The 57,539-nt window shown below is 61.7% G+C and carries 48 protein-coding genes (2 of these 48 cut by a window edge); 19 read left to right on the top strand and 29 right to left on the bottom strand.

Translation table 11 applies throughout. The annotated features are described in order from the left end of the window. The 18 genes in view from fabG to AB4N98_RS10220 are tightly spaced (at most 36 nt apart) and all read right to left on the bottom strand, a layout consistent with a single transcriptional unit that may run on beyond the window. Nucleotides 1–79, bottom strand: the start of a protein-coding gene (gene fabG, locus AB4N98_RS10305; RefSeq protein ID WP_017526514.1) for a 3-oxoacyl-ACP reductase FabG. 650 nt of this gene lie to the left of the window's left edge; 79 of the gene's 729 nt are visible here — the first part of the coding sequence; it begins with the start codon at nt 77–79; its stop codon lies beyond the left edge, outside the window. Then, a complete protein-coding gene (locus tag AB4N98_RS10300; RefSeq protein ID WP_017526513.1) occupies nt 76–537 on the bottom strand; it encodes a hotdog family protein in 462 nt (153 codons plus the stop codon). Before AB4N98_RS10300 ends, fabG begins: the two co-directional genes overlap by 4 nt. Continuing rightward, a complete protein-coding gene (locus tag AB4N98_RS10295; protein ID WP_017526512.1) occupies nt 534–1,700 on the bottom strand; it encodes a beta-ketoacyl-[acyl-carrier-protein] synthase family protein in 1,167 nt (388 codons plus the stop codon). Before AB4N98_RS10295 ends, AB4N98_RS10300 begins: the two co-directional genes overlap by 4 nt. Then, complete coding sequence (locus tag AB4N98_RS10290; RefSeq protein ID WP_017526511.1) at nt 1,697–2,179, bottom strand: hypothetical protein; 483 nt, start codon at nt 2,177–2,179, stop codon at nt 1,697–1,699. The genes AB4N98_RS10295 and AB4N98_RS10290 overlap by 4 nt, the downstream gene beginning before the upstream one ends. Next, the gene (locus AB4N98_RS10285; RefSeq protein ID WP_460149409.1) at nt 2,176–2,910 is read right to left on the bottom strand and encodes a class I SAM-dependent methyltransferase; all 735 of its coding nucleotides are present in this window, start codon (nt 2,908–2,910) and stop codon (nt 2,176–2,178) included. The genes AB4N98_RS10290 and AB4N98_RS10285 overlap by 4 nt, the downstream gene beginning before the upstream one ends. Further along, nucleotides 2,907–4,154, bottom strand: coding sequence for an NAD(P)/FAD-dependent oxidoreductase (locus AB4N98_RS10280; RefSeq protein WP_017526509.1), 1,248 nt, complete (start codon nt 4,152–4,154; stop codon nt 2,907–2,909). Before AB4N98_RS10280 ends, AB4N98_RS10285 begins: the two co-directional genes overlap by 4 nt. 36 nt (nt 4,155–4,190) lie before the next feature. Continuing rightward, nucleotides 4,191–6,500 carry an MMPL family transporter gene (locus tag AB4N98_RS10275; RefSeq protein ID WP_017526508.1) on the bottom strand — a complete coding sequence of 770 codons (2,310 nt, stop codon included), beginning with the start codon at nt 6,498–6,500 and terminating at the stop codon, nt 4,191–4,193. After that, nucleotides 6,490–7,185 carry an outer membrane lipoprotein carrier protein LolA gene (locus tag AB4N98_RS10270; RefSeq protein WP_068937015.1) on the bottom strand — a complete coding sequence of 232 codons (696 nt, stop codon included), beginning with the start codon at nt 7,183–7,185 and terminating at the stop codon, nt 6,490–6,492. The genes AB4N98_RS10275 and AB4N98_RS10270 overlap by 11 nt, the downstream gene beginning before the upstream one ends. After that, nucleotides 7,182–7,607: an acyl-CoA thioesterase gene (locus AB4N98_RS10265; protein ID WP_017526506.1), complete on the bottom strand. Its 426-nt coding sequence runs from the start codon at nt 7,605–7,607 to the stop codon at nt 7,182–7,184. Before AB4N98_RS10265 ends, AB4N98_RS10270 begins: the two co-directional genes overlap by 4 nt. Beyond that, on the bottom strand, nt 7,600–9,141 hold the full coding sequence (locus tag AB4N98_RS10260; protein WP_065879480.1) for an HAL/PAL/TAL family ammonia-lyase: 1,542 nt from the start codon (nt 9,139–9,141) through the stop codon (nt 7,600–7,602). Before AB4N98_RS10260 ends, AB4N98_RS10265 begins: the two co-directional genes overlap by 8 nt. Further along, nucleotides 9,125–10,060: an LpxL/LpxP family acyltransferase gene (locus AB4N98_RS10255; RefSeq protein WP_460149408.1), complete on the bottom strand. Its 936-nt coding sequence runs from the start codon at nt 10,058–10,060 to the stop codon at nt 9,125–9,127. Before AB4N98_RS10255 ends, AB4N98_RS10260 begins: the two co-directional genes overlap by 17 nt. Continuing rightward, nucleotides 10,057–10,791 (bottom strand): glycosyltransferase family 2 protein, encoded by a 735-nt coding sequence (locus AB4N98_RS10250; protein WP_065879478.1) that lies wholly within the window; start codon nt 10,789–10,791, stop codon nt 10,057–10,059. The genes AB4N98_RS10255 and AB4N98_RS10250 overlap by 4 nt, the downstream gene beginning before the upstream one ends. After that, a complete protein-coding gene (locus tag AB4N98_RS10245) occupies nt 10,784–12,454 on the bottom strand; it encodes an acyl-CoA synthetase family protein (protein ID WP_068937014.1) in 1,671 nt (556 codons plus the stop codon). Before AB4N98_RS10245 ends, AB4N98_RS10250 begins: the two co-directional genes overlap by 8 nt. Further along, complete coding sequence (locus tag AB4N98_RS10240; protein ID WP_135196339.1) at nt 12,451–12,996, bottom strand: COG4648 family protein; 546 nt, start codon at nt 12,994–12,996, stop codon at nt 12,451–12,453. The genes AB4N98_RS10245 and AB4N98_RS10240 overlap by 4 nt, the downstream gene beginning before the upstream one ends. Beyond that, nucleotides 12,993–13,247 (bottom strand): acyl carrier protein, encoded by a 255-nt coding sequence (locus AB4N98_RS10235; RefSeq protein ID WP_003187949.1) that lies wholly within the window; start codon nt 13,245–13,247, stop codon nt 12,993–12,995. Before AB4N98_RS10235 ends, AB4N98_RS10240 begins: the two co-directional genes overlap by 4 nt. A 9-nt stretch (nt 13,248–13,256) precedes the next feature. After that, entirely contained in the window at nt 13,257–13,526 is a 270-nt protein-coding gene (locus AB4N98_RS10230) for a phosphopantetheine-binding protein (protein WP_017526500.1), read from the bottom strand. Further along, on the bottom strand, nt 13,504–14,316 hold the full coding sequence (locus AB4N98_RS10225) for a lysophospholipid acyltransferase family protein (RefSeq protein WP_017526499.1): 813 nt from the start codon (nt 14,314–14,316) through the stop codon (nt 13,504–13,506). Before AB4N98_RS10225 ends, AB4N98_RS10230 begins: the two co-directional genes overlap by 23 nt. After that, the gene (locus tag AB4N98_RS10220) at nt 14,292–15,011 is read right to left on the bottom strand and encodes a beta-ketoacyl synthase chain length factor (protein WP_017526498.1); all 720 of its coding nucleotides are present in this window, start codon (nt 15,009–15,011) and stop codon (nt 14,292–14,294) included. Before AB4N98_RS10220 ends, AB4N98_RS10225 begins: the two co-directional genes overlap by 25 nt. 327 nt (nt 15,012–15,338) lie before the next feature. On the opposite strand from AB4N98_RS10220, the gene AB4N98_RS10215 reads away from it, so the two are divergent. Next, nucleotides 15,339–16,109 (top strand): ParA family protein, encoded by a 771-nt coding sequence (locus tag AB4N98_RS10215; protein ID WP_003171256.1) that lies wholly within the window; start codon nt 15,339–15,341, stop codon nt 16,107–16,109. Nucleotides 16,110–16,246: 137 nt separating this feature from the next. Here the strand turns inward: AB4N98_RS10215 and trxC are convergent, their stop codons facing one another. After that, entirely contained in the window at nt 16,247–16,681 is a 435-nt protein-coding gene (gene trxC / locus AB4N98_RS10210) for a thioredoxin TrxC (protein ID WP_017526497.1), read from the bottom strand. A gap of 207 nt (nt 16,682–16,888) precedes the next feature. Between trxC and AB4N98_RS10205 the strand changes: the two genes are divergently transcribed. Both AB4N98_RS10205 and AB4N98_RS10200 read left to right on the top strand, forming a co-directional pair. Continuing rightward, nucleotides 16,889–17,194: a type II toxin-antitoxin system HigB family toxin gene (locus tag AB4N98_RS10205; protein ID WP_065879476.1), complete on the top strand. Its 306-nt coding sequence runs from the start codon at nt 16,889–16,891 to the stop codon at nt 17,192–17,194. Next, nucleotides 17,191–17,595, top strand: coding sequence for a helix-turn-helix domain-containing protein (locus AB4N98_RS10200; protein ID WP_017526495.1), 405 nt, complete (start codon nt 17,191–17,193; stop codon nt 17,593–17,595). Before AB4N98_RS10205 ends, AB4N98_RS10200 begins: the two co-directional genes overlap by 4 nt. Before the next feature lie 2 nt (nt 17,596–17,597). Here AB4N98_RS10200 and selO read toward each other — a convergent pair whose 3' ends face one another. From selO to AB4N98_RS10185, 3 genes are read right to left on the bottom strand one after another with little or no spacing between them, the layout of a single operon-like run. Continuing rightward, nucleotides 17,598–19,061: a protein adenylyltransferase SelO gene (selO, locus tag AB4N98_RS10195; protein WP_460149407.1), complete on the bottom strand. Its 1,464-nt coding sequence runs from the start codon at nt 19,059–19,061 to the stop codon at nt 17,598–17,600. 48 nt (nt 19,062–19,109) lie between these two features. Then, nucleotides 19,110–22,493, bottom strand: a complete 3,384-nt coding sequence (mscK, locus tag AB4N98_RS10190) for a mechanosensitive channel MscK (RefSeq protein WP_017526493.1) — start codon at nt 22,491–22,493, stop codon at nt 19,110–19,112. A gap of 52 nt (nt 22,494–22,545) precedes the next feature. Beyond that, nucleotides 22,546–24,288, bottom strand: coding sequence for a potassium/proton antiporter (locus AB4N98_RS10185; protein ID WP_017526492.1), 1,743 nt, complete (start codon nt 24,286–24,288; stop codon nt 22,546–22,548). A gap of 360 nt (nt 24,289–24,648) precedes the next feature. On the opposite strand from AB4N98_RS10185, the gene AB4N98_RS10180 reads away from it, so the two are divergent. Both AB4N98_RS10180 and AB4N98_RS10175 read left to right on the top strand, forming a co-directional pair. Next, the gene (locus tag AB4N98_RS10180; RefSeq protein ID WP_065879473.1) at nt 24,649–24,879 is read left to right on the top strand and encodes a hypothetical protein; all 231 of its coding nucleotides are present in this window, start codon (nt 24,649–24,651) and stop codon (nt 24,877–24,879) included. Further along, the gene (locus tag AB4N98_RS10175) at nt 24,876–25,166 is read left to right on the top strand and encodes a cell division protein ZapA (RefSeq protein WP_017526490.1); all 291 of its coding nucleotides are present in this window, start codon (nt 24,876–24,878) and stop codon (nt 25,164–25,166) included. Before AB4N98_RS10180 ends, AB4N98_RS10175 begins: the two co-directional genes overlap by 4 nt. Here AB4N98_RS10175 and AB4N98_RS10170 read toward each other — a convergent pair. Together AB4N98_RS10170 and putA are read right to left on the bottom strand one after the other, a co-directional pair. After that, a complete protein-coding gene (locus tag AB4N98_RS10170) occupies nt 25,163–26,965 on the bottom strand; it encodes an acyl-CoA dehydrogenase (protein WP_017526489.1) in 1,803 nt (600 codons plus the stop codon). The genes AB4N98_RS10175 and AB4N98_RS10170 overlap by 4 nt on opposite strands. A 228-nt stretch (nt 26,966–27,193) precedes the next feature. Beyond that, nucleotides 27,194–31,147: a trifunctional transcriptional regulator/proline dehydrogenase/L-glutamate gamma-semialdehyde dehydrogenase gene (putA, locus tag AB4N98_RS10165; protein ID WP_017526488.1), complete on the bottom strand. Its 3,954-nt coding sequence runs from the start codon at nt 31,145–31,147 to the stop codon at nt 27,194–27,196. 461 nt (nt 31,148–31,608) lie between these two features. Between putA and putP the strand changes: the two genes are divergently transcribed. From putP to AB4N98_RS10135, 6 genes are all read left to right on the top strand, one after another. Beyond that, the gene (gene putP / locus AB4N98_RS10160) at nt 31,609–33,093 is read left to right on the top strand and encodes a sodium/proline symporter PutP (protein ID WP_217855722.1); all 1,485 of its coding nucleotides are present in this window, start codon (nt 31,609–31,611) and stop codon (nt 33,091–33,093) included. A 204-nt stretch (nt 33,094–33,297) separates the two neighbouring features. Further along, nucleotides 33,298–35,529, top strand: coding sequence for a type VI secretion system Vgr family protein (locus AB4N98_RS10155; RefSeq protein ID WP_460149405.1), 2,232 nt, complete (start codon nt 33,298–33,300; stop codon nt 35,527–35,529). Between the two features lie 24 nt (nt 35,530–35,553). Further along, nucleotides 35,554–36,348, top strand: a complete 795-nt coding sequence (locus AB4N98_RS10150; protein WP_137220157.1) for a hypothetical protein — start codon at nt 35,554–35,556, stop codon at nt 36,346–36,348. Next, nucleotides 36,348–36,734: a hypothetical protein gene (locus tag AB4N98_RS10145; RefSeq protein ID WP_065879471.1), complete on the top strand. Its 387-nt coding sequence runs from the start codon at nt 36,348–36,350 to the stop codon at nt 36,732–36,734. The genes AB4N98_RS10150 and AB4N98_RS10145 overlap by 1 nt, the downstream gene beginning before the upstream one ends. A 457-nt stretch (nt 36,735–37,191) precedes the next feature. Beyond that, on the top strand, nt 37,192–37,623 hold the full coding sequence (locus AB4N98_RS10140) for a hypothetical protein (protein ID WP_460149404.1): 432 nt from the start codon (nt 37,192–37,194) through the stop codon (nt 37,621–37,623). Between the two features lie 26 nt (nt 37,624–37,649). Next, a complete protein-coding gene (locus AB4N98_RS10135) occupies nt 37,650–38,375 on the top strand; it encodes a DUF4123 domain-containing protein (protein WP_137220159.1) in 726 nt (241 codons plus the stop codon). Here the strand turns inward: AB4N98_RS10135 and AB4N98_RS10130 are convergent. After that, nucleotides 38,361–39,638, bottom strand: coding sequence for an O-acetylhomoserine aminocarboxypropyltransferase/cysteine synthase family protein (locus AB4N98_RS10130; protein WP_065879469.1), 1,278 nt, complete (start codon nt 39,636–39,638; stop codon nt 38,361–38,363). The two genes, AB4N98_RS10135 and AB4N98_RS10130, sit on opposite strands and share 15 nt — an antisense overlap. Nucleotides 39,639–39,812: 174 nt before the next feature. Between AB4N98_RS10130 and AB4N98_RS10125 the strand changes: the two genes are divergently transcribed. Further along, a complete protein-coding gene (locus tag AB4N98_RS10125; RefSeq protein ID WP_017526481.1) occupies nt 39,813–40,649 on the top strand; it encodes a 23S rRNA (adenine(2030)-N(6))-methyltransferase RlmJ in 837 nt (278 codons plus the stop codon). A 71-nt stretch (nt 40,650–40,720) separates the two neighbouring features. Here AB4N98_RS10125 and msrA read toward each other — a convergent pair whose 3' ends face one another. From msrA to aceE, 4 genes are all read right to left on the bottom strand, one after another. After that, nucleotides 40,721–41,368 (bottom strand): peptide-methionine (S)-S-oxide reductase MsrA, encoded by a 648-nt coding sequence (gene msrA / locus AB4N98_RS10120; RefSeq protein WP_017526480.1) that lies wholly within the window; start codon nt 41,366–41,368, stop codon nt 40,721–40,723. Between the two features lie 73 nt (nt 41,369–41,441). Then, a complete protein-coding gene (locus tag AB4N98_RS10115) occupies nt 41,442–44,135 on the bottom strand; it encodes a putative bifunctional diguanylate cyclase/phosphodiesterase (RefSeq protein WP_065879467.1) in 2,694 nt (897 codons plus the stop codon). A 301-nt stretch (nt 44,136–44,436) separates the two neighbouring features. Then, entirely contained in the window at nt 44,437–46,083 is a 1,647-nt protein-coding gene (gene aceF, locus AB4N98_RS10110; protein WP_065879466.1) for a dihydrolipoyllysine-residue acetyltransferase, read from the bottom strand. A 10-nt stretch (nt 46,084–46,093) separates the two neighbouring features. Beyond that, entirely contained in the window at nt 46,094–48,739 is a 2,646-nt protein-coding gene (gene aceE / locus AB4N98_RS10105) for a pyruvate dehydrogenase (acetyl-transferring), homodimeric type (RefSeq protein WP_017526477.1), read from the bottom strand. A 383-nt stretch (nt 48,740–49,122) separates the two neighbouring features. On the opposite strand from aceE, the gene glnE reads away from it, so the two are divergent. The 7 genes in view from glnE to AB4N98_RS10070 are tightly spaced (at most 54 nt apart) and all read left to right on the top strand, a layout consistent with a single transcriptional unit that may run on beyond the window. Beyond that, on the top strand, nt 49,123–52,062 hold the full coding sequence (glnE, locus tag AB4N98_RS10100; protein WP_137220161.1) for a bifunctional [glutamate--ammonia ligase]-adenylyl-L-tyrosine phosphorylase/[glutamate--ammonia-ligase] adenylyltransferase: 2,940 nt from the start codon (nt 49,123–49,125) through the stop codon (nt 52,060–52,062). Between the two features lie 54 nt (nt 52,063–52,116). Beyond that, on the top strand, nt 52,117–53,151 hold the full coding sequence (gene waaF / locus AB4N98_RS10095; protein ID WP_017526475.1) for a lipopolysaccharide heptosyltransferase II: 1,035 nt from the start codon (nt 52,117–52,119) through the stop codon (nt 53,149–53,151). A 1-nt stretch (nt 53,152) separates the two neighbouring features. Then, the gene (gene waaC, locus AB4N98_RS10090) at nt 53,153–54,214 is read left to right on the top strand and encodes a lipopolysaccharide heptosyltransferase I (RefSeq protein WP_017526474.1); all 1,062 of its coding nucleotides are present in this window, start codon (nt 53,153–53,155) and stop codon (nt 54,212–54,214) included. Next, nucleotides 54,214–55,338 carry a glycosyltransferase family 4 protein gene (locus AB4N98_RS10085; protein ID WP_017526473.1) on the top strand — a complete coding sequence of 375 codons (1,125 nt, stop codon included), beginning with the start codon at nt 54,214–54,216 and terminating at the stop codon, nt 55,336–55,338. The genes waaC and AB4N98_RS10085 overlap by 1 nt, the downstream gene beginning before the upstream one ends. Continuing rightward, complete coding sequence (rfaP, locus tag AB4N98_RS10080) at nt 55,335–56,141, top strand: lipopolysaccharide core heptose(I) kinase RfaP (protein WP_137220162.1); 807 nt, start codon at nt 55,335–55,337, stop codon at nt 56,139–56,141. Before AB4N98_RS10085 ends, rfaP begins: the two co-directional genes overlap by 4 nt. Then, complete coding sequence (locus AB4N98_RS10075; RefSeq protein WP_017526471.1) at nt 56,141–56,875, top strand: lipopolysaccharide kinase InaA family protein; 735 nt, start codon at nt 56,141–56,143, stop codon at nt 56,873–56,875. Before rfaP ends, AB4N98_RS10075 begins: the two co-directional genes overlap by 1 nt. Next, nucleotides 56,872–57,539 carry the 5' portion of a lipopolysaccharide kinase InaA family protein gene (locus AB4N98_RS10070; protein WP_065879464.1) on the top strand. It continues 85 nt past the right edge of the window, so 668 of the gene's 753 nt are visible here — the first part of the coding sequence; it begins with the start codon at nt 56,872–56,874; the stop codon falls past the right edge of the window. Before AB4N98_RS10075 ends, AB4N98_RS10070 begins: the two co-directional genes overlap by 4 nt.

Raw genomic sequence — 57,539 nt, 5'->3', positions numbered from 1 at the left:
GCCCGGCCTGGGCCAGGCGCAGGGCGATGGCGCGGCCGATGCCACGGCTGGAGCCGGTGACCAGTACGGATTCAGTCATGGCGTTTCGTCCTTCGATTCAGCTAAATAGTTGGCCGCCTGGGGCGGTCGAAATACGTTCAAACGGGCGCTGGCCTGGATGCCGATTCCGGTAAGGTGGCATTCGAACACACCCATGCCGTTGTCGTCTTCCAGGGAGCGCAAACCGTGGATGGTCAACTCGGCGCCGGCAGGGAAGTGCGCCACGTTGCATTCAAACTTACGTGTGCCCAGCAGGAACCCCAGTTCCACCGCTTCGCCCTTTTGACGTGCGTGGCAACCGGCGTAGGCGGCGACACTTTGCGCCATCAACTCAACGCCGACCCACGCCGGCAGGCTGCCGTCGGCCTGGTTGAACAGGCCGCCAGGCTTGACGGTGGTGCGGGTGTGGATCTGCTCGTCATCGAACGACAGCACGTGGTCGATCAGAATCATGTCGCCGGCGTGAGGCAGCAGTTCGGCGAGTGGCCAGTGGGTCATGGGGCCTCTCCGATAATCAGGCTGATGTTGTTGCCGCCGAAGGCAAATGAATTGCTCATCAGGCAAGGTTTTTCCAGGGTGTCGCCGCGGCGCGCCCATTGCAAGGCAGGCAGCGCGGGGTCGGGCTGGCCGTCCCACACGTGGGGCGGCACGCGGCCGTGGGCCAGGCTCAGCCAGCAGAAGGCAGCTTCCAATGCGCCGGCCGCGCCCAGGGTATGGCCGCTCATGGGTTTGGTCGATGAGCAGGCGACGCCATCGGGGAAGAGGCTGGCGACGGCCAGGCTTTCCATCGCGTCGTTGTGCTGGGTGGCGGTGCCATGCAGGTTCAGGTAGCCGATCTGCTCGGGCACAAGCCCTGCACTGGCCAGGGCCTTGCGCATTGCCTGCAATGCGCCTTTGCCGGTGGGCTCGGGCGCGGAAATATGGTGGGCGTCGCAGCTGGCGCCGCCGCCGAGCAGAGCGATGGGGCCCGGTGCCCGGGTCATCAGAAACAGCACCGCCGCTTCGCCGATATTGATGCCATCGCGGTTCGCCGAAAACGGGTTGCAACGTTCACTCGACACCGCTTCCAGCGCACTGAAGCCATTGAGGGTCAGCTTGCACAGGCTGTCCACGCCGCCGCAGATCACCGCATCGCATACGCCAAGGTCGAGCAGGCGTTGGGCACTTAGCAGCGCGCGGGCGCTGGAGGTGCAAGCGGTGGAAATCACATAGGCCGGGCCGCTCAATTGCAGCCAGTCGGCGAGGAAGTTCGCCGGCGCGCTGAGTTCCTGTTGCTGATAGTCGTAGTCGCCGGGGAATTGCCGATCGCGCAGGTACTCGGCGATGCCACGGCTGGCTTCGTCGATGCCCGAGGTGCTGGTGCCCAGCACGATGCCGACCCGCGAGGCGCCGTAGGTGTGGATCGCCTGGCGAATCGGCTGTTCGACCTGCAACGCCGCCTCCAGCAGCAACTGGTTATTGCGGCTGCTCTGTTGGCCGAGCTCCAGCGGGATGGCCGCCAACTCGCCCTGCACGCCCGCCACTGGCAACACGCGTTCCGGCACCCAGCCACTTTCGGCGCGCATGCCGGAGCAATCGCCGGCAAACAGGCTGCGGCTCACTTCGGCCTGGCCCCGGCCGAGGGCGCAAATCACCCCAAGGGCATTCAGGTAGGCGCTCATCGCGCGGCACCCAGCGGTGTGATGCGGTAGCTCAACGGCTGGCCGGTCATGTTCACGCTGAACACTTCGGACGACTGATACACGATCTGCCAATGGCCCGGCAGCGTACGCGTGAGGTCCATCGCCTGGGCGTCGGGGTAGAGCGCGCGCAGGTCATCCGCCGAGGTCAGGGCAAACAGCAGCGCGGCAAACAATTCGCGCGCCTGGGGGTTGGGCGGCAGCAGGCCGTCGGCCTGCCACTGCCCATTGAGCAGTTTTTGCCGGGCCTGGGGGATGCCCAGCGGGTCCATCATTGACCAGCGGATCGCGCCGTCCTCACGTTGGATCACCAGCAGCCAGTCTTGGCTCTGGCCCTCGGCCAGGCGCTGCACATGCAGTTGCATCGGCAGCGCCAAGGCCGGGGTTTTTTCCGGCAACGGCGGTTGGCCGGCGCAGGCGCTCAGCAGCAACAGGCAAGCGATCAGCAGGCTGCGCATCATGGCGTGGCGCTCGCCAGGGGTTTGCGTGCCACGCAGTTGACCAGGGTTTCTTCCCGCTGGCCCACCGGCGGCGGGTTACGCAGGCCCCAGCGCTCCAGCAGGCCGAAATCGGTGGAGCGGCTCCACCACAAATACGGGTACGAGACGTTCTGCGGGCCAAATTCAAAGCCCTGCTCGCGAAGCATCCCCAAGTACTCTTCGGCGCTTTTCTGCACATGCATGGGGTGGCGGAACAGCCAGCGGATCACCCAGGTGTCGATATAGGCCTCGGTGGATTCGGCGAACAGCAGATAGCCGCCCGGCTTGAGTACCCGATAAAACTCTTGCAGGGCGCGATGCTGTTCAACCAGATGATGGAAAGTCTGGTGGCAGAACAGGAGGTCGACGCTGGCATCTGGCACGTTGAGCGTCGCGCAATCGCTGCCGATCAGCTCCACTTCCAGGCCCTGGCGTGCGGCTTCGGCCTTGCTCAGTGCCAGGCTGTGAGGGTCGGCATCCAGGCCGATCAGGCGCTGGGGGGCGAACACCTGCTGCAAATACTGAAACGACTTGCCCTGGCCGCAACCGGCGTCCAACAGCACCGGCGCTGCCGGCAGCGGCTCGGTGAACAAGCTGCGCAGGTCATTGATCGCCACGCGCAGCACATGGTGCTGCCAGGTGTGGCTGCGCAGGAACCAGAAGCCGAATCGGGTTTCTTCGACGTAGTTTTTACTCAAATATTGAGCGCTCATACCGGTTCACTCGCACAGATTTCCGACAACATCCGCAACCGTCGCTTGGGTTCGCTGACAAACGGGTTGCGTTCGTCCCACGCATAACCGGCGAGGATCGAGCTGATCATGCGGCGAATATCCGGCGAACTGTCCGGGTGGAAGATCACGTCCTGGAACGTGCCCGCATACCAGCCTTCGACGTAGCAACGGAAGGTGTCGACGCCGCGCTTCAAGGGGGCGGCGAACTCGGTTTGCCAGTCCACGGTCTGGCCTTTGAGCTGACGGTCCAGCAGGCCGGCCGCCATGCTCGCCGAGCGCATGGCGATGGTCACGCCGGATGAAAATACCGGGTCGAGGAACTCCGCAGCATTGCCCAACAAGGCAAAGCCTGGGCCGTGCAACGCTTTGACATTGGCCGAGTAGCCGCCGATGGTGCGCGCCGGCGTATCCCACACGGCGTTGTGCAGCACGCCGGACAGGCTTGGGGTTTCGTCGATAAAACCACGCAGGCAAGCGTCAAGGTCGGCGTCGCGGCCGTCGAAATGTTCCTTGGCCGCCACCACGCCCACCGAGCAGCGGCCGTTGCTGAAGGGGATGGTCCAGAACCAGATATCGCGTTGGGTCGGGTGGGTGGTGATCAGGATCTTGGTGCGGTCGAAACCGGGGTGTTCGATGCGGTCTTCGACATGGGTGAACACCGCCTGGCGTACCGGGAAGTTCGACGGCGCCTCCAGGTCCAGCAAGCGCGGCAGCACGCGGCCATAACCGCTGGCGTCGAGCACGAACTTGGCTTTGAGGTGGTACTCGCTGCCGTTCTCGCGACGCACGTGCAGGTAACGGGTTTCGCCCTTGAAATCCACGCCGACGATGGTTTCGCCGTAGCGGATCTCCACGCCCTGCTGTGCGGCCTGGTCGGCCAGCAACTTGTCGAATTCGCCGCGCTGCACCTGGAAGGTGGTCGGCTTGCCGTTGCTGAAGGTGTCGCTGAAGTCAAAGGCGCTGTAGCGCTCGCCCCAGGCGAACGCGGCGCCGGTTTTCACTTGGAAACCGGCGGCCTGCACGGCATCAAGCATGCCGGCTTCTTCAATAAAGTCGATGCAGTGGGACAGCAGGCTTTCGCCGATCGAGAACCGCGGGAAATGCTGGCGCTCGATGATCAATACGTCATGCCCTTTGCGTTTCAGCAGCGCGGCGGCGATGGCTCCGGACGGGCCGGCGCCGATCACCACCACTTGGCGACGTTCCATTTCAACTATGGGCACGAGGGCTCCTTGCCACATTGGCGATAATCACATTCATTAGGCGTATTTGCGCTGGCCGGCCCAGGGCGCCAGCATAAAGCTGAAGGCCAGGCCCAGGCTGACCGATAGGCCGAAATTACTCACCGCGGGCGTACTGGATACGGCCAGCAGGCCAAACGACAACCAGGTCGTCAGCGCCGCCAGCAGTGTACCCAACAGGCTGACAGCAGCGCCGCCGATCTGTTCGCGCATCAGGATCGCGTAATCGACGCTGATCGCCGTGACCAGCAGCAAACCAAACAGGCTGAACAACGTCAGCGGCTGGCCCAGCCAACCGAGGCTGGCCAGGCTGCACAGCGCGGCCAGCAACGGCAGGGCGACGATGCGCAAGGCACCCCCGAAGCCGAACGGCAAGATCAGCAACAGCACGATCAGTACACACGACATCAGTTTCAATTCGGCGGCGCTGACCTGCGTGTCGGCGAACACGCGGTTCAAGTCGCCGAGGCGGTCGACTAACTGCACGCCGGGCAAGTCCACCGCCTGCACACGCAGCAGCGCCGGATTGTTCAGGCCCTGCAGGCTGACCATCGCCGCCACGCCGCCATCCACCGGGCCGAGCCACAAGGTGCGCCAGGGTTCGGCCAACGGCCCTGTCAGCGCGGAGTCGATGTCTTCGGTGGGCAGCGCTTGCAGGTGCGCGACTTCGGCTTGCAGGGCGCTCGCCGGTACGCCGAGGTCCAGCAACGGCTGCCAATGCTGCGCGAGTGCGTTCAGGGCCTCGCGCAGCTGTTGCTGCTCGGCCGGCAGGTTGACCAGTTGATTCAGTGCCAGGTAACCCTGGAGCTTGTCCATGTTCACCAGTTGGTCCAGACGCTGGCTCAAGGCGCGTTGGCGCTCCAGCAACTGTTGTTGGTTCTCGGCGCGCACCAGGAAGAACTGGCTGGTGGGCTGGAACCCGGTGATGCGCGCCACGGCCTGGGCCTCTTGCAGCAATTGCGGCGGCGCGCCGATCCACTGGCGGATATCGTTTTTGCTGTTCAGCTGCCACAGGCCCCCGGCGCAAAACAGCAGCACCAGCGCCAGCAACACCGGGCTGGGTACACGCTTGAGCAAGGCCTCACGCAACAGCCACAGGCATTCGGCGATACGCAGTGGCCAGTGCGCCGGGCGCAGCTCCACGCCCTTGAGCAGCGCCGGCAACAGGCACACGGCGCACAGGTAGGCCCCGACCAGGCCTGCGGCAGAGAACACGGCGATTTGCGTCAGCGCCGGGAACGGCGTCCAGGCCAGCGCCAGGTAACCGATGCAACTGGTCGCCAGGCTCAGGCTCAGCCCCGGCAGGGTCAGGCGCAACGCCGGCCAACTGCGCCATGGCTTGAGGCTCCAGCTTTTTGTCAGGTAGTGCAGCGGGTAATCCACCGCCACGCCGATCAGGCTGGAACCGAGTACCAGGGTCATCACATGCATACGGCCAAACAGCGCCACGCAGGCCACGGCGCCAAACAGCATGCCCACCAGCACCGGCACGAAGGCCAGCAACACCCGCCAACGACGGAACGCCAGTAACAGCAATAACAGGATGCCCACGGTCGCGCCGCCGCCGACCCAGGTGATTTCCCGGGTGGCTTGCCGTTGACCGTTGGCGGCATACAGCAAGCCGCTGGCGGCCAGCAGTTGCGCACCCTGCTGGCCGGCCTGTGCGCGGCTGGCCTGGAGCAAGTCCGCCACCTGCAGCGGCAGTTTCATGTCGAAGGCATTGCCGGTGGTGCGCGCGCGCAGCAGCACCCAGCTTTTGCCGTCGGCATCGGCGATCAACGCGCCGCTGCCGATATCCAACTGCACCGCGCCGCGTTGCGGCTGGCTGTTCTGGATACGCCCGGTGAGGCCGAGCCAGTCCTCCTGGCTCGGCACCAGGCTGAAGCCGGTGAAGGGGTCAAACAGCGACTGCACACGTTGTTGGATAAACGCGTCGGGGTGTTCGATCAGTTGCTCGCGGTCCTTGGCCGAGAGCATTGCCAGGCGGCCGCGCAGCAATTGTTCGCGCAGCGCCGGCAGGTCGGCCTGCAGGTTCCACTGCACCTTTTCAAACAGGCCACTGGCCTGCCAGCGCTCGCCCAACTGCTGCGCCACGGCCACCGCTTGCTGGCGGTCGGCGTGCCCCACCAGCACCAGCATTTCGCGGTTGAGCGGCTCTTGCACGCGCTGTTCGGCTTGCAGTTCCAAGGCATCCGGCGTGCTGCCCGGCACCAGCTCCATCAGGTTGGCCGACAGCGGCGCGCCATGGCGCCACTGCCAGCCGGCCAGGGCCAGCACGGCCACCAGCAGGATCAGGAACAGGCGCGGCAACAGACGCTCACTGGGCAAAGTCGTGTTGCTCCGCTTCACTCAACGGTTGATCGGCGGCGCTGCCTTGCAGGCGCAATAGGGTGCTGTCGCCCTGGGTTTCCAGCAGTTCGATGGTGTGCACCAAGGCGCCACCGTCGATGTTGATCTGGTTGAACACCTGCTTGAGCAACATAGAGCGGGGGATCAGCGTGAGCTTCCACTGCGTGGCCTCGCCTTGCAGTTGCAGTTCGAAGTCGCGCTGCAGGCCGCTGCTGTCGCCCTGCAACACGGCGAGGAACAAGCGATTCTGCTCGGCGCCGGCGCTCTTGTTCGGCAGCAGTTGCCAGCCATTGGCGTCACGACGGGCAATGCCCTGGGCGCTGATGCGGTAGTCCTGCTGCAACGGAGTCTTGAGCAGCCACAACAGGCCGTGGTTTTTGGCGAGGACGAAGGAGCCCTGGCTGACCAGCGGTTGCGGCAGGGCACGCAGGTGTTTTTCCTGGATGAAACTGCCGTGGATCACTGAAGGCTTTGCCAACTGGTCGCTGAGTTGTTGCAGGTCAAAAGCGCATGCTGTGCCTGAAACGCTCAACAACAGCATAAACCCGATCACTGTGGGAGCGGGCTTGCTCGCGAAGGACTTGAGGGCGCCGCAGCGTGTCAGGTACCCAGCGATATCGTTAACGACCTTCGCGAGCAAGCCCGCTCCCACAGGGGATCTCATTTCAAGGCTCTCTCTACGGCGTCTGTAAATATTTTGGGCGAGGCCAACTGCATCTCGCGGCTGGCCATTTCCACGGCCACTTGCACGGTGCTGGCGCGGGTCAAGCGCTCGCCGCTGGCCAGGTCGGTAATCAGGTAGTTGACCTTCAAGCGGTTCTCCCATTCCACCAGGCTGGCGCGCACGTTGATGGTCTGGCCAAAGATCGCCCCGCGCACATAGCGCAGTTGCATGTCGATCACCGGCCAGGCGTAGCCGGCTTCGAGCATGGCCGTGTAGTTGTGGCCGATCTTGTCCAGCAGCGCGCAACGCGCCACTTCCAGGTACTTCACGTAATGCCCGTGCCAGACCACGTTCATGGTGTCGACGTCGAAAAACGGCACGAGGATTTCGGTGTCGCTGTGCAATACGCCTTGGCTACGCATGCAGCCTCCAGTGTTGTTCGGCGATGCGTTGCAGGCACAGGCGCAGTTCGCCTTCCAGGGCACGGTCTTCGATGACCGGCGGGAAGTCCTTGGCCAGCGCTTCGTGCATTGCGGCCAGTGCGGGCGGCAATGGGCGTGCATCCGCGGCCTGGGCGCGTAGCCACACGCCCTGGTTGGCGGCGAGCAAAGTGGCGGCGGCGACCTGCTCGGTCAGTTCCAGCACGCGGATCGCATCACGGGCGGCGATGGTGCCCATGCTGACTTTGTCTTGGTTATGACATTCGGTGGAGCGCGAGAACACGCTGGCCGGCATGGTGTTTTTAAGGGCTTCGGCGGTCCAGGCGCTGGTACCGATCTGCACGGCCTTGAAGCCGTGGTTGATCATTGCGCGGTCGGCCGGGGCGCCGGACAGGTTGCTCGGCAGGCCGTGGTTGTAGCGCACATCCACCAGCAGCGCGAGCTGGCGATCCAGCAGGTCGGCGACGTTGGCCACCAGGGTCTTGAGGCTGTCCATGGCAAAGGCGATATGCCCGCCGTAGAAGTGCCCGCCGTGCAACACGCGCTCTTCTTCAGCGTCGATGATCGGGTTGTCGTTGGCGCTGTTCAGTTCGATCTCAATAAAGGACCGCAGCCAGTTCAGGCTGTCGGCCAGCACGCCAAGCACATGGGGCGCGCAGCGCAGGGAGTAGCGGTCCTGCAGGCGGTGCAGCGGCGCGGTCGGTGCGTCGATGGCCAAGTCCTGGCGTAGCCACGCGGCGACTTGCATTTGCCCCGGATGCGGTTTGGCGGCGAACAGGCGTTCGTCGAAGTGTTCCGGGTTGCCTTGCAGCGCCACCACGTTGAGCGCGGTGATGCGCGTGGCCAGTTGCAGCAGGTAGTCGGCGCGGGCGAAGGCCAGGCAGGCGAGGCCGGTCATCACAGCGGTGCCGTTCATCAGCGCCAGGGCTTCCTTGGGGCGCAAAACCAGCGGGGTCCAGCCCAGTTCGCGATGTACATCGGCGGCCTGGCGGCGTTCGCCACGGAACATTACCTCGCGCTCGCCGGACAGGGTCGCGGCTACATAGGACAGCGGCGTCAAATCACCGCTGGCGCCCACCGAGCCTTCTTCCGGGATCAGCGGCAGTACGTCGTGCTCCAGGAACGCGTGCAGGCGCTCCAGCAGTTCCACGCGCACCCCGGACACGCCGTGGCACAGCGACTGCAACCGCGCGGCGAGCACCGCGCGAGTGGCTTGGGCATCGAGCAACTTGCCCAGGCCACAGCCGTGGAAGGTATACAGGTGGCGCGGCAAGGCTTCGACGTGCTGCAACGGCACGGCCACCACGCACGAGTCGCCGTAGCCGGTGGTCACGCCGTAGATCACGCCTTCCTTGTCCAGCAGCGAGTCGAGGAACTGCGCGCCCTTGGCGATGCGCTGGCGATACGCGGCATCGCCCTGCAACTGCGTGGGCGCCTGACGGTTGGCCAGGGCCAGCACGTCTTCGATGCGCAGGGGGCGTTCGCCAAAGGTTACCGGCTCAAGATGCGTCGTCATCGGTCTTCCAGAAAGGGTAAAAGTTGAACCATTGTTGGGGCGCTTGCAGGCAGAACTGGCCCAGGCGCGCGGCGTAGCGCGCGGTCCATTGAGCGATGACCTGCTCGCGGGTGCTGCGCTTCCATTCGATCGATGGCGCGAACGGCTCAATAGTCAAGTGATAGCGGCCCTGCTGCTTGAGGCACATGAGCAGGTTCACCGGGCATTTGAGCAGGCCCGCCAGCAGCCACGGGCCTTGAGGAAATGCCGCGTCATGGCCGAGGAAATCCACGCGCACCGTGCGCCCGCCGTGCAGCGGTACGCGGTCGCCGGCAATGGCCAGCCACTCGCCGTCGTCCAGGCGCTGGCTGAGCAGCAGCATGGTGGCCGGGTCCAGCTCGCTGACCTGGATCAGGCGCAAATGGGTCGCGCCGGCTTCACCGAGCAAGCGGTTGAAACGTTCGGCGTGCTTGGTGTGCACCAGCACGTTCATGGTGACTTGTTCGCCAATCTCGGCCAGAGCGCGGCACACTTCGAGGTTGCCCAAGTGCGCGCCCACCAGCATCTGCCCGCGCTCGCTGCGCAGTTGCCCGCGTAATTGCGCCGGGTCGTTGATGTGGATCTGTTCCAGGCGCAGCTTGCCGTTCCACACGTCGAGCTTGTCGAGCAGGGCGTCGGCGAAGGCCATGAACTGGCCGAAGACGCTGCAATGGGACGGGCGCAACTCCTTGCGCTCGCTCCACTCGGCCAGGCGCCGTTGGTATTGCCAGGCGCTCTGGCGCGCCGTGCGGCCAAAAAGGAAAAAGTACAAGACGATGCCGTACAGCACCGGGCTCAGCACGCGTCGGCCGAGAACTTTGGCGGCGATGGCGGTGAGCCTCATCAGCCAGTAGCTGCCGCGCTCTTCGCGGTCGGCCCAGTGCTTGGTGCTGTCGGTCATACCTGCCACCGTCGCCACAGAATCATCGGCGCGCGCACCAACATGCCGAAGAACAGCCGGGTGTGCATGGCGCTGATGCGCACGTTGTCGTGGAACAGCCGGAAATGCGACAGGCCGTCGGCGGGGTAGTGCACCTTCGTCGGCAACCATCGCATCGGTTGGTTGCGCCAGGCCAGGCGCACCAGGATGTCCGAGTCGAAGTCCATGCGCGTGCCGATGTAGGCCGAGTCCATCAGCGCCAGCACCGGCGTCAGGGGGTACACGCGAAAGCCGCACATCGAGTCGCGGATCTGCAGCGACAGCGTGTTGATCCACACCCACACGTGGGTCAGGTAGCGTGCGTAGAGACGGCCTTTGGGCACGCTTTCATCGTATTCGGGGTAGCCGCAGATGATGGCATCGGGGTGCCTGCGCGAGGTGTCGATAAAGGTCTCGACTTCGCGCAGGTCATGCTGGCCATCGGCGTCGACTTGCAGCGCATGGCTGTAGCCCAGGCGCGCCGCTTCGCGAAAACCGGCCATGACGGCGCCGCCCTTGCCCAGGTTATGGGGCAGGGTCACCAGGGTGACGTGCTCCAGGGTCGCCAATTGCGCCAACACCGCCGCGCACGCCGAGCTGCTGCCGTCGTCCACCAGCAGGCACGGCAGGCCACTGTTCAACAGGCTTTGGACCACCGCAGGCACGGCGGCCTCGTGGTTGTAGACCGGGATCAGTGCGCAGGGGCTATGCATGTGTGGCCTCCAGCACTATCCGGCCACTGGAACACGCGGCAACGCCGTTGCGGTAGGCGAAATACAGCTTGCTGCGTTCGCGGTCGAAGCGCAGGTGCAGTTCGACCGTGTCGCCGGGGCGCACCAGTTGCTGAAACTTGAGCACTTCCATGCCGGCAAAGGTCGCGGGCAAATCAAGCAGTTGCCGGCCGAGGTTGACGGCCCATTCCACCTGCACCACGCCCGGCAGCACCGGGGTGGCCGGGAAGTGGCCGCTGAAATAGGCCAGGTCCGGCGGCACGCTCAACTGCAGGGTCCATTCGCCATTGGCCTCGACTTGCTCCAGTACTTCAGGCGCTTTCGGCCGAGGCGCCAACAGCAGCGCGGTCACCTCGGCCTGGGGCAGTTTGCCCTGGGCATTCAGCGGCAGTTGGCGCAGCAAACGCCAGCGACGCGGCAGCGCCAGGGCTTCGCAATGTTGGCTCAGGTGCTGACGCAGGGTCTGGGTGAGGCTGCGTCGGCCTTGATTGCGCAGGGCGTGCAGGCCGGCGGCGCTCAATACCACCAGGGCGCCGAGGGAGGCGCGACTTTCCTGGATCACGCCCAGGCGCGTTTCGGCGACCCAGGGGTGAGTCATCAACGCCTGTTCGAGCATGGGTAGGGAAATGCGTTTTTCTTCCAGCTTGACGATGCGATCCAGGCGGCCGAGCAGCTCGAAGCGGCCATCGGCATGAATGCGCGCAGCGTCGGCGGTGTGTTCGATATGCCCGGCGGGCAGGTAGGGGGATGCGATGCGCAGGGCGCCGTCGGCATCCTGGCTCAACTGCACATCGGCAAACGGCTGCCAGGGTTGCGCGCCCTGGCGCCAGGCAATGCCGCCGGTTTCTGAGCTGCCGAGGATTTCCGTCGGCCATTGTTGCAAGCGATCGTAGAGGCTGCCGGCGGCCTCGGACGGCAGCGCGCCGCCGGAGGAAAACACCCGTGAAACCTGGCTCAACGCGGGCCAGTCGAGGTTGTCGCCCATGCGCTTGAGCAGCGCCGGGCTCGCCACCCAGGCGAACTGCGCATGCTCGCGGCTGGCGCGTTGCAAGTCTTCGGGGAAGGCCAGCTGCTTGCGCACAAAGGTGCGACCGGCACACAACGGCCACAGTACGCGGAACAGCAAACCGTAGATGTGCTGGGTGGCGACACTGCCGATGATGCACGCATCCTTGAGATCGGCGCCCCACAGCGCCTCAAGGGCTTGGACTTCGTTGGCCAACTGACGCAGGGTTTTATCGATGCGCTTGGGCTCGCCGCTGGAGCCGGAGGTGCACAGGCTCAGTTGGCAGGTATCGAGGCTGAGGGCGGCAGGGCTCAAGGGGGCTTGGTAGAGCGCGTCCAGGTCCGCCGCTTCAGTCAGCCAGGCGTCGACGGCATCGGCCCAGCGTTGGCGGGTTTGCGGTTGCAGGTCGGCGGGTAGCAGCACGCTGACTCCGGCACGCCAGGCCCCCAGCAGGGCGATCGCCAGGCTGCCGGCATCTTCCAGGTACACGGCCAGGCGTCGAATGCCGCGCGCTTGCAGGCCGGCCGCCAGGCTCAGGGAATATTCCCACAGCTGGGCGTGATTCATCGCAGGTTCAGTCGTGACCCTGCGTTGTTGCAGCGGCTCAAGCAGCAGGTGCTCAAGTTTCAACCCATTCATACGCGGCCTCGAACCCTTTGTCGTACCAGCCATTCCACGGCAAACAACAGCCCCATCAGCCCGTAGGCGATCAAGCCGTTGTACAACGTCCACCAGCTCAGCGGCGCCCACAGGGTGAGGGCGGCGGCGAGCAGGCCATTGCACAGAAAAAATACACTCCACACCACGGTGACCTGGCGCGTATACACCACCGCATTCGCAGGCAGGTCCGGTTCAGTCATGCGTGCCAGGCGCTCGACCATCGGCGGGCCGTATTTCAGGCTCAGGCCAAACAGCGCCAGCATGAACGCACTGACCAGGCTCGGGTACCAGCGCAGCAAGTACGGGTTATCGAACCAGGCCAGCAACAGGCAGAACACGATCACCGCCAGCGCCATCCAGCGGCTGCCGGGGCGGCGCGTACCCGTGAAGGCGCGCAGCAGCCACAGGCCGCCCAACAGCAGGCCGAATTGCCAGGGTGCAAAATGTTCGGTGCCGTAATACACCGCAAAGGGGTACAGCAGCCCCGCCAACAACAGGCCAAGGCCGATCAGCCAGCTCATGCGGCGGGCTGGACCAGACGGTACACCGCCTCAACCACATCGTTGACAGTGCGCACCGCCTTGAACTCTTCGGCGGCGATTTTCTTGCCGGTCTGGCGCTTGATATGGTCGATCAGGTCGACAGCGTCGATGCTGTCGATTTCCAGGTCTTGATACAGGTTGGCGTCCAGAGTGACGCGTTCCGGGGGCAGTTCAAACAGTTCCACCAAGGCATCGCGCAGGGTGTTGAAAATATCGTCACGAGTTTGCATGGTCCGGTCTCAAGCTGCCTGTCTGGCTGTGACGAATGCCGCAAGGCTGGCCACATTGGTGAAGTGATTGCGCGTGTCTTTGGCGTCGGCATCGATTTTGATGCCGTACTTTTTCTGGATCGCCAGGCCCAATTCCAGGGCGTCTACCGAATCCAGGCCCAGGCCTTCGCCGAACAGGGTTTGGTCGCTACCGATGTCGTCGGGGTTGATATCTTCCAGGCCCAGGGCGTCGATAATCAGCGTTTTTATGTCGTGCTCAAGGCGGTGTTGGTCGCTCATCTTCGGCGAGCTCCTTAATAAAATAGTCATGCAGGTAATCGTTGAGCTTGCGTGAGGCCTGGGGTGCGGGTCCCAGTGTTGCAAACGCCTGTGGTTCTATATCGGCACCCACGCGCAAACTGAAATGAAAGCGGCGTTTGGGGATGCGATACCAGGGTTCGGCTTTGGTCAGCGTGGTGGGGCTTACTTTGATCACCACCGGGGTGATGAGTGTCGCACCTCGCAGTGCAATGGCGGCGGCACCGCGATGAAAGGCAGGCGCTGCGCCGGGTGTGGTGCGGGTGCCTTCCGGGAAAATGATCAAGGTCTGGCCTGCGCGCAGGGCGTCTGCGGCGGCGTCGAGCATGTCCGAGCTGCCGTCATTGCTGATGTAGCCGGCGTCGCGCACCGGGCCACGCATGAATGGGTTTTGGAACAGGCTCTGCTTGACCACGCAGTTGGTCTGGCGCATCAGGCCGATCAGGAACACGACGTCGATCAGCGAAGGGTGGTTGGCGATGATCATCTGGCCGGGGCGACCGAGCTTTTCGGCGCCTTCGACGCTGTAGGTCAGCACGCCTGCGCGATACATCATGCGGACAAAGAACCAGAACAGTTTGCTGATGGTATGGCGGGCACGGCGCTGATGTTTTTCTGCGCTGCCCGGCAGGCAACTTAGTAACGGAAAAATCAGCAAGCGCAGGCACAGCCCACCGAAGCCGAACAGCGTGAAGCTGGCGGCGGTGGCGAGCAGGCGCCAGTAGTAGGCATCCCGTGGCTTGCTGGTCAGGCCTTGCGTTGCCAGTTCCATACGCGGTTCTTCCAGGCATGTTGGCAGGCGCCCTGTTCGGTGAGCAGGGTGCGCAGCAGGTTCAGGGCGTGGGGCCACTGGGTTCGAGTGGGTTGGACAGTGCCCGAGGTGAGTTCCAGTTGCCACTCGTCGCCTGGTGTCAGCAGCAAGCCAAGGGCGTAAGGGAACGGCACATCGACAATCCAGTTGGCGTAGGCCTCGGGGGGCTGTTCTTCGGTAATCACCAGTAACACCGCCGGCGTGCCTTCGTTGAGCAGCGCGGCAGCCTCAAGCACGCCGTGCTCCAGGCCGTCGCCGGCGGCGGCGAGGGCGGTCATTTCACTGGTTTCATCGCGCAGGATCGACCACAGGCCAATCACCGCGTTGTGCACCGACAGGCTGAACTGGGTCGGCGACAGCGGCTGGTCGTTGGCCAGGTCGCTGAGAATGTCGAGCGTGCGCGGGGTTTCACCATGCCGGGAAACAAACACCAACGGCAGGTCTTGCAGGCCCTCGGCCAGCGGCCAGCCCACGCTGAACGCCATGCGCGCCAGACGGCTCAGGCGCCGGCGCTGCATGGCCGGCAAAAACGACACGTCGGGCGAGGCTTCGCTGGCGGGCAGCAACACCGGGGCCCGACACCAGGCGTGCCAGTCGTCCGCACGCTCCAGGCCAGGGGCCCAGGCGCGCCATTGGGCGATGTTGAAGTTGATCACTGAGAAGTTATCCCGCCCCTGCGGGCTTCCATGTGCGGCTTTTGGCCCCGAATACCGGGACAGGGAGCAATCGCCGAATGGCGCGCATTATCCCGGTGCCGTGGGGTTCTAGCAAACTTTGGTAAATAATTGTTCACGGCTGATTACAAAATAGTGGGAGAGATTTACAGATTGTCCCCTAGCCGAGGTCGGCTTGGATTGTCGGACTATTCCTAATCACCTGTGCGTGGCCTGCCTTTGTTGCCGCAACGCATCGATGAACGAGGTAGCTAACAGGCGCTTTTGCCCTCTACACTCGGACAATTATTGATACACGGAGGTTTTTCCATGCGGCGTGTGGTGTTCAATCAGAAAGGCGGCGTGGGCAAGTCCAGCATCGCCTGCAACCTGGCGGCGGTCAGCGCCAGCGAAGGCTATCGAACCCTGTTGGTGGACCTCGATGCACAAGCCAACTCAACGCAGTACCTCACCGGGCTGACTGGCGATGATATCCCCATGGGGATCGCGGACTTTTTCAAGCAAACCCTGTCTTCCGGGCCGTTTTCGAAGAAGAACAAGGTGGATATCTACGAAACGCCGTTCGACAACCTGCATGTGATTACCGCCACTGCCGAATTGGCTGATCTGCAGCCCAAGCTTGAGGCTAAGCACAAGATCAACAAGCTGAGAAAGCTGTTGGATGAACTGGGCGAGGATTACGACCGGATTTACCTGGATACGCCGCCAGCACTTAATTTTTATGCGGTTTCGGCGTTGATTGCCGCTGATCGCGTACTGATCCCCTTCGATTGCGACAGCTTCTCGCGCCAAGCCCTCTACGGCCTGCTGGCGGAAATCGAAGAACTGAAGGACGACCACAACGAAGGCCTGGAAGTGGAAGGCATCGTGGTTAACCAGTTCCAGGCTCGGGCAAGCCTGCCACAGCAGATATTGGACGAACTGATTGCCGAAGGGCTGCCGGTGCTGCCGGTGTACCTGGCCAGCTCGGTGCGCATGCGCGAGTCGCACCAAGAGAGCAAACCGCTGATCCACTTGGACCCGCGACACAAGCTGACGCAGCAGTTTGTGGAATTGCATAACTTGCTGGAAAACGGCTGATTTTGCCGACGACACAAAAACTTGTGGGAGGGGGCTTGCTCCCGATAGCGGTGTATCAGTTTCGGATGGACTGACTGACCCATCGCTATCGGGAGCAAGCCCCCTCCCACACTGTCCGGTGGTGCTTTCCCGATCGGTTACACGCCCTGGCTACGCAACCAACTCATCAACTGCGGCAACGGAAACGCCCCGCTCTGGCGCGCCACTTCGCGGCCGTTCTTGAACAGAATCAAACTGGGGATCGAACGAATCCCCAATTGCCCCGACAACTGCTGGTTGGCCTCACTGTCGAGCTTGGCCAGTCGGCACTTGCCCGCAAGCTGCCCAGCCGCCTGTTCAAACACCGGCGCAAACGACTTGCACGGCCCGCACCAGTCGGCCCACACATCCACCAACAGCGGCAGGTCGCCCTTGATCTGGCTGGCGTAGTCGCCTTGCTTAAGCTCAAACGGCTTGTTCAACAACACGGGTTGCTTGCAACGCCCGCACTTGGGCGTATCACCCAGGCGTTCGCCGGGGATGCGGTTGAGGCCGTTGCAATGGGGGCAGGGGATGACGAGAGGTTCGGACATGGGGGCTCCTTGGTTTGGCCAATGGGATCTATCTGGAGCCAGGCCTTGGATTTATCAAGGAAACGAGTGGGCGACTTATTCGCTCATAGTTTGCTCATGCTAGTGAAGGCCCCGCTATCTAGTCTGTTGGAGTCTGTTCCGTTTTGTGCCATCGGTCTGTTTGCAGCTATAGCAAATTGAGATATTCGAGGTACAGGTCTAACCTTCATAGCAAGATGCGATAAGGACAGTGAAAAAAAGATTTGGGAAGCAAAGGAAAAGTGGCTGCGCTCAGCAACGGCTTTGGATCAGTGGTATCGCTTGATCAGGCGCAACTCCCCCAAAGACTTCGCGTCGATGAAAACCATGTTCCCTGCCACGGATAAGGTCGGAAAGTTTCATGTGTTTGATATCGGAGGTAACAAGCTGAGATTGATTGCTTGCGTGGCCTATCAGGTGCAGCGCGTCTATATCAAGCAGCTGCTTGATCATCGTGATTATGAGAAAGATAAGTGGAAGGAAAAAACCAGATGAGCGCGCTTATGCGAGTGGCGGCAGAGCACTGGCAATACGTTTCGCCCGTGCTGCGCAAACCAGAAAACGAGGCGGCCTACGACGCCCTGGTGTGCGGCTTGGACGAGTTACTGAGCCTGGTCGGTGAAGATGAAAACAGCCCTCTGATGAGCTTGGTGGATATCCTCAGCGACTGGATCGAAGCCTACGATCATAAGCATCGCCCTATGCCCGAGGCCAGTGGTGTAGACGTGTTGCGCTACATGATGCGTGAGCACAACCTCACCCAAAGCGATCTGCCGGGCGTGGGTGCCCAATCGGTTGTTTCTGAAGTATTGAGCGGAAAGCGCCAGCTCAACGTGCGGCAAATTCGTTGGCTGGCTGAGCGCTTTGGAGTTTCGGTTGAAACCTTCATTCGGTGACATTACGACGAACAACTAATCTCCAAATGCTTGCCCCAATCCGGCGGCCGCTGCGCGTATTGCTCCATCCCCGTTTGCTCCTCAAACGGCTTGGACAGCACCGCATGCAGCCGCCGTACTTCGCTGTAATCCCCGGATTCGGCGGCGGCGATGGCGTTTTGTGCCAGATAGTTGCGCAGGATGTACAGCGGGTTGACCGCGTGCATCCGCCCACGGCGCTGTTCTTCGTTGTACTCCCCATCCCGCGCAACACGGGCCTTGTACAGGTCGGCCCAGGCATCGAACCCGGCCATGTCGACAAAGTCATCGCGCAGCCGCGCCACGGCCAGCGCCGCAGATTCATCCCCCAAACGGCGGAAGAACAGCGTGTAATCCACGCCACTGTTCTGCATCAGCTTGAGCAGGCGCTCTACCAATTTCTGGTCGTCGTCTTCGGCCGTGGTCAGCCCCAGGCGGCGGCGCATCAGGTCCAGGTAGTGGGCCTGGTAGAACGGCAGGTACAGGCCGAGCGCCTCCTTCAAGGCTTCAACGCTGATAAACGGCGTCAGCGCCTGGGCCAGCGCGCTGAGGTTCCATTGGCCGATGGGCACCTGGTTGCTGAAGGAATAGCGCCCTTCATGGTCCGAATGGTTGCAGATAAAGTGCGCGTCGAAATCATCCAGAAACGCATACGGCCCGTAGTCGAAAGTGATGCCGAGGATCGACATGTTGTCGGTGTTCATCACGCCATGGCAGAAACCGTAGGCCTGCCATTTGGCGATCAGTTCGGCGTTGCGCTCGACGATCTCGCGGAACATCGCCAGGTACGGCTCGGGCTGTTCGCGACATTCGGGGTAATGCAGATTCAAGACGTGCTCGGCCAGTTCTGCCTGCTGCTCGGGCTTTTTGGTGTAGTAGAAATATTCGAAATGCCCGAAGCGGATATGGCTCGGCGCCAGGCGCAACACCATGGCGCCGCGCTCTTGCTTCTCGCGCCATACCGGAGTGCTGGAGCCGATCACGCACAAGGCGCGGCTGGTGGGGATACCCAGCGCATGCAGCGCCTCGGAAGCGAGGAATTCACGAATCGAGGAGCGCAGCACCGCGCGGCCATCGCCCATCCGCGAGTACGGCGTCATCCCGGCACCCTTGAGGTGCAGGTCCCAGTGCTCGCCGGCATTGTTGTACACCTCGCCCAACAACAGTCCGCGGCCATCGCCGAGTTGCGGGGTATAGCCGCCGAACTGATGCCCCGAATAGACCATCGCCCGCGGCTCAGCTTCGGCCCATAGCTTATGGCCGCCAAACAGCTCGGCAAACACCGGCGTTTCGGCCACCGCCGGGTCGAGGTCGAGCAGGGCCATGGCGGCATCGCTCGCCACGACAAGGCGCGGCTCGTCGAGCGGTTCTGGCAGGACGTGGGTTGAGAACGCGTCGCCCAAACGGGCGAAGCGGTTGTCGAAGGTCAGTTCGTCTAGGGCTTTCACCGGCCATCTCCAGCAGAATGCCCCGGCATTGTGCTGGGGCTAGATGCGTTAGTCGAGTTTGCTCGGTGGCGGTTCCGGCGCATCCTCGACCTTTCCGGCGGGCGGCTCGGGTGCGTCCTGCACCGGCGCGGGACCGATAAGGGTCTTGCGCTCGTCTTCCACCGGCACCAGTTTGTATTCCTGGCCGTGCAGGTTTTTCAGGTACACCTCCATCTGCCGGAAGGAGATGTTGATGTGCTGTTTCTTGAATTCACGGTTGATGTAGCGGTTGACCTCGTCCAGCACCGGGTTACGGTCGCCCAGGTCACGTACGTGCATGCGCAGTTCGTGATCGAGGGTGCTTTCGCCGAAATTGAGGAAATACACGTGAGGCTCGGGTTCTTTGAGTACCCGTGGGTTTTCCCTGGCGGCCTTGAGCAACAACTCCTTTACCAGGTCCAGGTCGGAGCCGTAGTCCACGCCCAGCTTCAGGGTGACGCGGGTAATGGTGTCGGTCAGCGACCAGTTGATCAGTTGCCCGGTAATGAAGGTTTTGTTCGGGACAATGATGTCCTTGCGGTCGAAGTCGGTGATGGTGGTGGCGCGGATGCGGATTTTGCTCACCGTGCCCGACAGGTTACCGATGGTGATGGTGTCGCCGATGCGCACCGGGCGTTCGAAGAGGATCATGATGCCGGAAATAAAGTTGGCGAAGATCTCCTGCATGCCGAAGCCCAGGCCTACCGACAGCGCGGCCACCAGCCATTGCAATTTGTCCCAGCTCACGCCGAGGGTAGAGAGCGTGGAGACAAAACCCACCCCGGCAATCACGTACGAAAGCAACGTGGTGGTGGCGTAGGCGCTGCCCTGGGCCAGGTCGAGCTTGGATAGCACCAATACTTCCAGCAAGCCGGGCAAGTTGCGCGCCAGGGCGAAGGTGATACCGATGATGATCAGCGCGCCGAGCAAGTCGCCGATGCTGATGGGCACCATGCTGATATTGGCCCCGGTGCCGCTGGTGTATTCGTACAGGGTGACGTTATCCAGGTAGGAAAACACCGAGATCAGGTCCGACCATACCCAGTACAGCGCCGCGATAAAACCACCGAGCAGGGCCAGGCGGATCAGGCGCAAGGATTGTTCGTTGACCTTTTCGATGTCCAGCGTCGGCTCTTCAACCACCGCTTCGCCTTCACCCGCTTCCTTGGCCGCCTGGCGTTTGGCCAGGGCGCGCGCATAGGCCAGGCGTCGTGCGGCGACGCTCAGCCAGCGCACGAAGGTGGCTTCGATCACCAGCCAGAACATCAGCAGGTACAGGGTGTTGATCAAGCGGTCGCTGAGTTTGAGGGCGGTGTAGTAATAGCCGAAGCACACGGCGATAAACAATGCGACGGGCAAAGCGGTAAACAGCAGGCCCATGGCTTTGCGAAACAGCGAGGCTTTTTCGTGGGTGGGGCTGTTGAGCAGCAGGCGGCCCAGCAGCCAGGCCATCAGGGCATAACAGGTCAGCACGACGCCGATGCCCAATACGTCATCGGCCAGCGCCGCCGGCTGGTGCTCGGCAACCGCCACCACGGCCACCAGGGCCAGTACCACCAGCCCGAGCTTGCGGACCCAGCCTTGCAGGAATTCAACCTGGGGTTTTTCCCAGCGGAAGTGCAGTTCGGCCACGCCACCTGGCGCGAGAATCCGGTAGGCGGTGTAGAACACCAACCATGCCTGGGCCAGTTGCAGCAGCGCTGAACCCAGGTTGGCGTTTTGCCCGCGGGCGTCGATCTGCAATGCGTAGCCGCACAATGCCAGCCCCAGGGACACCGGCATCGCCAGCAGGATGTTGATCAGGATGGCCTGCGGCGTATGCCATTGGCTGTCGCGCTTGAAGTGGCCGATGTCCAGATGCACTTTACTCAGCCGCTGGTACAGCGCCTTGCGTCGCCACAGCAGGGCGCCAATCAATAGCAGCAGCGGCAGAAACAATAGTGGGCGCTGGGTAAGGCCGTCATACAGTTCGCTGACGCTGGACGCCCACGGCAGGCTGGTGACTTGCTTGCTCAGGTGCGCCGGCACGCTTTCCAGCCACTCGGTGTCCAGCGGCTTGTTGCTGGGGATCCAGAACATCTGTTCGTCGAGCGTCGCGCGCAGGGTGGTGGCGGTGCTCAGCAGTTGTTTCTGGTTCAGTTGCAGGGTGATGGATTCGTTGAGCAGCGCGCTCAGTTCGCGGCTCAGGCGTTCCAGCAAGTCGCTGCGGGTAATCGCCAGTTCCAGCAAGGTGCGGCGCAGCTGTGGCGTCACGTCATCCGGCGGTTGGTTGGCCAGCAGATTTTCCACATAGGCGCTGGGGGAGCTGATCAGCTCGCGTTGCTGGTTGACCTCGAACTGGTACAGGCGAATGTTGGCGATGTCGTCGGCCAGGTCGCGGTCGACGGTCAGGCGTGGCAAGGCCTGTTTTTGCTTATAGAGGATCTTCGACAGCAGCAGGCTGCCCTTGAGCACGTTGATCTGGTCGTCCAGCGCGGCGTCGTTCTGGGTCACCGTGTCCAGTTGTTGCTTGGTTTGCAGGTTCTTCTGGGTCAGGTCGTTGAGGCGGTCGGTGCTTTTGAGCAGGTAGTCGGACAGCTTCAGGTTCTCTGCGCTTTCCGTGGCCAGGATGCTGCTGCCGCCGGACTTCTGTGCCTCGATGGACTGCTGCGTCACGGTCTGCTGGGATTGCGCCAGGCGCTTCTGGTTGATCAGGGTTTGCAGGTCCTGGATCTCTTGTTCCAGGCGCGCGGCTTTTTCCTGGATCAGGTCATGCTGGCTGTTGCCCAGGTCTTGCAATTGGCTGTTGCCGGCCAGTTCCTGGCGGCGCAGCGGGATCAAGGCATTCAGTGCCGCCAGTTCGGCATTCAACTGGTTGCGTTGGTCTGCGTTGAGGGCTTTGCCATTGTCCTTGCCGGCCTTGAGCGTCGAGTTGATCTGCAGGATGCGCGCCTGGCTGCTGCTGATTTCGGTCTGCGCACGCTCGGGGCGGGTCTGCGCGGCGATGGTCATGCTGTTGGCGTCGGCCAGTTCTTTTTGCAGGTCGCCTTGCTGGGTGCTGCGCTGGACCAGCAGTTGTTCCAGTTGCGGTACGGGCAGCGTGGCATAGCGCTGGGCCACCGGAATGACCTTGGTGGCTTTGAGTCGAGTCAGTTCGCGCTGATTTTCGCTGGTCTGGCGCGGGGCATCTTCCAACTGGCGCTTGACGTCGGCCAGGCGCTGCTCGTAGTCCTGCTTGTTGCCCAGGTACGTCAGGGTTTGCTGCAGGACGGTTTGCAGCGCCTTCATGTCGGCGTCGGGCAGCTTGCGGTCGGGCAGCTTGTCCAGGGTTTGCTGGATGGCGTCGGCGCTGGGCGGGTCGGCGGCGTAGACGTTGCCGACACAAAGGGTCAGGCCCAGCAGGGCGGTGGCGAGAAATGTGCGCAGGGTTGGCATAGAGACCGATTGAGCTAGGTGAAGAGTCGGGAGCGTTGCGTCGCTCGGCAGTTTAGAGGAAGAGACCGGGGCCCGGGCGACTTCCTTCGGGGAATCTGACGCCCACTTTGCCGATCTTGTTCCCGTCCATGACCGCGACGGTCCAGATGGTGTTGTTCCACTCCACCTGGTCGCCGACCACCGGCGCGCCGCCGACTTTCTGGGTGATGAAACGGCTCAACGGCATGTCCGGGTCGATCCCTTCGAGCTTGAGGCCATACAGCGCCGAAACCGCGCCCAGTTGGGCGTCGCCTTCAAGGACGAAGTCGCCGAAGAAGCGCAGGTCGAGGCCGCGTTGCGGTGCCTGGCTGAACAGTTTGCCCAGGGCCGCCAGGTTGTGTTCGTGGCCGATCACGCAGAGCAGATCGCCGACTTCCAGCACGGTACTACCCGACGGATGGAGCAGTTGCTGGCCACGAAAAAGGGCGGCGATCCGTGTGCCTTCGGGCATTTTCAGCTCGCGCAGGGCTGCGCCGATGCACCATTTTTCCGCGCCCAGGCGGTAGACGAACAGTTCCCACTCGCTGGTGACATGTACTTCGAGGGCGGAACGGGAGATCGGCGCGGGGTCCGGCGGTACCGTCACTTTCAACAACTTGGCCACCCACGGCAGGCTCGTGCCCTGTACCAGCAACGACACCAGCACGATAAAGAACGCCAGGTTGAAATACAGCTGCGCATGGGGCAGCCCGGCCATCAGCGGGAACACTGCCAGAATGATCGGCACCGCGCCGCGCAGGCCGACCCAGGCGATAAAGGCTTTTTCGCGGCCGTGGAACGCCTTGAACGGCAGCAGGCCGACCAGCACCGACAGCGGCCGCGCAAACAGGATCATCCACAGCGCCAGGCCCAGCGCCGGCAGGGCGATCGGCAGCAAGTCGTGGGGGGTGACCAGCAGGCCCAGCACCAGGAACATGCCGATCTGCGCGAGCCAGGCCATGCCATCGAGCATATGCAAAATGCCATGACGGCTGCGCACCGGACGGTTGCCGATCACCAGGCCGCACAGGTACACCGCGAGGAAGCCGCTGCCGTGCAGGGCGTTGGTCAGGGCAAATACGAACAGGCCGCCGGCGATCACCAGGATCGGGTACAAGCCGTTGGCCAGGTTGATGCGGTTGACCATTTGCAGCATTAACCAGCCGCCACCCAGGCCGACGATGCCGCCGATACCGAATTCGCGCACCAGATGGGTCAGCAGGCTCCAGTGCAGGCCGGTCTGGCCGCTGGCGAGCATGTCGATCAGTGTCACGGTGAGGAACACCGCCATCGGGTCGTTGCTGCCGGATTCAATTTCGAGGCTGGCGCTGACCCGTTCGTTAAGCCCCTTGCCGCCCAGCAGCGAGAACACCGCCGCCGCATCGGTGGAGCCGACGATGGCGCCGATCAGCAAGCCTTGAATGATATTGAGGTTAAACAGCCAGGCCGCCGCCATGCCGGTGAGGCCGGTGGTAATCAATACCCCCACCGTGGCCAGCGACAACGCCGGCCAGAGCGCCACGCGAAAACTCGCTACCCGTGTGCGCAGGCCGCCGTCGAGCAGGATCACGGCCAAGGCCAGGTTGCCCACCAGGTAGGCGGTCGGGTAGTTGTCGAAGATGATGCCGCCGCCATCGACACCGGCCAGCATGCCTACGCCCAGGATGATCACCAGGATCGGAATCCCCAGGCGCGACGAAAGAGAACTTACCAGAATGCTCGCACTCACCAGCAACGCGCCGATCAAGAACAGGCTGTTGATGGTCGTCGCATTCAAAGGCAGTACTCCGTGGGCAAACAAGACAGGCGCGGACTGACCATGCAGTCTGCGTGCCAGCGATTCTAACCTGTTGAATTGCTGCGCTGTCAAAAAGCTTTTTCTGATTCGCAGGGATCCAAATGTGTAAGGGGCAAACTCCCCCTCCCACATTTTTAACCGAGTACGTTCAGTTGGAGGCGCAAGCGCCCGACCAGAGGTTTTATGGTTTCAGGAACCAGATGGGGGATATGCAGTCACTAAGGCTCGAAAGTGTGGCCCGGCCCCTTAAAAATCGAGCTGCGCGCCGGGGATAACCCTGGCATCCGAGGTGAATTTTCTTTATCGTCACCGCCCTTTGAAAAAGCCCGAGAAATCAAAATGTTAGAAGCATCCCTCAGCCAATTGGAACAACTGGTCAGCGACCTGGTACAGCAGAATCATGACCTGTTGGGCAGCAACGAATCCCTCAAGGCGCAACTTGCCAGCGCCAAGGATGAGAACGACAGCCTGCAACTGAGCCTGATGGAGCAGGAAGAAAAGCATGGCGCCACCGCGGCCCGTATCCAGGCGTTGGTTGAGCGCGTGAGCGCGGGGCCTGTCGGCGCATGAATGAAGGCATAAAGGTCGTTTCGATTCTCGGAGAGGATTACTCGATCAAGGCGCCGGCCGGGGAGGATAAAACCCTGATGCACGCCGTGACCATGCTCAAGGCTTCCCTGGCCACCACCAAGAAAAAGTACCCGACCCTGATCGGTGACAAATTACTGGTGCTGGCGGCGCTGAACCTGTGCGCCGAGCAGATCGAAATGCAGCAGGCGCACCAACAGGAACTCGACCGTTACCAAGAGCAAGTCAGCGCCACGGTCGAAGTGATTTCCAAGGCGATCCAGCCTTAGAACCATCCATCCTGCATCCCCAGGCACGTATCGTCGCGTGCCTCAAGAATCGCCAGTTCATGATGGCAGCCCGGTACTTCCCAGGTCAGGAAGTAACGGGCGGCCTGGAGCTTGCCTTTATAGAAGGCCATGTCCGCCGCATTGCCCCGGGCCAGCCCTTCTTCGGCGCGAATCGCCTGTTCCAGCCACCGCCAGCCAATCACCGTATGCCCGAATACCTTCAGGTACAGCGCCGAGTTCGCCAGGCTGTTGTTGACGCTGCCCTGGGCGAGATCCGTCAGCAGTCCCAACGTGACTTCTTGCAGGCGCGCCACCAGTTGTTCCAGCGGCTCTCTCAAGGCGGTGAGTGACGGGTATTTGTGCGCCCGCGCACCGGTTTCGGCAATCAGGCGGATCAGTTGCTTGAGCCCCGCGCCACCGTTTTGCGCCAGCTTGCGACCCAGCAAATCCAGGGACTGGATGCCATGGGTACCTTCATGGATCGGGTTCAGGCGGTTGTCGCGGTAGTACTGCTCCACCGGATATTCGCGGGTGTAGCCGTGGCCGCCGAGGATCTGGATCGCCAGTTCGTTGGCCTTGAGGCAGAACTCCGACGGCCAGGATTTGACGATGGGCGTGAGCAGGTCCAGCAGTTCGTGAGCTTGTTTGCGCTCGGTGTCGGTTCCCAGCGTGGTGGTGTCATCGAACAACCGCGCGGCGTACAGGCCCAGGTCGAAGGCGCCTTCCACATAGGCTTTTTGGGTGAGCAGCATGCGTTTGATATCGGCGTGCTGGATGATCGAGACCGGCGCGGTGCTGGGGTCTTTGTTGTCAGGCAGGCGCCCTTGCGGGCGTTCGCGAGCGTAGTCCAGTGAGTACAGGTAGCCCGCGTAACCGAGCATGACGGCGCCCATGCCAACCCCAATGCGGGCCTCGTTCATCATCTGGAACATGCAGCTCAAGCCTTGGTGCGGTTTACCTACCAGGTAGCCGACGCAGTTGCCGTTATCGCCGAAATTCAGCGCGGTGGACGTGGTGCCCCGCCAGCCCATCTTGTGAAACAGCCCGGCCAGCAACACATCGTTGCGTGCGCCGAGGCTGCCATCCTCGTTGACCAGGAATTTGGGCACGATAAACAGCGAAATGCCCTTCACCCCGGCCGGTGCGTCCGGCAGCTTGGCCAGCACCATGTGCACAATGTTTTCCGACAGCGGGTGGTCGCCGCCGGAGATGAAGATCTTGTTGCCCTTGAGCCGATAGGTGCCGTCAGCCGCCGGCTCTGCGCGGGTGCGAATATCCGACAGGGATGAGCCGGCATGGGGCTCGGTCAGGGCCATGGTGCCGAAAAAGCGCCCATCAATCATGGGCTGCAGAAAACGTTGTTTCTGCTCTTCGGTGCCGAAGCTTTCGATGAGGTTGGCCGCGCCCATGGTCAGGAACGGGTAGGACGTGGACGCCGCGTTGGCCGCCTGGAAGTGGGCGAAACAGGCTTGGGACAGCAGGGTGGGCAACTGCATGCCGCCCGCGTCGAAACTGCGCGCGGCGTTGAGGAAGCCCGCCTCAAGGAACGCATCCACGGCCGGCTTGACCTCGGGAATCAGGATGGCCTTGCCGTCTTCGTAGCGCGGTTCGTTTTCGTCGTTTTTGCGGTTGTGGGGGGCGAAGTACTTTTCGGCGATGCTGCGCGCGGTGCTGATGGCCGCGTCGAAGGTTTCGCGGTTGTGCTCGGCAAACCGCTCGCGCTGGGTCAGGCCCTCGGCATCGAGGACTTCGTAGAGCTCGAAAGCCAGATTGCGGGAACTGAGCAGCGTCTCGGACATGGCGGCTTACCTTTTAGGGGAATAGGCCGGAGTCTAAGTGCGCAAATGGAGGGTGGATAGCAAGATTGATCTGGGTGATGAAGGGGCAGAACGCGGGGAGGGAATTGAAACACGATCAAAAAAGTGGGAGGGGGCTTGCTCCCGATAGCAGTGTGTCAGCACCAGGTGTGCTGACTGAAACTCCGCTATCGGGGGCAAGCCCCCTCCCACATTGTGCAACTGCGTTTTTTAGCCGATGGTCATCAAGCTGGCGTTGCCACCCGCTGCTGCGGTGTTAACACTCAACGCCCGCTCAATCACCAGGCGCTCCAGTGCAATCGCCGTCTCACCTTGCGACAAACCATGCACGCCAACAATCGCACCGCCACGCTGGGCCACTTGCTTGCACACCGCGCGCAGTTGGTCGGAATCGCCGTGGTGCAGGACCGCGTCGAACACCACCTCGTCCTTGGCCCAATCAGCCACGCGCTGGATCTTCGCCTGAATCTCCTTCGGCAGGCGTGGGAACACGGCCTTGGTCAGGTCGGTTTCCGGCCATACCGCCGAGCCGCCTACCGCCAACACCGCGGCCAGTTGGGTCAGCAGGTCGCCTTCTACTTCCGCCAGGCACAGTACATGCTCGCGGGGCAGAATGGCGTAGCTGTTGCGCTCGCCGGTCGGCCCGGCCAGTTGGCGAGTGATGCCGCTTTGCGACTGCGCGGCGAATTGAGTGCACAGGGTGCTCAGCTCGCTGAACTTATTGCTGTCGGCCCAGGTTTTCAGGGCAGTCAGTGGTTGGCTCATGGCATCGCGCAGGCGCACATCGGGTGCTGCCAGCTTGTCGCCACGTACGAAGGATTGTTCGATCGCATCGGTAGGACGTGTCGACAGCAGGCGGTACAGATACAGCGGGCCACCGGCTTTCGGGCCGGTGCCCGACAGGCCTTCGCCACCGAACGGCTGCACACCGACCACGGCGCCGACGATGTTGCGGTTAACGTAAACGTTACCGGCGTTGACGTTATCAATCACCTTGGCGATGGTCTCGTCGATGCGGGTGTGCACGCCCAGGGTCAGGCCGTAGCCGGACGCATTGATCTGGCCGATCAACTGGTCGATCTCTTTACGCTTGTAGCGCACCACGTGCAGCACAGGGCCGAAGATCTCGCGTTGCAGTTCGTCGAAGCTTTCCAGTTCGATCAGGGTTGGCATCACGAAGGTGCCGCGCTTGATCTCTTCAGCATCGGCAATCGCCACTTGGTAAACGTTGCGGCCTTTGTCGCGCATGGCCTGGATGTGTTTTTCGATGCCGGCCTTGGCTTCTGCGTCGATCACCGGGCCGATGTCCACCGACAGTCGCTCCGGGTTGCCCAGGCGGCATTCCGCCATGGCGCCCTTGAGCATTTCGATGACGCGGTCCGCCGAATCTTCCTGCAGGCACAGCACGCGCAGCGCGGAGCAACGTTGACCGGCGCTGTCGAAGGCCGACGACACCACGTCGATGACCACTTGTTCGGTGAGCGCCGAGGAGTCCACGATCATCGCGTTCTGGCCGCCGGTTTCGGCGATCAGCGGGATCGGACGGCCTTGGGCATCCAGGCGCCCGGCGACATTGCGTTGCAGCAGGCGCGCCACTTCGGTGGAGCCGGTGAACATCACGCCTTTGACGCGATCGTCGCCCACCAGGCGGGCACCGACGGTTTCGCCCTGGCCCGGCAGCAGTTGCAGCACGCCTTCCGGAATACCGGCTTCGAGCAGGATGCGCACGGCCTGGGCCGCTACCAATGGGGTTTGCTCGGCGGGCTTGGCCAATACCGGGTTGCCGGCGGCCAGCGCAGCCGCCACCTGGCCGCTGAAAATCGCCAGCGGGAAGTTCCACGGGCTGATGCAGACCACCGGGCCCAATGGGCGGTGGGCATCGTTGGTGAAATCGTTGCGTGCCTGCACCGCGTAGTAACGCAGGAAGTCCACGGCTTCACGCACTTCGGCGATGGCGTTGGCGAAGGTCTTGCCGGCTTCGCGGGCCAGCAGGCCCATCAGTGGCTGGATGTCGCCTTCCATCAGGTCGGCGGCGCGCTCGAGGATCGCGGCGCGTTCGGCGGGCGGGGTGGCCTGCCAGATCGGGCCCGCATTGATGGCGCACTGGATCGCGTTGTCGACGTCTTCAATAGTGGCTTCTTGCACCTGGCCGACCACATCACGCAGGTCGGACGGGTTCAGCACCGCTGTTGCGGCCTGCTCGCTGGCGGCGCAACCGAGCATCGGCGCGGCTTTCCAGTTGTTGTGAGCGGTGGCCAGCAGGGCGCACGACAGTGACGCCAGGCGGTGTTCGTTGGCCAGGTCGATACCGGCCGAGTTGGCGCGGTCGCTGCCATACAAGTCGCGCGGCAATGGAATACGCGGGTGCGGCAAGCCGAAGCCGCCTTCCTGCGTGGCCATTTGCTCAATGCTGGCCACCGGGTCGGCCACCAGTTCCTGGATCGAGATGGACTGGTCGGCGATACGGTTGACGAACGAGGTGTTGGCGCCGTTTTCCAGCAGGCGACGCACCAGGTACGCCAGCAGTGTTTCGTGAGTGCCGACCGGCGCGTACACGCGGCACGGACGGTTCAGCTTGCCTTCGGAAACCTTGCCTACAACCTGTTCGTACAACGGTTCGCCCATGCCGTGCAGGCATTGGAACTCGTACTGGCCGGGGTAATAGTTCTGACCGGCGATATGGTAGATGGCCGACAGGGTGTGGGCGTTGTGCGTGGCGAACTGCGGGTAGATGACTTCCGGCACCGACAGCAGTTTTCTAGCACATGCGATGTAGGAAACGTCGGTGTACACCTTGCGGGTGTACACCGGGTAGCCTTCCAGGCCTTCGACCTGGGCGCGCTTGATTTCGCTGTCCCAGTACGCGCCTTTAACCAGGCGGATCATCAGGCGATGGCGGCTGCGGCGTGCCAGGTCGATCACATAATCGATCACGTACGGGCAACGCTTCTGGTAAGCCTGGATCACGAAACCGATGCCGTTCCAGCCGGTCAGTTGCGGCTCGAAGCACAGGCGTTCCAGCAGGTCCAGGGACAGTTCCAGGCGGTCGGCTTCTTCGGCATCAATGTTCAGGCCGATGTCGTATTGCTTGGCCAGCAGGGTCAGGGACAGCAGGCGCGGGTACAACTCGTCCATCACGCGCTCATATTGCGCACGGCTGTAACGCGGGTGCAGTGCCGAAAGCTTGATGGAAATGCCCGGGCCTTCATAAATCCCACGGCCGTGTGAGGCTTTGCCGATGGAGTGAATGGCTTGTTCATACGAGGCCAGGTACTTCTGGGCGTCGTGTTCGGTGAGCGCGGCTTCACCGAGCATGTCATAGGAATAGCGGAAACCCTTGGCTTCGAACTTGCTCGCATTGGCCAGGGCTTCGGCGATGGTTTCGCCGGTGACGAACTGTTCGCCCATCAGGCGCATGGCCATGTCGACGCCCTTGCGGATCATCGGCTCGCCACTCTTGCCGATGATGCGGCTCAAGGATGAGGTCAAGCCGGCTTCGTTGTGCGTGGCGACCAGTTTGCCGGTCAGCAGCAGGCCCCAGGTGGCGGCATTGACGAACAGCGACGGGCTGTTGCCCAAGTGCGGGTGCCAGTTGCCAGTGCTGATCTTGTCGCGGATCAGTGCGTCGCGAGTGCCCTTGTCCGGGATACGCAACAGCGCTTCGGCCAGGCACATCAGGGCCACGCCTTCCTGGGACGACAGGGAAAACTCCTGCAGCAAGCCCTGAACAATACCGGCACGGCCGCCGGCGCTCTTCTGATTGCGCAGTTTCTCGGCAATCGAGGCGGCCAGCTTGTTGGTGGCTTCAGCCATGGGGGCCGGCAGGCGGGCCTGTTCGATCAGCATCGGCACCACTTCCGGCTCCGGGCGGCGGTAAGCGGCGGTGATCGAGGCGCGCAGTACCGATTGCGGCAGGATGCTCTCGGCGAACTCAAGGAAGCACTGGTGCGCGTGGTCGGCCTGGACCTCGCCCGCGTCGTCGGCATCCTTGCTGCTCAAACCATTGAGCTCGGCCAGGGTTGCACCACCCTCGAGTTTCTCCAGGTAATTGAAAATCGCCTGCTTGATCAGCCAGTGCGGCGTGCGATCAATGGAGGTCGCGGCAGCCTTAAGGCGTTCGCGGGTCGGGTCGTCGAGTTTGACCCCAAGGGTGGTCGTCGCCATTTTCTTATCCTCATGGGTGCCACTACCGAGTGGCATTAGCTGGCGGCAAGATTAGCTGCGCCCAAGAAGAGGTGCAACCGGGTGCAACCCTTTTTATCCATGAAATTTTCGATGGATGCGGTGAAAAAATTGAGCGTTCAGCGGATTGCGCTTTCTCTTGGTGCATTTGCTTATGAGATCCGCTGTTCTTGCTCCGAAAAGGAGCAAAAACAGGGTGTTTGAGCGAATTTGCGCTCAGGTGCAACTTAATCCCAAGAAACTGGTTGCACCTTATTTGCTTTGTTGAATAGCATTCGCGGCCAAGGTGCAACCAACGCGAAAGCGGGGTTCATCGGCTGGCGGCTTTCCTGGGGAAACGTCAGTCATAAATGCGCGGCACGCAGGTACGTTTACTCACTGATCAGTGGGTAGCCGTCCGACAGACCGCTGCCACATAAAAACAAAGCCAGGGCGTCACTCCTATGAGCGTTAGCAATCCAACCCTGATCACATTCGTGATCTACATCGCAGCAATGGTGCTGATCGGCCTGATGGCCTATCGCTCCACCAATAACCTTTCCGATTACATCCTTGGCGGTCGCAGCCTCGGCAGCGTGGTGACGGCGTTGTCCGCCGGCGCTTCCGACATGAGCGGCTGGTTGTTGATGGGCTTGCCGGGCGCGATCTACATGTCCGGTCTGTCGGAAAGCTGGATCGCCGTCGGCCTGATCGCCGGTGCCTACCTCAACTGGCTGTTCGTGGCCGGTCGCCTGCGGGTACAGACCGAACACAACGGCGACGCCCTGACGCTGCCGGATTACTTCTCCAGCCGTTTCGAAGATAAAAGCGGCCTGCTGCGGATCATCTCCGCCGTCGTGATCCTGGTGTTCTTCACCATCTACTGCGCGTCCGGCATCGTGGCCGGTGCCCGCCTGTTCGAAAGCACCTTCGGCATGTCCTACGAGACTGCCTTGTGGGCCGGCGCTGCGGCGACGATTGCCTACACCTTTATCGGTGGTTTCCTGGCGGTGAGCTGGACCGATACCGTGCAAGCGACGCTGATGATCTTTGCGTTGATCCTGACGCCCATCATCGTGCTGCTGGCCACCGGCGGCGTAGACACCACCTTCCTTGCCATCGAAGCCAAGGACCCGACCAATTTCGACATGCTGAAAAACACCACCTTCATCGGCGTGATCTCGCTGATGGGCTGGGGCCTGGGCTACTTCGGCCAACCGCATATCCTGGCGCGTTTCATGGCGGCGGATTCGGTGAAGTCGATCGCCAAGGCGCGCCGCATCTCCATGACCTGGATGATCCTGTGCCTGGGCGGCACCGTGGCCGTTGGCTTCTTCGGTATCGCCTACTTTTCGGCGCATCCGGAAGTGGCGGGTCCTGTGACCGAGAACCCTGAGCGTGTGTTTATCGAACTGGCAAAAATCCTCTTCAACCCATGGGTTGCCGGTGTGTTGCTGTCGGCCATCCTCGCGGCCGTCATGAGCACCCTGAGCTGCCAATTGCTGGTGTGCTCCAGCGCCCTGACCGAAGACTTCTACAAGACCTTCCTGCGTAAGAGCGCTTCCCAGGTTGAGCTGGTATGGGTCGGTCGCGCCATGGTGCTGCTGGTGGCATTGATCGCCATCGCCATGGCCGCCAACCCGGAAAACCGCGTACTGGGCCTGGTCAGCTATGCCTGGGCCGGTTTCGGCGCGGCGTTCGGCCCGGTGGTGCTGATCTCGGTGATCTGGAAAGGCATGACCCGCAACGGCGCACTGGCCGGCATCCTGGTCGGCGCAACCACCGTGATCGTGTGGAAGCACTTCTCGCTGCTGGGCCTGTACGAAATCATCCCAGGCTTCATCTTCGCCAGCCTGGCGATCTACTTCGTGAGCAAGATGGGCGCACCGACCGCCGGTATGGTCGAGCGCTTTGACGCCGCCGAAAAAGACTACAACCTCAACAAGTAACTCGCCGGGCGTTAAGCGCCGTTTGAGTTAAAAAGAAGGCCCGCGTCCTACGGATGGCGGGCCTTTTTTTGCGTGTGATTTGAGTTGGTCCGAAGAAGATTCCGACATTGGCGTGTAGGGGTTTACTGATTTGATCGGGGGGCGCTCAGAGAGGCGAAATCGTGGTGCAGAATCTTGCGCCTACCCCTCGCAGAGAAACACCGGATGTTCGCTCCTGCCAATCAAAGTGCCTTTACCCTGACCCTCGACGGGGTTGCCAGTGACCTCAAGGTCTACCGCTTCAACGGTAACGAGGCGCTTAGTCAGCCCTACTGTTTTGACCTTGAGCTGGTAGGCGAGCAGCCCGATCTTGACCTGCAAAGCGTGTTGCATCGCCAGGTTTACCTGGGTTTCGATGATCGGGGGCATGGCGTCCACGGCCTGGTTTACCGAGTGGCGCAGGGTGACTCCGGGCGCCGTCTGACGCGATATCAAATCACTCTTGTACCGCAATTGGCCTACCTGGCGCATAGCAGCCACCAGCGTATTTTCCAGCACAAGACGGTGCCGCAGATGGTGGCACTGGTGCTGGTGGGGCAGGGCATCCTGAGTGATCAGTTCGAATTTCGCCTCAGCGGTACTTACCTCGAGCGCGAATATTGCGTGCAGTTCGGCGAGACCGACCTGGCGTTCATTCAACGTCTGTGTGCCGAGCAGGGCATTCACTACCATTTTCAGCATTCACCCGAAGGACATCTGCTGGTGTTCGGCGATGACCAGACCGTGTTTGCCCAGGCGGAGCAACCCACTCCCTACATGCCCGGTTCCGGAATGGTCGCGCAAACCCCGGCGATCAAACGCTTCGCCGTGCAGTTGGCGACCGCTACCACGGCGGTAAACCTGCGCGATTACGATTTCCGAAAACCGCGCCTGGCGCTGGAAAGCGCGGCCAGCGGTGAACAGCTTCCCATGCTCGAACAGCAAGGCTATCCCGGCCAATTCAGCGACCGTGCCCATGGCAAACACCTCGCGCAGCGCGGGTTGGAGCGCCAACGCAGCGACTACCGACTGGCCCATGGCGAGGGTGATGAACCGGCATTGGTCAGTGGCGGTTTCCTCAAGTTGTCAGGGCACCCCCGCGAGAGCTGGAATGACTTGTGGCTGGTGCGCCAAGTAAGCCACGAAGGCAAGCAGCCGCAAGTGCTTGAGGAGGCTGTGACTGAAGTCTGCGACGGTGAGTTTCGGCAGGGATATCGCAATAACTTTGTCGCCGCGCCTTGGGATGTGATCTTCCGCCCGCCTTTGTCCGAGCAAGCGCGCCCGGCTATCTCGGGTTATCAGAACGCCGTGGTCACGGGGCCTGCCGGCAGCGAAATCCATTGCGACGAGTACGGCCGGGTCAAGGTGCAACTGGCCTGGGACCGCGCCGGGGTCCATGACGATCATTCCAGTTGTTGGTTGAGGGTTGCCAGCGGTTGGGCCCATGACCGCTATGGCGCGGTGCTTATCCCCAGAGTGGGCATGGAAGTGCTGGTGGGCTTCGTCAATGGCGACCTGGACATGCCGCTGGTGATGGGTTGCCTGCCCAACGCGGCGACGCCGGTGCCCCTCGACCTGCCGGCGGACAAGACCCGCAGCATCTTCCGCAGCCAGAGCAGCCCCGGTGGCGGCGGTTACAACGAATTGCGCATCGAAGACCGCAAGGGCGCCGAAGAAATCTACCTGCGTGCCCAGCGCGACTGGACCCAGCACGTGTTGCATAACCAGCAGGTACAGGTCGACAACCAGCGCCGGGTGAAAATTGGGGGTGAGTCGCACCATGAACTGCAGGGCGAAGAACAGCGCATCACCCATGGCAACCGCCTGACCGAACTCAAGCTGGATGATCACCTGGTGGTCGGCGGCTCGCAGCAGGTAAAGGCTGGGCAAACCATTCAGATTGGCGCAGGGCAGAGCATCGTTATCGACGCGGGCGCCACCCTCACGATCCAGGCAGGAGGGCAGTCGATCACGCTTTCAGCGGGCGGCATATTCAGCAGCGTGCCGATCCAGCTCGGCGGCGGCCCTGCCCCCGGCCCGGCGCCGTTGATACCGGGGCTCAAGGAAAAACTCTTGGCGGTTATCCCCGCCCCACTGAGCCCCGTGCAAGTGGCGAGTTTGAAGCGTAGTGCACCGTTTTGCGAGGAATGTGAGCGTTGCAAGAATGGGCAGTGCGATATCGCGCAGCATGGCAGCGCAGGTAATAACGCTCGAGGAGCCCCTGCGGCGAAAGCCTCGGCTGTAGAGCCAGGTTTTCATATTGTGCAACGCGCCATGCCGCGTGATGAGTTGGAAAAAACGCTGTTCGAGTCTCCCAGTGCAGCTGTTCTGGAGCGTTTTCGCAGCCTGAATCCACACCTTACGCCGTACGCCCGACCGGGGCAGATGCTGGTCCTCAGCGACCCACTCAACAGCTAATGCACCCGTGAGGGAGCATTGCTGATGGAGGCAGCGCAAGAGGTGAGCAATGCGCTGACGCCGATGAGTGATGAGGAAGCGGCGTTTATGGTGGAGCACCATGAGGTGGTTAGGGGGTTTTTGGCGGATAGCTCGATGGCGGTGGGGATTGGGTCGACGATGGTGGAAGGTCATCTGATACGGACGAAGTCGGTACTTGATGCTCTCGAAAAATTGCATGTTAGAACCTTTCAGGCACAAGGGAGTTTGCAAGGTGTCGAATTCTTTACAAAGCGCAAGCAGTTGTTAACTCGACTGGATAACAGCCTGGGACCCTTAGTCCGAAAGGGTGTAAATATTGCAGATCACCCAAAGCTCAAAAGCGCGCTGGGAATCTCCAGTCGTAGTCTGGTTCATCATTGGAGCAGGGCCGGTGTGGCAGGAGGTATTCCCGGGTATGCGACACATATTCAGGGTGTGGCGCGTGCAAGCCAATACATGAAGGTTGGTGGTTTCGTTGGTATGGTGCTCGGGGCTTCAGCCTCAGCGTTGAAAGTGAAGGAAACGTGCCGCGTTGATACGCCGGCGAAGTGTAAGAAAGTAAAGTTCATTGAAGGGGGGAGCTTCGTCGGAGGCGTTGCCGGTGGCTGGTTGGGTGGCGCCGCCGGAGTAGCTGGCGCTAGTACAATTTGCGCTGCCGTCGGCGCCGGAACTTTCGGTGTAGGAGGAGTGTTATGTGTCTTGGTGGTCATAGGGGCAGGTACATCTATTGCCGGGTTGGGTGGAGCGAAAGTTGGAGAACACATCGGTGAATTCATTTATGAGGTGCGAAACCCATAATGAACGAGTATTACGTAATTTATATGTGGTGCTGGATAAGCGTGTTCGCTTTGATTTTTTTAACTTTTCTAGTGCAGCTTTATTTTTCGTATTCGAAAGTAGATGAAATACTGGCCTGTTTGGGAAATTCAAAGGTTGTAGTGTTTCGTAAGCAGTTGCTGGGAAAGGATTTTTTTAGTAGATCTTGTTTTGTACTGACGATTGCCGGAATGCTTGCTTTTCCGAAAGTGCACATAAGAGAGGGTGGGTTTACCCGTGAGGAGTTTGAAAGTGTTCCGTCGAAACTTAAGTTTCAATTAAGGGCGTTGGTGTATGTCTTATTCTTCTTGGTGGTTGTTTGCGTGGTGTTATGGGGTGTTGGAGAGTGCGTAGGTTGGTTGAAATGAAAAAATTACGACATCGACGTATTGCTTTTGATGCGATTAAGGTCTCTCCAGTTCGTTGGAAACCGTATTGGCACACCTGCAAGGCTTGACGAAGGTCACCTGCCCGATAATCAGCTCGCGGAGGCTCAGCCGCGAAGCCTCGGCTGTAGAGCCGGGTTTTCATATCGTGCAACGCGCCATGCAGCGTGGTGAGTTGGAAAAAACGCTGTTCGAGTCTCCCGGTGCAATTATTCTGGAGCGTTTTCGCAGCCTGAATCCACACCTTACGCAGTACGCTCGACCGGGGCACATTGGCGGCCACTCCGGTTTGTATTGCTATCGGTGTAGGAACCCTTGGCGTTGGCGGGTTAATTTGCGGCGTGGTGGTTGTGGGTGCCGGAGCCGCAATAGGGGGGAATGCCGGAGCTCGCATGGGGAGCAAGTTGGGGGAAGTTGTTTATGAGGGAGTGAAATAAATATGGAAAGCGCAAGGACTTTGTATTTTTATTGTTTGATGATCGCGGCGTTATGGGTCGTTCTTGTTTTAGTGGGGCAGGTGTATTTTTCATATCGTAAAGTCGATGAAATATTGGAGTGCTTGGGTGCTTCAAGATTGATCTCTTACCGTAAGCGTTTTATTGGTTCCGATTTTTTAAGCAAAACTTTTTTTGTGAATACCGTCGCTGGAATGTTTGTCTTTCAGAAATTGCATATTAAGGATGGGGCCATTACGCGTGAAGATCTGGACAATGTTCCTCGCCAGCTAATGCGTGAGTTGAGACTGTGGGGTTTTTTTTTGATGGGTATGGGGGGGACGCGGTTACTTTGTGGTGTGTCGGTGAATATATGGGCTGGCTTGGATAAAAACTCTCGGGGCGTCGCAGTGTTTGACGGTGGACTATTTAATTAACTTCTATGTGCAAAGGATTATCTCGAATGCTTAAGCAGCTAGCACCTCGGACTTGGCTAGCCCACCACCTACTCGAATCAGGCGAGCGCTTCTTCGTCGTCCTCAGCAATGCCAGTGACGCCAAACCTCTCGACGCCTGGCGAAGCACCGCTGCCGGCATGCCGCCCCAACCCATCTGGGCCGGCACAGCCTACGCCGAGTGGAGTGAGGTGATGCCCTATGTCGCAATCATCGAGCCCGACAGTCCTTTTCTCGACTGGATAGCGACCACCGAATCCACGGACTGGGGCTGGCTGGCGGTGTCCTCCAGCTCGTTGCAAACCGTGGTTGCGCATCTGCAAGGCTTGACCAAGGTCTACCTGCCCGATCATCAGGAAGTGTTTCTGCGCTTCTGGGATGGCGCCCAATTTCTACCGATGTTGCAGGCGTTGGGCGACGCGGCGTCAACGCTATTGCCGGTATTCCAGCGTTACCTGATTAATGGTCAGCCGCTGACGGTTGCGCCGGGGCCGATGACCGAGGCTAAAGCCAGCCCGTGGTGGCGAGTGCCTGCGCCGGTGCTCAAACATTTGGCAGAGCAGTCACCGCAAACCCTGATCGACAACCTGCTCCAACGGCTCGAAGAACAGCGCCCGGACCTGTACACCGCCTTCCCGCCGGCGACCTTGCGGCACAAGGTCGCCTACTTTGCGCGGGGTGCGGATATCAGCGATGACGCACTGGCCAGCGCCCTGGCGTCAGACTCGGCTTGAGCCCAAGGCCTGCTGCAAGTCGTCGATCAGGTCTTCAATCGCCTCGATGCCCACAGAGAGGCGGATCATCTCCGGCTTCACACCGGCCTTGGCCTGTTCTTGCTCGTTCATCTGCCGATGGGTGGTGGAGGCAGGGTGGCAGGCCAGGGATTTGGCGTCACCGATGTTGACCAGGCGCTTGAAGATTTGCAGCGAGTCGTAGAAGCGCACGCCGGCATCGAAGCCGCCCTTCAAGCCGAAAGACAGGATCGCCGACGGTTTGCCTTGCATGTATTTTTGCGCCAGGGCGTGGTGCGGGTGATCGGGTAGCCCGGCATAGCTGACCCATTCCACTGCCGCATGGCCTTGTAGGAACTGCGCGACCTTCAGGGCGTTTTCGGTGTGGCGCTCCATGCGCAGAGCCAGGGTTTCCAGGCCTTGCAGCAGCAAAAACGCATTCATCGGCGCCAGCGCCGCGCCGGTATTGCGCAGCGGCACAGTGCGGGCGCGGGCGATAAAGGCTGCTGGACCGAATTTTTCGGTATAGACCACGCCGTGATAGGCCGGCTCGGGGTTGTTGAGGCCGGGGAATTTTTCCGGATATTGGGTCCAGGGGAAGGTGCCGCTGTCGACGATCACGCCGCCCAGGGAGTTGCCATGGCCGCCAATGTATTTAGTGATTGAGTGCACAACGATGTCGGCGCCGAATTGGATCGGCTTACACAGGATCGGCGTGGCCACGGTGTTATCCACCACCAGTGGCACGCCACGGGCATGGGCGACGTCTGCCAGTGCCTGGATGTCGATGATATTGCCCGCCGGGTTGCCGATGCTTTCGCAGTACACCAGCTTGGTGTTGTCGTCGATCAGCTCGGCGATGGCTTGGGCAGAGTCGTCTCGGGCGAAGCGCACATCGACGCCAAAGCTCGGCAGCAGGTGGGCGAACAGGGTGTAGGTACCGCCGTAGAGCTGCGGGGTGGTGACGATATTGTCGCCGGCCCGGGTGAGGGTCTGGATCGCGTAGTGGATCGCGGCGCTGCCGGCCGACACCGCCAGCGCGGCGATACCGCCTTCGAGGGCGGCGAGGCGTTGCTCCAGCACATCGTTGGTGGGGTTCATGATCCGCGTGTAGATGTTGCCGGGCACATCCAGGTTGAACAGGTCGGCGCCATGCTGGGCGTTATCGAATTCGAAGGCGACATTCTGGTAGATCGGCACAGCGACGGCCTTGGTGGTGGGGTCCGACTTAAAGCCATGGTGCAGCGCGATGGTGGCGTCTTTCATGATTGTTATTGACCTCCCTGGAGAATGGATCGCCACAATAAGTCCACCGTGATACGACCGTTTAGATTTTTTTTGGCCTGCCTCCTGTATTTACGGCATAAGCACCGCCCGACACGCAGCCCTGCACCTTTGCCCGTGTAGAAGGTAAACTTCGCCCCCTGCGCAGGAGCAACCATGAATTATCGTCACGCCTTTCACGCCGGCAACCACGCCGATGTCTTCAAACACCTGACCTTGACCCGCCTCATTGCCCTGATGTCGCGCAAGGAACAGCCGTTCGCCTACCTCGATACCCATGCCGGGATCGGTCTGTATGACCTGCAGGGCGACCAGGCCAACCGCACGGGTGAATACCTGGAAGGCATCGCGCGTCTGTGGGGCGAGGACGACCTGCCGTCACTGACCGCCGACTACATGCGCGTGCTGCAAGAGATGAACCCGGATGGCCAGTTGCGTTACTACCCGGGCTCGCCGGAACTGGCACGGCGCCTTACGCGCCCGCAGGATCGGGTTTTGCTCAATGAGAAACACCCCGAAGACGGCGTGCTGCTCAAGGACAACATGAAAGGTGATCGCCGCGTCAAAGTGCACCTGGGCGAAGGCTGGCATGTACCGCGCGCCTTGTTGCCGGTGCCGGAAAAACGCGCATTGATGCTCATCGACCCGCCCTTCGAGAAACTCGATGAGATGCAGCGGTGCGCTGCCTCCCTCAAGGAAGCGGTCAGCCGCATGCGCCAGACCGTCGCGGCCATCTGGTACCCGGTGAAGGACCAGCGCATGCTGCGTCGCTTCTACCAGGACCTGGCCGGCACTGGCGCGCCGAAGCTGTTGCGCGTGGAATTGCTGGTGCATCCCCTGGACACGCCCAACACCCTGACCGGCTCGGGCCTGGCGATTGCCAACCCGCCGTGGGGCTTGGAAGAGGAATTGCGCGAGCTGCTGCCGTGGCTGTCCAAGAAACTTGGCCAGACCCAGGGTGGGTGGCAGATGGATTGGCTGATCGCTGAGTAACCTGCTCTAAAGCCAGGCACAGGACCCAATGTGGGAGGGCGCCCCTCCCACATGTTGATCTGTGTTGGCCTTTAGATCGGGCAGGTCACGCCGGTGCCGCCGATCCCGCAATACCCCTGCGGATTCTTCGCCAGGTACTGCTGGTGGTACGCCTCGGCGAAGTACACCGTTGGGGCTTCGTCGATTTCGGTGGTGATTTCACCCAGGCCGGCCTTGCTCAGTTCTTGCTGATACGCCTCGGCACTGGCCTTCGCCGCCGCCAGTTGTTCCGGGGTGGTCGCATAAATCACCGAGCGGTACTGGCTGCCGATATCGTTGCCCTGGCGCATGCCCTGGGTCGGGTTGTGCAATTCCCAGAACATCTTCAGCAGGTCTTCGTATCTCACTTTGGCCTGGTCATACACCACCAGCACCACTTCGCTGTGGCCGGTCAGGCCGGAGCAGACTTCTTCGTAGGTCGGGTTCGGCGTGAAGCCGCCGGCGTAACCCACCACGGTGCTGACCACGCCGTCGCGCTGCCAGAACTTGCGTTCCGCACCCCAGAAACATCCCAGGCCGAAGATCGCAAAACCGACATCGTCAATGAACGGGCCGAGCAGTGGGTTGCCGTTGACGAAGTGTGTCTCGGGCAGGTTCATCGGGGTTTCACGGCCAGGCAACGCTTGTTCTTGAGTAGGCAGCACGTTTTTGTTCACCAGAATTTCCGAGCGCAAGACCATGATCAGTCCTCTCGTCAGGTTGAGTTAGCGGTAAGGATTCAGACAGCCAGTGTGCCCGAGTGTTACAGCGCTGTCAGGCGATTGGCCCGCGCGGGTAGCGTTTGAGCATCGTCAACAGCTCTGCGCCGGGGATTGGCCGGTCGAACAGGTAGCCCTGGCCCACGTCGCAGCGGTGCCGTCGCAGGAACGCCAGTTGCTCGGCGGTCTCGATGCCTTCGGCCACAACCTTGAGCTTGAGGTTGTGGGCCATGGCGATCACGGCCGAGGTGATTTCCATGTCGTCCTGGTTGTCCGGGATCTCGTGGATAAAGCTGCGATCGATCTTGATGATGTCGATGGGGAATTTTTTCAAGTAGCTCAGCGATGAGTAACCGGTACCGAAATCGTCCATGGCCAGGGTCAGGCCGAAGCTCTTGAGTTGGTCCAGTTGCAGGCGTGTGTCCTCGGTGGCTTCCAGCAGCAGGCCTTCGGTGAGTTCCAGTTCCAGCAGGTTGGCGGGCAGGTCTTCTTCCTTGAGGATGGCGGCAATCGAGGCCACCAGGTCCGGGTCGGAGAACTGCTTGGGCGACAGGTTGATTGCCACCTGCAGGTTGCCCATGCCGGCGGCGCTCAGACGCTTGCTCATGCGGCAGGCCTGGCGCGCGATCCATTTGCCGATGGGGATGATCAAGCCGGTCTCTTCGGCCACGCTGATGAACTGGTCAGGACGGATCATGCCCTTTTCCGGATGGTTCCAGCGCAGCAGCGCTTCCATGCCCAGCAAGCGACCGCTGCGCAGGCATAGCTTGGGCTGGTAGAACACGTCCAGCTCGTTCTGGGTCAAGGCGCGACGCAGGTTGTTCTCTACGAACAGCTTGTAGCTGGCCTCGGCGTTCAGCGCTTCGGTGAACACTTGTACCTGGTGTTTGCCGTTGGCCTTGGCTTTGTGCAGCGCCAGGCCGGCGTTACGCATCAGGGTTTGCGGGTCGCGGCCATGCAGGGGGGCGCATGCCAGGCCCACGGAACCGGTGACGCTGATCAATTGGTTGTCGACGAACATCGGTTTATCCAGGGTTGCCAGCAACTGGCTGGCGACCTGCTGGCCGCTTTCCAGGTCGGTGTCGTCGAGCAGTACCGCAAACTCGTTGCTGGCAAAGCGCGCCAGGCTGCCGCCGGTACTCAGGCTGTTGCGCAGGCGCCGGGCCAGGCTGATCAGCAGCTTGTCGCCGGTCTGGTGGCCGAGGCTGTCGTTGATGCGCTTGAAGTTGTCGATGTCCACCAGCAGCAGGCTGATCGGGGTGTCACTGTCGCGGGCAAAGCGCTCGTCGAGGTTGCGGATAAACGCCGGGCGGTTGCCCAGGTTGGTCAGGTTGTCGGTATAGGCCAGGCGCTCGATGCGCTGCTGGGCCAGCTTGGTCTGGGTGATGTCTTCGTAGATACCGATGTAGTGCGTCAGCTCACGGTTGTCGCCATACACCTTGGAGATCGACAGCTGGCCCCAGTAGGGTTCGAGGTTTTTACGCCGGCTTTTGAATTCACCCTGCCAACTGTTGCTTTTGGCCAGGCTCGACGGCGCGTCAAACAGCAACTCGCTGAGGTTCTCCAGCGCGGGTAATTGCGCCAGGCGATGGCCGTGGACTTCTTCGGCGCTGTACTGGGTGATCGCGGTAAAACTTGGGTTGACGTACTCCACAACACCGTCGCAGTTGACCAGCAAAAACGCGTTGGCGCTTTGCTCCACCGCGCGCTGGAACAGATGCAGGGCGCTGGTGGCGGTGCGGCGGTTGTGGTTGTTGATCACTTGCGCGAACTGGTCGGCCAACTCACCGGCGAAGGCAATCTCATCGGCCTGCCACACGCGCGAGCTGCCGCCTTGTTCCAGGCATAGCACGCCGACCACCTGGCCATCGACGCGGATGCTCGCATCCAGCATGGCGTGGATGTCTTTGGCGCGCAGGTTCTCGGCCATCTCACGGGTGCGCGGGTCGCGCATGGCATTGTTGGCGTCGATGGCGCGGCTGGTGTGCAAGGCTTCCAGATAATCCGGGAAGCAGCCGGCATCAATGGGGTCCGGCAGATGGTACTGCTGGTCGGCGCGGTGATAGGCCGAAATCGGCGTCAGGCGCTGGCCTTCGAGATTCCAGAGGCTTGCGCAATCGATCTGGTAGATATCGCAGGCGCTACGGGTGATCAGCTCGGCGGCTTCCTGCAGCGAGTTGTTGGCGGTGTAGCGCTGGCGGGCCAGCAGCAGGATCAACTCTTGCTGGGCGCGCACCCGTTCCAGATGCTGCAGCTGTTCCTGCTGGGCACGCTGGTTGAGTTCGAGGGCGATCTGCAGGCGGTTGTTCTGGCTTTCCAGGTCCTGCGTCGGGGCAGGCAAGGGGATTTCGCTGAACAGGCCGTCGACCACCATCAGGTAGCCGCGCAGCAGATGGCGATTGTGTTGTTTATAGGCCTCGCCCATTTCGAGCAGGCTCAGGGGGCCGTCGTTGGTGTGCAAGGTGTAGCGCACCAGGTAATGCGGGCTTTGGCTCAGTTGCTGTTGAATGGTGTCGTGCAGTTGATAGCGCGCCTGGGGTTCCATCAGGCTGGCGTAGGGTGTGCCGATCAGGGCGCACAGCTCGACCGCCGACAGGCCGAATTGGCGCTCGCAGTTGGGGTCGAGGTACAGCAGGGCCCAGCTTGCCTCATTAAGCCGCTCGAAACGCAGCATACCGAGGCGCGAAGGCACCGGTAACTGCGTCACTACCTCGGCCGCCATACGGGCGACATCGGGTTGGCTTTTCATGGGGGGAACTCACTTGAAGTAACGCGCACGGCGCCGGGCTCACGCCCTCTTTTCTGCTGCCTGCGGCAAGGTTGCATCATGCAGCGCGGGCTGACAAGAGAGGATGAAGGCTAAGTGCTATAAGGGGGTATCGGCCGGACGGGGGAATTCTTCAGTCGGAATGACAGAAGGTGTACAACCCTGTCCTGTCTGTATAGAAAAGCAAAAAAAGCCCCGCCAAATTGACGGGGTTGAGGTACGAGCGTGGCGCTCGGAAATCGTTGCAAGCAGGCCTCCCCGGTTACGGGGAGGCCGCTGCGGCTTACAGCAGGATCGTGCGGATGTCGTTCAGCAACTGGCTCAGACGCTGGGTAAAGCGTGCAGCGGCCGCGCCGTTGATCACACGGTGATCGTAGGACAGCGACAGCGGCAGCATCAGCTTCGGCTGGAACGCTTTACCGTCCCAGACTGGCTGGATAGTGGCCTTGGACACACCCAGGATCGCCACTTCCGGCGCGTTGACGATTGGCGTGAAGCCAGTGCCGCCAATGTGACCGAGGCTGGAGATGGTGAAGCAAGCGCCTTGCATGTCGTCTGCGGTCAGCTTCTTGTCGCGCGCCTTGGCAGCCAGGGCAGCGGCCTCAGCGGCAAGCTGCAGCAGGCTCTTCTGATCGACGTTCTTGATGACCGGTACCAGCAGGCCATCCGGGGTATCGACGGCAAAACCAATGTGGACGTACTTCTTGCGAATGATCGCCTTGCCGCTTGGCGCCAGCGAGCTGTTGAAGTCCGGCAGCTCCTTGAGCAGGTGCGCACAGGCCTTGAGCAGCAATGGCAGCACGGTCAGTTTCACGCCGGCTTTTTCGGCCACGGCTTTCTGCGCGACGCGGAAAGCTTCCAGGTCGGTGATGTCGGCCTGGTCGAACTGAGTCACGTGCGGAATGTTCAGCCAGCTGCGGTGCAGGCTCGACGCGCCGATTTGCATCAGGCGGGTCATCGGCACTTCTTCGGTTTCGCCGAAGCGGCTGAAGTCCACCACCGGAATCGGTGGAATGCCCGCGCCGCCCGTTGCAGCGCCGGCAGCCGGAGCTTCCTTGGCCTTCTGCATCATGGCTTTGACGTAAACCTGCACGTCTTCCTTCAGCACGCGACCGTGCGGGCCAGTGGCCGACACAGCGTTCAGCTCGACGCCGAATTCACGGGCCAGTTGACGTACAGCCGGGCCGGCGTGAACCTTGGCACCGCTAGGCGCAGGCGCGGCAACAGCAGGGGCCGGTGCGGCCTCGGCTTTTGCGGCAGGTGCAGGTGCGGCGGCCGGTGCGGCTTCAGCTTTTGCAGTTGCCGGAGCAGCGGCAGGTGCTGGCGCGGCAGCAGGCGCAGCGCCTTGTACTTTCAGCTTGAGGATGAAGTCACCGGTGCCGACTTCGTCTTCCAGCTTGACCGCGATGCTCTCCACCACGCCGGCAGCCGGCGATGGGATTTCCATGGAGGCTTTGTCGGACTCCAAAGTGATCAGCGACTGATCGGCTTCGACGGTGTCGCCCACCTTGACCAGCAACTCGATGATCTTGGCCTTGCCCGACGAACCGATGTCCGGCACGTGAATATCCTGCACGGTGGCGGCGGCAGGTGCGGCGGCCGGGGCTGGGGCAGCCTCGGCAGCAGCGGCAGGCTTTTCAGCGGCAGGTGCAGGTGCAGGTGCGGCAGCGGCAGCAGGTGCCGCCGCGTCGGCGGCGCCTTCGATTTCCAGTTCCAGCAGTTCGTCGCCTTCTTTCAGGCGGTCGCCCAGCTTCACTTTCAGGCTCTTGACCACGCCGGCCTTGGGAGCAGGGATTTCCATGCTCGCCTTGTCCGACTCCAGGGTCAGGATGCTCTGGTCGGCTTCGACTTTGTCGCCGACCTTCACAAACAGCTCGATTACTTCACCTTCACCGCTGCCGATGTCAGGTACGCGAATGAGTTCGCTCACAAAAATCTCCTCAGCAGTCCAGTGGGTTGCGTTTTTCCGGGTTGATCCCGAACTTGACGATGGCGTCAGCCACCACCTTGGGTTCGATCTCACCACGGTCAGCCAAGGCTTCCAGGGCTGCCAACACCACGAAGTGACGGTCGACTTCGAAGAAGTGACGCAGCTTCTTGCGGCTGTCACTGCGACCGAAACCGTCGGTGCCCAGGACTTTGAATTCCTTGGACGGGACCCACTGGCGAATTTGTTCGGCAAACAGTTTCATGTAGTCGGTAGAGGCAATGACTGGACCTTTACGGCCGGCCAGGCACTCTTCGACATAGCTCTTGGCTGGCTTCTGGCCAGGGTGCAGGCGGTTGCTGCGCTCCACGGCCAGGCCGTCGCGACGCAGTTCGTTGAAGCTGGTAACGCTCCACACGTCGGCGCCGACGTTGAATTCGTCACGCAGGATCTTCGCCGCTTCACGCACTTCACGCAGGATGGTGCCGGAGCCCATCAGTTGCACGTGGTGCGCCGCTTCCTTGGTGTCTTCTTCGAGCAGGTACATGCCCTTGATGATGCCTTCTTCCACGCCGGCCGGCATGGCTGGCTGCTGGTAGGACTCGTTCATCACGGTAATGTAGTAGAAAACGTCCTGCTGCTCTTCGGTCATCTTCTTCATGCCGTCCTGGATGATCACCGCCAGCTCGTAGCCGTAGGTTGGATCAAAGGTGCGGCAGTTCGGGATGGTGGCAGCCAGGATGTGGCTGTGACCGTCTTCGTGTTGCAGGCCTTCGCCGTTCAGTGTGGTGCGGCCGGCGGTACCGCCGATCAGGAAACCACGGGTACGGCTGTCGCCTGCTGCCCAAGCCAGGTCGCCAATACGCTGGAAGCCGAACATCGAATAGAAGATGTAGAACGGCAGCATCGGCTGGTTGTGGCTGGAGTACGAAGTACCGGCAGCGATGAAGGAGCTCATGGCGCCCGCTTCGTTGATGCCTTCTTCGAGGATCTGGCCTTTTTTGTCTTCCTTGTAGAACATCACCTGGTCTTTATCGACTGGCTCGTAGAGCTGGCCGACGGAGGAGTAGATGCCCAACTGACGGAACATGCCTTCCATGCCGAAGGTACGGGCTTCGTCCGGGATGATCGGGACGATGCGCGGGCCGATGTCCTTGTCCTTGACCAACTGCGCGAGGATCCGCACGAAGGCCATGGTGGTGGAGATTTCACGGTCGCCCGAACCGTCCAGGATTGCCTTGAGCGTGCTCAGGTCCGGGGTTGGTACGGCAAAGCTGTTGGCGCGGCGCTGTGGCACGAAACCACCCAGCGCGGAGCGGCGCTCGGCCAGGTAGCGGGCTTCGGCGCTGTTTGGCTCCGGCTTGAAGAACGGCAGGTTTTCCAGCTCTTCATCCTTGACCGGGATGTCGAAGCGGTCGCGGAACAACTTCAGGCTGTCGACATCGACTTTCTTGGTGTTGTGCGCAGTGTTTTTCGCTTCGCCGGCACCGGTGCCATAACCCTTGATGGTCTTGGCCAGGATGACGGTCGGTTGTTCTTTGTGGTTGACCGCTTCGTGGTAAGCCGCATAGACCTTGTACGGGTCGTGGCCGCCACGGTTGAGCTTCCAGATCTCGTCGTCGGACAGGTCGGCAACCATCGCCTTGAGTTCAGGCGTGTTGAAGAAGTGCTCGCGCACGAACGCGCCGTCTTTGGCTTTGTAGTTCTGGTATTCGCCGTCGATGACTTCGTCCATGCGGCGTTGCAGGATGCCGTCGACGTCCTTGGCCAGCAGTGGGTCCCAGAAACGGCCCCAGATGACTTTGGTCACGTTCCACTGAGCACCACGGAACACGCCTTCGAGTTCCTGGATGATCTTGCCGTTGCCGCGAACCGGGCCGTCGAGGCGCTGCAGGTTGCAGTTGATGACGAAGATCAGGTTGTCCAGCTTCTCGCGGCCGGCCAGGGAGATAGCGCCCAGGGATTCAGGCTCGTCGCATTCGCCATCGCCCAGGAAGCACCAGACTTTCTGCTTGCCTTCAGGGATGAAGCCACGGGCTTCCAGGTACTTCATGAAGCGTGCCTGGTAGATCGCTTGAATGGGGCCCAGACCCATGGAAACGGTCGGGAACTGCCAGAAATCAGGCATCAGCCAAGGGTGCGGGTAGGACGACAGGCCCTGACCGTCGACTTCCTGGCGGAAGTTGTTCATTTGTTCTTCGCTGATGCGACCTTCCATGAACGCACGAGCGTAGACGCCTGGCGAGGTGTGGCCCTGGAAGTAGATCAGGTCACCGCCGTGTTCGTCGGTCGGGGCCTGGAAGAAGTAGTTGAAACCGATGTCATACAGGGTTGCGCTGGAAGCGAAGCTGGAGATGTGACCGCCCAGGTCCGAATCTTTCAAGTTCGTGCGCATTACCATCGCCATGGCGTTCCAACGTACCAGCGAGCGAATGCGGCGTTCCATGAACAGGTCGCCAGGCATGCGTGCTTCGTGGGTAACGGGGATGGTGTTGCGGTATGGCGTGGTGATGGCGTAAGGCAGTTGCGAGCCGCTGCGGGTCGCGAGTTCGCCCATACGGGTCATCAGATAGTGAGCACGGTCTTCGCCTTCTTTGTCGAGAACCGATTCCAGGGCGTCCAGCCATTCCTGGGTTTCGACGGGATCGAGGTCTTGCATGGCTTGCTCCAGGGCGGAAAGGCTACCAGAATCGGTTGCCTGAAGTTTGCGACTGGCCTTGTGGGCAGACGACATAAATTCTTGGATGGCCGAAGGTTGCTTCGGCGTCCTGTAGTTTTACTACAAATCGTCGGCCATTTCAGCCTTTCGAATGTATATACGAGTAGTAAAACTACACAAGACTGAGCGGATTGCTCGGTCTGGCTGGTGAGCATAATCGTTATTGTTGATCTTTTGCGAACAAGAAAAGGTATGAGTTTAATGTTGCCTGCCAAAAATTATGAATTTTCAGCTATTTATAACCTTTGTTCGACAGTCCTCCATCGGGCGTGGTGCTTGCCTTCACAACTACAAGCCATTTACGCGCCGATGGAGGATAGACCATGAGCCTGCCAACGCTGGCCGAATTGCCCACCCTTCTTCTTCCGATTGCCCAGCGCGCCGAGCAGTCATTTCGTGACGCGGTGGCCACGCTGGACGACGATCATGGCCTTTCTACGTGGACCTCGCAACGGTGGGCCGATTTTGCCCGCGTCTGCGCCGCCAGTGATTTCGTTATTGAACAGAGTGTTCGTGACCCTTTGATGTTGCTCGAGCTGGCCGCCTGGGGCGAGCTGGACCGTGGCTTCGCCCCAGGCGAGCTGTGCGGTCAGATCGCCGGCGCCGTGCAGCAGGCTGAAACAGAAGATGAACTGGGCCGCCTGTTGCGTCGTCAACGTACCCGCCAGCAAGTGCGCATCATCTGGCGCGACCTCACCCGCCAGGCGGACCTGGTGCAAACCTGTCGTGACCTTTCCGACATGGCTGACGCCAGCATCGACCAGGCCTACCAGTGGCTCTACCAGCGCCACTGCGCACAGTTCGGCACGCCGACGGGCCGGCGCAGCGGCGAGCCGCAGCACATGGTCATCCTCGGCATGGGCAAGCTCGGCGCGGTGGAGTTGAACCTCTCGTCCGATATCGACCTGATTTTCGCCTACCCCGAGGGCGGCGAAACAGTGGGCGTGAAGCGCGCCCTGGATAACCAGGAGTTTTTCATCCGCCTGGGTCAAAAACTGATCAAGGCGCTGGACCCGATGACCGTCGACGGCTTTGTGTTCCGCGTCGATATGCGCTTGCGTCCCTATGGTTCGGCCGGCGCGTTGGTGCTCAGTTTCAACGCGCTGGAGCAGTACTACCAGGACCAGGGCCGCGACTGGGAACGCTACGCCATGATCAAGGCGCGGGTAGTTGCCGGCGACCAGGTGGCCGGTGCGCAATTGCTGGAGATGCTGCGGCCTTTCGTCTACCGCCGTTACCTGGACTTCTCTGCCATCGAAGCGCTGCGCACCATGAAGCAGCTGATCCAGCAGGAAGTGCGGCGCAAAGGCATGGCCGACAACATCAAGCTGGGCTCGGGCGGCATCCGCGAAGTGGAATTTATCGCCCAGGCGTTCCAACTGATCCACGGCGGCCGCGACCTGAGCCTGCAACAGCGACCGTTGCTCAAAGTGCTCGGCACCCTGGAGGGGCAGGGCTACTTGCCGACGGCGGTGATCGCCGAGTTGCGCAACGGCTATGAATTTCTGCGCTACACCGAACACGCGATCCAGGCGATTGCCGACCGGCAGACACAAATGCTCCCGGACAACCCGCAGGACCAGGCGCGCATGGCCTTCATGCTGGGCTTTGCCGACTGGGCCGCGTTCCATGAGCGCCTGATGTATTGGCGTGGTCGGGTGGATTGGCACTTTCGCCAAGTGATCGCCGACCCGGATGAAGAAGACGGCGCCGAAAGCGAACTGGTGGTGGGCGGTGAATGGTTGCCACTGTGGGAGGAATCCCAGGATGAAGACGCCGCCTGCCGCCAATTGGCTGAAGGCGGTTTTACCGACGCGCCCAAGGCCCTCAAGGCTCTCGCCAGTTTGCGCGGCAGCCCGCAATTGCGCGCCATGCAGCGCCTCGGTCGCGAGCGGCTGGATGCGTTTATCCCGCGCCTGCTCGCCCAGGCCGTCGAACACGCCAACCCGGACCTGGTGCTGGAGCGCGTGTTGCCGTTGGTCGAGGCCGTCGCCCGTCGTTCCGCTTATCTGGTGCTGCTCACCGAAAACCCCGACGCCCTGCGCCGCCTGTTGACCCTGTGCGCCGCCAGCCCGTGGATCGCCGAGCAGATCACCCGTTTCCCGCTGTTGTTGGACGAGTTGCTTAACGAGGGCCGGCTGTTCAAGCCGCCGCTGGCGCCGGAATTGGCCGCCGAACTGCGCGAGCGCCTCACGCGCATCCCCGAGGACGACCTTGAGCAGCAGATGGAAGCCCTGCGTCACTTCAAGCTCGCTCACCGCCTGCGCGTGGCGGCCTCGGAAATCGCCGGCAGCCTGCCGTTGATGAAAGTCAGCGACTACCTGACCTGGCTCGCCGAAGCCATCCTCGAACAAGTGCTGGCCCTGGCCTGGCGCCAGACCGTGGCGCGCCACGGCTCGCCGCAGCGGCTGGACGGCACCCTGTGCGATCCTGGGTTCATCATTGTCGGTTATGGGAAAGTCGGCGGCATTGAACTGGGGCATGGTTCGGACCTGGACCTGGTGTTTATCCACGACGGCGACCCTCAGGCCGAAACCGATGGCGCCAAGCCGATCGATGGCGCGCAGTTCTTCACGCGCCTGGGCCAGCGCATCATTCACCTGCTCACCACCCAGACCAACTCCGGCCAGTTGTACGAAGTGGACATGCGCCTGCGACCGTCGGGGGCATCCGGTTTGTTGGTGAGTTCCCTCGGTGCGTTTGACCGCTATCAAGAAAATGAAGCCTGGACCTGGGAACATCAGGCCTTGATCCGCGCAAGGGTGTTGGTGGGCAGCCAGGATGTGGGCCGTGCGTTCGAGCAGGTACGGGCTAAAGTGTTGGGGCGTGAACGGGACCTTGCCAAACTGCGCCAGGAAGTCAGTGAGATGCGTGCCAAGATGCGCGATAACCTGGGTACCAAGGCCACGCTGGCCGGTACCGGCGCCAATGCCTTCGAAGCCACGGTGGCGTTCGACCTCAAGCAGGACGCCGGAGGTATCGTCGATATTGAATTTATGGTGCAATACGCGGCTTTGGCGTGGTCTGCGCAACATCCATCGTTGCTGCGCTATACCGACAATATCCGCATTCTGGAAGGCCTGGAGCAGGTGGGGCTGATGCCCGCCGCCGATGCCCATCTGCTGCGCGAGGTGTATAAGGCCTACCGTTCCGCCGCGCATCGCCAGGCCTTGCAAAACGAGGCCGGTACGGTGGCCGGGGATCAGTTCGCCGATGAGCGGCGGCAAGTGATGCGTATCTGGCAGGAGCTGGGGTTGAGCTGAAACACTATTAGGGCGGGGAGGCATAAGCCTCCCCGCATCGTTTGTGGAAACTACATGAATATTCTGATCGTTGGGCCCAGTTGGGTCGGTGACATGGTGATGGCACAGACACTGTTCGAGTGCCTGCGCCAGCGCCATCCAGGCTGCCAGATCGACGTGCTCGCCCCCGAGTGGAGCCGGCCGATCCTTGAGCGCATGCCGCAAGTGCGCGAGGCCTTGAGCTTTCCGCTCGGCCACGGCGCCCTGGAACTGGCCACGCGCCGTCGCATCGGCAAATCCCTGGCCGGCCGGTATGACCAGGCCATCCTGCTGCCCAACTCGCTGAAATCGGCGCTGGTGCCGTATTTTGCCGGCATCCCCAAGCGCACCGGTTGGCGCGGCGAGTTCCGCTACGTGCTGCTCAACGACGTGCGCACGCTCGATAAAGCGCGCTACCCGCTGATGATCGAGCGCTTCATGGCCCTGGCCTATGCGCCGGGTGCCGAGTTGCCCAAGCCGTACCCGCGCCCGCGCCTGCGGATCGACCCGGTCACCCGCGACGCGGCGCTGGCCAAGTTCGGCCTGAGCCTGGATCGCCCGGTATTGGCGCTGTGCCCGGGCGCTGAGTTTGGCGAGTCCAAGCGCTGGCCGGCGGAGCACTACGCCAAAGTCGCCGAGACGAAGATTCGCGAAGGCTGGCAGGTGTGGTTGTTCGGCTCGAAAAAAGATCATCCGGTGGGTGAAGATATCCGCCAGCGCTTGATACCGGGCCTGCGCGAGGAGGCGGTGAACCTCAGTGGCGACACGTCGCTGGCCGAGGCGATTGACCTGCTGTCCTGCGCGGATTCGGTGGTGTCCAACGACTCCGGCCTGATGCACGTGGCCGCGGCGCTGAATCGCCCGTTGGTGGCGGTGTACGGCTCCACCTCGCCAGGGTTCACCCCGCCGTTGGCCGACAAGGTCGAAGTGGTGCGCCTGGGCCTGGATTGCAGCCCGTGTTTTGATCGGACCTGCCGTTTCGGCCACTACAACTGCATGCGCCAGTTGCTGCCGCAGCCGGTAAACGATGCCTTGCAGCGGTTGCAGGGCACAGTGGTCGAGGTTAATTGAGTTGCGGGTACTGGTAATCAAGACCTCATCCCTGGGCGACGTGATCCATGCGTTGCCGGCACTCACCGACGCGGCGCGGGCGATCCCCGGCATTCAATTCGATTGGGTGGTGGAAGAGGGCTTTGCCGAGATCCCCACCTGGCACCCGGCGGTAGACAAGGTTATCAAGGTGGCGATTCGCCGCTGGCGCAAGAACCTCTGGCAAACCATCAAGAGCGGTGAATGGCGGCGCTTCAAGCAGCAAGTCCAGTCGACCAAATACGACCTGGTGATCGACGCCCAAGGCCTGCTCAAGAGCGCCTGGCTGACCCGTTATGTGCGTGCGCCGGTGGCCGGTTTCGACAAAAGCTCCGCCCGTGAACCGCTCGCCGCGCGCTTCTACTCGCGACGCCTGGCGGTGGCCCGTGGGCAGCATGCGGTGGAGCGTTTGCGCCAGTTGTTCGCCGTAGCGCTGGGTTATGACTTGCCCAAAGGCTTGGGCGACTACGGCCTGAGCGTCGACAAACTGCTCGGCCTGCCGCCGAAAAAGCCGTTTGTGCTGCTGTTGCACGGCACCACCTGGGACACCAAGCACTGGCCCGAAGCCTACTGGCGTGAGCTTGCCGAACGCATGGGGCGCCTGGGCGTGGACGTGAAGCTGCCATGGGGCAACGCCGCCGAAAAGGCCCGCGCCGAACGCCTGGCCCAAGGCCTGGGCAACGCCGAAGTACTGCCCAAGTTGAACCTGGCCGGGGTGGCCCGCGTGCTGGCCGGCGCCCGCGCCTGTGTGGCGGTGGACACTGGCCTCGGCCATTTGGCCGCCGCACTGGATGTGCCGACCATTTCTTTGTTCGGCCCCACCAACCCCGGCCTCACCGGCGCCTATGGCAAGGGCCAGATTCACTTGGCCAGCGACTGGCCGTGCGCGCCCTGCCTGCAAAAGCTATGTACCTATCAACCGACGGCCGACGACCTGCGTCGGTTCGACATCAAGCGCGAGTCGCCCCTGTGCTTTACGCGCTTGAACCCTGAGCGTGTGGCCAGCCGACTGAGCACGTTGTTATTGGCTGAGGAGCTGCACTGATGCAACTGGCGTTTGTTCTGTACAAGTATTTCCCGTTCGGCGGCCTGCAGCGGGACTTCATGCGCATCGCCCTGGAGTGCCAGCAGCGCGGCCATCAGATTCGTGTGTATACGCTGATCTGGGAAGGCGACATTCCACCCGGCTTCGAAGTGCTGGTGGCGCCGGTCAAGGCGTTCTTCAACCATCGGCGCAACGAGAAACTCAGCGCCTGGATGGCGGCCGACCTGGCCAAGCGCCCGGTGGATCGACTGATCGGCTTCAACAAAATGCCCGGCCTCGACGTGTACTACGCCGCCGATGGCTGCTTTGAAGACAAGGCGCAAAACCTGCGCCATTCGCTGTACCGCTATTTTGGCCGCTACAAACACTTTGCCGACTACGAACGCGCGGTGTTCGCCAAAGACGCCAAGACCGAAGTCCTGATGATTTCCGAGGTGCAGCAGCCGCTGTTCATCAAGCATTACGACACCCCGCTGGAACGCTTCCACCTGCTGCCGCCGGGTATCGCCCAGGACCGTCGCGCGCCGCCGGATGCGGCGCACATTCGCGAAGGTTTCCGTAAGGAATTCAACCTGGCGGATGACGACCTGCTGCTGGTGCAGATCGGCTCGGGCTTCAAGACCAAGGGGGTCGACCGCAGCCTCAAAGCCGTGGCTGCGTTGCCGGCGCAATTGAAGAAACGTACGCGCCTGTTTGTAATTGGCCAGGACGACCCCAAAGTATTCCAATTGCAGAGCGCCACGTTGGGCTTGGGCGATAACGTGCAGTTCCTCAAGGGGCGCAGCGATATCCCGCGTTTCCTGCTGGGCGCCGACCTGTTGATCCACCCGGCGTACAACGAAAACACCGGCACCGTCTTGCTCGAAGCCCTGGTGGCCGGGTTGCCGGTGCTGGTCTCGGCGGTGTGTGGTTATGCCCACTACATCAGTGAGGCCGACAGCGGCCTGGTGCTGGATGAGCCCTTCGAACAAACCCAGCTCAACGGCTACCTGACGCGCATGTTGAGTGATTCTGCACAGCGCGCGGCCTGGGGCCGCAACGGGTTGGCCTTCGCCGAGACGGCCGACCTCTACAGCATGCCGCAGCACGCGGCGGATGTGATCCTGGCGGAGCCAAAACGATGAAGTTGATGCTTGCCGAACCGTTCAAGACCCTCTGGGCCGGGCGTGATGCGTTCGTCGCCGTCGAGGCGCTGGAAGGCGAGGTCTACCGTGAGCTTGAAGCGCGTCGCACCCTGCGCACGGTGGTCGATGGCCGTGGCTATTTCGTGAAGATCCACCGCGGCATCGGCTGGGGCGAGATCGTCAAGAACCTGGTCACCGCCAAGCTTCCGGTGCTGGGCGCGGGCCAGGAATGGCTGGCGATCCAGCGCTTGCAGCAACTGGGCGTGCCGACCATGACCGCCGTGGCCTACGGCGAGCGCGGCAGCAACCCGGCCGACCAGCACTCGTTCATCATCACCGAGGAGCTGGCGCCCACCGTCAGCCTGGAAGACTTCAGCATCGATTGGCTCAAGCAGCCGCCCGAGCCGCGTCTCAAGCGCGCGCTGATCGCCGAAGTGGCGCGCATGACCGGCATGATGCATCGCGGTGGGGTCAACCACCGTGACTGTTACATCTGCCACTTCCTGCTGCACACCGACACGCCGGTGACCGCCGATCACTTCAGGCTCTCGGTGATCGACCTGCACCGCGCCCAGACCCGCGACAAGATCAGCCATCGCTGGCGTGACAAGGACCTGGCCGCGCTGTACTTCTCGGCGCTGGACATCGGCCTGACGCGCCGCGACAAACTGCGCTTCCTCAAGGGTTACTTCCAGCAGCCGCTGCGCCAGATCCTCGCCGAAGAGGCCGCGTTGCTGCAGTGGCTGCAGGGCAAGGCCGACAAGCTCTACGCGCGTAAGCAGCGATACGGGGATGCGCTCTGATGGCGGGTTGGAACCTGGAACCTGCCTATGCCGCCCTGGCGGACGACTTTGGAAGCCTCGAAGCGGTGTTCGCGCTGCAGGGCGAGCGGCTAACACGCGACCCGTTGTCGGAAGTGATCCGGGTGCAGCGTGACGGAGTCAATTACTACGTCAAGCGCTACGTCGGCGCCGGCAAGGGCTTGCGTCGCTACCTGGGCAAGCCGCGGGTCAAGTCCGAATGGCAGAACCTCAAACGCTTCGCCAAGTGGGGCATTCCCACCGCCGACGTGGTGGCCTGGGGCTTGGAGCGCAACGGCCTGGCCTACGATCGCGGCGCGATGATCACCCGTGAATTGCCGAAAACAGAAGACCTCTCCGCCCTGGCCGATCGCAAAGATACGCGCCTGCGCGACCCCAAGTGGGTGAGCGTGATCAGCCGCCAGCTCGCCGAATATACGCGCACGATGCACGATCACCGCTTCACTCATAACGACTTGAAGTGGCGCAACCTGTTGGTCGACGACCAGCAGACCCTGTACCTGATCGATTGCCCCAACGGCGATTTCTGGCGTGGTTTCTGGCTTAAGTACCGCATTACCAAAGACCTGGCGTGCCTGGACAAGGTGGCCAAATATCACCTGTCGGCTACCCAGCGCTTGCGTTTCTACATGCAGTACCGTGGGTGTCGGCGACTGACCGAGTCTGACAAGCGGCGTATTCGCCACGTAGTGAAGTTTTTCGAGGGGCGCGAATGAGTGATTTCCTGGCGGCTGAAGACCGTGCCTTGCTGGAGCGCAATGGCCTGGCGACGTTCGACGCGTTGTGGGCCAAGCAGTTGGACGCGGTTGACGAGCCCAATACCAGTGGCGGCGGCTGGAGCAGCGTATTTCGGCTGGAACTCGACGGCCACGCTTATTACCTCAAGCGCCAAAGCAATTACCTCACTCGCAGCCTTCGCAAGCCGTTGGGTGAGCCGAGTTTCTCTCGTGAGTTTCGCAATATCAGCCGTTACCGCACGCTGGGTATCCCGGCGTTGCAGGCGGCGTTCTATGGCGAGCGAAAAGTGGCGGGTGAGTACCGCGCGATGTTATTGACCCGGGCCCTGGATGGCTGGAATGACCTTGATTCGCTGCTCGAGCAATGGCCGTCGCTGAGCGAGGCCCAGCACCGCGCCATTCTGCTGGCCTGCGGCAAGCTTGCGCGTCAGTTGCACGGCGTCGGTCAGGTGCACGGCTGTTTCTATCCCAAGCATATTTTCCTGCAGGCCACCGGTGACGGTTACGCCGCGCAGTTGATCGACCTGGAGAAAACCCGCCCGCTGTTGTTCGGCTGGCGTGACCGGGTCAAGGACCTGGAGCCGTTGTTGCGCCGCGCGCCGCAGTGGTCGGATGCGCAGGTGCGCCAACTGCTGGCGGCCTA

The organism is Pseudomonas sp. S3_E10 (assembly GCF_054667615.1).
This window is presented reverse-complemented; position numbering and strand designations above follow the sequence as displayed.

Coding starts and splice junctions, on each gene's coding strand:
- AB4N98_RS10200 (WP_017526495.1), top strand. CDS start 17,191: ATGAGCGCGCTTATGCGAGTGGCGGCAGAGCACTGGCAATACGTTTCG.
- AB4N98_RS10230 (WP_017526500.1), bottom strand. CDS start 13,526: ATGAGCGACCAACACCGCCTTGAGCACGACATAAAAACGCTGATTATC.
- AB4N98_RS10125 (WP_017526481.1), top strand. CDS start 39,813: ATGAATTATCGTCACGCCTTTCACGCCGGCAACCACGCCGATGTCTTC.
- AB4N98_RS10140 (WP_460149404.1), top strand. CDS start 37,192: ATGGAAAGCGCAAGGACTTTGTATTTTTATTGTTTGATGATCGCGGCG.
- AB4N98_RS10250 (WP_065879478.1), bottom strand. CDS start 10,791: ATGCATAGCCCCTGCGCACTGATCCCGGTCTACAACCACGAGGCCGCC.
- AB4N98_RS10225 (WP_017526499.1), bottom strand. CDS start 14,316: ATGGAACTGGCAACGCAAGGCCTGACCAGCAAGCCACGGGATGCCTAC.
- AB4N98_RS10180 (WP_065879473.1), top strand. CDS start 24,649: ATGTTAGAAGCATCCCTCAGCCAATTGGAACAACTGGTCAGCGACCTG.
- AB4N98_RS10265 (WP_017526506.1), bottom strand. CDS start 7,607: ATGCGTAGCCAAGGCGTATTGCACAGCGACACCGAAATCCTCGTGCCG.
- putP (WP_217855722.1), top strand. CDS start 31,609: ATGAGCGTTAGCAATCCAACCCTGATCACATTCGTGATCTACATCGCA.
- AB4N98_RS10175 (WP_017526490.1), top strand. CDS start 24,876: ATGAATGAAGGCATAAAGGTCGTTTCGATTCTCGGAGAGGATTACTCG.
- AB4N98_RS10130 (WP_065879469.1), bottom strand. CDS start 39,638: ATGAAAGACGCCACCATCGCGCTGCACCATGGCTTTAAGTCGGACCCC.
- AB4N98_RS10215 (WP_003171256.1), top strand. CDS start 15,339: ATGCGGCGTGTGGTGTTCAATCAGAAAGGCGGCGTGGGCAAGTCCAGC.
- msrA (WP_017526480.1), bottom strand. CDS start 41,368: ATGGTCTTGCGCTCGGAAATTCTGGTGAACAAAAACGTGCTGCCTACT.
- AB4N98_RS10085 (WP_017526473.1), top strand. CDS start 54,214: ATGCAACTGGCGTTTGTTCTGTACAAGTATTTCCCGTTCGGCGGCCTG.
- AB4N98_RS10300 (WP_017526513.1), bottom strand. CDS start 537: ATGACCCACTGGCCACTCGCCGAACTGCTGCCTCACGCCGGCGACATG.
- AB4N98_RS10155 (WP_460149405.1), top strand. CDS start 33,298: ATGTTCGCTCCTGCCAATCAAAGTGCCTTTACCCTGACCCTCGACGGG.
- putA (WP_017526488.1), bottom strand. CDS start 31,147: ATGGCGACGACCACCCTTGGGGTCAAACTCGACGACCCGACCCGCGAA.
- AB4N98_RS10290 (WP_017526511.1), bottom strand. CDS start 2,179: ATGATGCGCAGCCTGCTGATCGCTTGCCTGTTGCTGCTGAGCGCCTGC.
- mscK (WP_017526493.1), bottom strand. CDS start 22,493: ATGCCAACCCTGCGCACATTTCTCGCCACCGCCCTGCTGGGCCTGACC.
- AB4N98_RS10260 (WP_065879480.1), bottom strand. CDS start 9,141: ATGACGACGCATCTTGAGCCGGTAACCTTTGGCGAACGCCCCCTGCGC.
- AB4N98_RS10115 (WP_065879467.1), bottom strand. CDS start 44,135: ATGAAAAGCCAACCCGATGTCGCCCGTATGGCGGCCGAGGTAGTGACG.
- AB4N98_RS10295 (WP_017526512.1), bottom strand. CDS start 1,700: ATGAGCGCCTACCTGAATGCCCTTGGGGTGATTTGCGCCCTCGGCCGG.
- AB4N98_RS10240 (WP_135196339.1), bottom strand. CDS start 12,996: ATGAGCTGGCTGATCGGCCTTGGCCTGTTGTTGGCGGGGCTGCTGTAC.
- AB4N98_RS10145 (WP_065879471.1), top strand. CDS start 36,348: ATGAACGAGTATTACGTAATTTATATGTGGTGCTGGATAAGCGTGTTC.
- AB4N98_RS10255 (WP_460149408.1), bottom strand. CDS start 10,060: ATGACCGACAGCACCAAGCACTGGGCCGACCGCGAAGAGCGCGGCAGC.
- AB4N98_RS10075 (WP_017526471.1), top strand. CDS start 56,141: ATGGCGGGTTGGAACCTGGAACCTGCCTATGCCGCCCTGGCGGACGAC.
- trxC (WP_017526497.1), bottom strand. CDS start 16,681: ATGTCCGAACCTCTCGTCATCCCCTGCCCCCATTGCAACGGCCTCAAC.
- AB4N98_RS10135 (WP_137220159.1), top strand. CDS start 37,650: ATGCTTAAGCAGCTAGCACCTCGGACTTGGCTAGCCCACCACCTACTC.
- AB4N98_RS10285 (WP_460149409.1), bottom strand. CDS start 2,910: ATGAGCGCTCAATATTTGAGTAAAAACTACGTCGAAGAAACCCGATTC.
- AB4N98_RS10235 (WP_003187949.1), bottom strand. CDS start 13,247: ATGCAAACTCGTGACGATATTTTCAACACCCTGCGCGATGCCTTGGTG.
- glnE (WP_137220161.1), top strand. CDS start 49,123: ATGAGCCTGCCAACGCTGGCCGAATTGCCCACCCTTCTTCTTCCGATT.
- AB4N98_RS10170 (WP_017526489.1), bottom strand. CDS start 26,965: ATGTCCGAGACGCTGCTCAGTTCCCGCAATCTGGCTTTCGAGCTCTAC.
- AB4N98_RS10150 (WP_137220157.1), top strand. CDS start 35,554: ATGGAGGCAGCGCAAGAGGTGAGCAATGCGCTGACGCCGATGAGTGAT.
- rfaP (WP_137220162.1), top strand. CDS start 55,335: ATGAAGTTGATGCTTGCCGAACCGTTCAAGACCCTCTGGGCCGGGCGT.
- AB4N98_RS10245 (WP_068937014.1), bottom strand. CDS start 12,454: ATGAATGGGTTGAAACTTGAGCACCTGCTGCTTGAGCCGCTGCAACAA.
- waaF (WP_017526475.1), top strand. CDS start 52,117: ATGAATATTCTGATCGTTGGGCCCAGTTGGGTCGGTGACATGGTGATG.
- aceE (WP_017526477.1), bottom strand. CDS start 48,739: ATGCAAGACCTCGATCCCGTCGAAACCCAGGAATGGCTGGACGCCCTG.
- AB4N98_RS10270 (WP_068937015.1), bottom strand. CDS start 7,185: ATGAGATCCCCTGTGGGAGCGGGCTTGCTCGCGAAGGTCGTTAACGAT.